Genomic DNA, 54934 nt, shown 5'->3' with positions numbered 1-54934 from the left:
GGTCGTCGACCGTGTGCGTGCCGTCGGCGGCGAGGCCGACGACGGTCAGGCCTTCCTTCTTGTACGCCTCCAGGGCGCGGGTCAGGTTGGTGACCCGGGAGACCGGGGTGCGGGCCGCGGTGCCGGCGGAGGACTTCCAGGCACCGGCGGTCATGCTGGCCGCGCGGCGCTCGGGGATGACCACGCCGTGGCCGCCGAAGGCGGAGACGGAGCGGACGATCGCGCCGAGGTTGCGCGGGTCGGTGACACCGTCGAGGGCGACGATGAGGGGCTCTTCGCCGTTGTCGTAGGCGGCCGCGGTCAGGTCGTCCGGCATCGCGTACTCGTACGGCGGGACCTGGAGGACCATGCCCTGGTGGTTGAGGCCGTTGGTCATGCGGTCGAGCTCGGGCCGCGGGGCTTCCATCAGGTTGATGTTGCCGCGCTCGCTGGCGAGCTGGAGGGCCTCGCGGACGCGCTCGTCGTTGTCGATGAACTGCTGCACGTAGAGGGTCGTGGCGGGCACGCCGTCGCGCAGCGCCTCGAAGACCGGGTTGCGGCCGACGACCATCTCGCTGGTGCCCTTGGGGCCGCCGCGGCGGGGGGCCGGGCGGCGCTTGGCGGCCTGGCGGGCCATGGCGCCGGCGATGCGGTTGGCCTTGTGCTTCTTGCGGTCCTCGGCCTTGGGCGTGGGGCCCTTGCCTTCCAGGCCCCTGCGCCGCTGGCCACCGCTGCCGACCGTCGCGCCCTTCTTGTTGGACGTGCGGCGGTTCCTGCGCTGGCTGTTCCCGGCCATGACCTCTACCTGTTTCGTTTATTCAGCAGTGTGTACGTATGAAGAGTGTGCCGCCCGGAGCGCCGGGCGGCACCACGAGCCTCGGAGCTCAGCGGGGGCCGAGCGTCCAGCGGGGACCCGTCGGGCCGTCCTCGATGACCAGACCGGACTGCTGGAGCTGGTCGCGGATGGCGTCGGCGGTCGCCCAGTCCTTGCGGGCCCGCGCGGCTTCGCGCTGCTCCAGGACGAGGCGGACGAGGGTGTCGACGGCGCCGTGCAGGTCCTCGCCCCGGTCGGTCTCGCCGGCCCAGTGGGGGTCGAGCGGGTCGAGTCCGAGGACGCCCAGCATGGCCCGTACCTCGGCCAGGCGGGCGATCGCGGTGTCCTTGTCGTCGGCGGCGAGCGCGCTGTTGCCCTGGCGGACGGTGGTGTGGATGATCGCGAGGGCCTGCGGGACGCCGAGGTCCTCGTCCATGGCCTCGGCGAATGCGGGCGGCACCTCGGTGGCGGGCTCGACGGGCTTGCCGGCCTTCTCGATGACGCGCTGGATGAAGCCCTCGATGCGGGCGAAGCCGGATTCGGCCTCGCGCAGGGATTCCTCGCTGTACTCGATCATCGAGCGGTAGTGCGGGGTGCCGAGGTAGTAGCGCAGGACGATCGGGCGCCACTGCTTGACCATCTCGGAGACGAGGACGGAGTTCCCGAGGGACTTCGACATCTTCTCGCCGGACATGGTGACCCAGGCGTTGTGCACCCAGTACTTCGCGAACTCGTCGCCGAAGGCCTTGGCCTGGGCGATCTCGTTCTCGTGGTGCGGGAAGATCAGGTCGAGGCCGCCGCCGTGGATGTCGAAGGCGCTGCCCAGGTACTTGTGGGCCATCGCGGAGCACTCCAGGTGCCAGCCGGGACGACCGCGGCCCCAGGGGGTCTCCCAGTCGGGCTCGCCGGGCTTGGAGGCCTTCCACATGGCGAAGTCGCGCGGGTCGCGCTTGCCGGTGATGCCGCTCTCCGGGGGCTGGCGCAGGTCGTCGAGGTCCTGGTTGGACAGCTCCAGGTAGCCCGGGAAGGAGCGCACGTCGAAGTAGACGCTGCCGTCCGCCTCGTAGGCGTGGCCGCGCTCGATGAGCGTGCGCATCATCTCGACCATCTCGGGCACGTGCCCGGTCGCGCGCGGCTCGTAGGTGGGCGGGAGGCAGCCCAGCGCGTCGTAACCGTCGTTGAAGGCACGCTCGTTGTCGTAGCCGATGGACCACCAGGGGCGGCCCTGGTCGGCCGCCTTCGCGATGATCTTGTCGTCGATGTCCGTGACGTTGCGGATGAAGGTGACGTCGAGGCCGCGGTAGGTGAGCCAGCGGCGCATGATGTCGAAGTTCAGGTACGAGCGGACGTGCCCGATGTGCGGGGCCGCCTGCACGGTGGCACCACAGAGGTAGATCGAGACGCAGCCCGCGACGAGCGGAGTGAAGTCACGGATCTGCCGGGCGCTGGTGTCGTACAGGCGAAGGGTCACGGCATCCAGGGTAGTGCGCGCGTAGCAGTGCCCCGCGACCCTTTCGGGGGCGCGGGGCGCCTTTGTTGCCGAAGCGGTGCCGTGCGGGGCGTCCCTACGGTCGTACTCAGGCCCCGCTCGTGCGGTACACCAGCGCCGTGGCGATCGCGGCGAGGCCCTCGGCGCGGCCGGTGAGGCCGAGGCCGTCGGTCGTGGTGCCGGAAACGGAGACGGGGGCTCCGGCCGCGGCCCCCAGCGCCTTCTGCGCTTCGTCGCGCCGCTTGCCGACCTTCGGGCGCACGCCGATGACCTGGACGGCGATGTTCCCGATCTCGAAGCCCTCGGCGCGGACGATCCGGGCCGCCTCGGCCAGGAGGGTGACGCCGGAGGCGCCCGACCACTCGGGGCGGGAGGTGCCGAAGTGCGCGCCGAGGTCGCCGACGCCGGCCGCGGAGAAGAGGGCGTCGCAGGCGGCGTGGGCGGCGACGTCGCCGTCGGAGTGGCCGGCGAGGCCGTCCTCGCCCTCCCAGAGCAGACCCGCGCACCACAGTTCGCGGCCGGTCTCGAAGGCGTGGACGTCGGTGCCGATGCCGATCTGCGGGACGAGCGGCCGGGGGCCGGTGGGCAGCGGGCTAGTAGACATCGGTGGCCCTCCTGCGGGCGAGTACGGCGTCGGCGAGGATCAGGTCGAGGGGGCGGGTGACCTTGAAGGCCTCTTCGTGCCCGGGGACGAGGACCACGGGGACCCCGAGCTTTTCCACCATTCCGGCGTCGTCCGTGGCGCCCTCGCCGTTGACGGCGATGCGCTCGTGGGCGCGGACCAGGGTGGCGAGGTCGAAGCCCTGGGGGGTCTGCACGGCGCGCAGCCGGGCCCGCTCGGGGGTGGCGACGACCGGCTCGGGCTCGCCCGGCTCACCGGGCTCGACCTCCTTGACGGTGTCGGCCAGCGGCATCGCGGGGACCACGGCGGGGGCGCCGGCGCGGACGGCCTCGACGACCGCGTCCACCGTGTCGACGGGGACCAGGGGGCGGGCCGCGTCGTGGATGAGGACGGAGGTGATGCCGTCCGGGAGGGCGTCCAGGCCGGCCCGTACGGATTGCTGGCGGGTCTCGCCGCCGGGGACGACGAGGAAGTCGGTCCTCCCCCAGCTACCGCCGGCGGCACCCCCTGGCAGGGCGTGCTCGTCGAGGAGGTTTTTGACCTCCGCGGCCCCGTCGGGCGGAGCCACGACGACCACGAGGGAGACCGCGCGGGAGCGGGCCATGGCGCGCACGGCGTGGATCAGCATGGGGATGCCGCCCAGGGAGCGCAGGGCCTTGGGGGCCCCGGGACCGAGCCGGGTGCCGCGGCCCGCGGCGGGAATCACCGCCGCGGTGCGGTGGGGGCGCGTTTCGTCATACATCGGTGGTGGCTCCGGGTTTGTGACTTCGGCCGACGTGGGTATGGCCAGAAGGGTGCCGGGTGCGACGCCCTCGCCCCTTCCGTGACGACCGGTCGAGCCGGCTGCCCGGACCCGGCACGCCACCGCGCCATGCGCGGGGTGGTGAGTGAGTACTGCACGCATGAGTACTGCACGCATCGGTGCTGCACGCACGGGCGCCACAAACAGAGATGCCGCAGCACCCGGCGACAGTCCTCTCGGCGAGCGAGAGGGCCGTCATAGGGCACCGCGGCACGACTGCTGTGTGGACGGTTCGTCGCGTCAGGACGCGAGAACCTCGTCGAGGAGGGCCTCGGCCTTGTCCTCGTTGGTGTTTTCGGCGAGCGCGAGCTCGCTCACCAGGATCTGGCGCGCCTTCGCGAGCATGCGCTTCTCGCCCGCGGAGAGCCCGCGCTCGCGCTCGCGACGCCACAGGTCACGGACGACTTCCGCAACCTTGATGACATCGCCAGAGGCGAGCTTCTCCAGATTTGCCTTGTAGCGACGGGACCAGTTCGTCGGCTCTTCTGCGTAAGGTGCACGAAGCACCTCGAAGACCCGGTCCAGCCCGTCCTGGCCGACCACATCGCGGACACCGACGAACTCCGCGTTGTCCGCAGGTACGCGAACCGTCAGGTCACCCTGGGCGACCTTGAGCACCAAGTAGGTCTTGTCCACGCCTTTGATCTGGCGAGTTTCGATAGCCTCGATCAGCGCGGCCCCGTGATGGGGATAGACCACGGTGTCGCCAACCTTGAACGTCATGTGACAGGTACCCCTTCCGTGGCTATCCAGGGTAACACGAGAACCGACTGTTATGAATGGCGTTTTCGCAGGTCAGGGCCTATCTCGGGGCTTGACAACAGCGACACGAACGTGCTGCGCAGGGCTTCCGGAAGGGGGTATTCGCAGGTCGGAGCCACTGCGCGGACAGACAGAATCGACCACGCTACACCCGCGGAGCGTCACGCTCGACGTGACGTACGTCCCGTTTTGACTGGTTCGGCGCGCGGAAACCGAACTACTCCGTTCGACTGGTGGGCCCCGTCTGTAGCGGGTTCCGGCCCAATCCCGAATTGATCACGGAGTCCTGTTCGAAGGAATCCCGGAATTGCCCGCCAATTGCAAGATCGACCGGACGCGTTCAGGGTGGCCCGGCCGCTGCGGAGGGTCGGGTGCGGGGGCGGGGCGGCGGCTCGGTAACCTAAGCCCGCTGACACACCCTTAGGCCGGCTTTACCCCCAGCCTGAGCGCCCCACCCCGTCCTCCGTCCGTACGTCCTAGGAGTTGCCGCCGCCGTGAGCCGCAGCCTTCGACGCGGCGCTCTCGCCGCCTCCGCCCTCGCGTTCTCGATCGTCTCGCTCGCCGCATGTGGCGCGGGCAAGGACGCGCAGACGCTCGAAATCAAGCCGGACAACGCCTTCGCGACCAAGGGCGACATCAAGGTCCAGAACGCTCTGGTGATCACCCAGGGCACGAAGGACGGCAAGGGCCCCGCCGTCGTCTCCGCGACCGTCTTCAACGGCGGCGACGCCCCGCAGACCCTCGACTCCGTCACTCTTGCGGGTGCCACCGGCAAGGTGACGCTGAAGGACGCCACGGGCGCCGCCAAGGTCACCGTGCCCGCGCACGGCTCCGTCGTGCTCGGTGGCAAGGGCAACGCCTCGGCCGTCATCGAGGGCGGCCGCCAGGCCGTCAAGGACGGCGACGCCCAGAAGGTCGTCTTCCAGCTGAGCAAGGCCGGTGACGTCGAGCTGGCCGCCTACGTCGTCCCCGCGGCCGGCTTCTACGCGGGCTTCGGCCCGACCGAGGCCCCGGCCGCCGGTCCCACGCCGTCCACCGGCGCCTCCGCTTCCCCCTCGGGCTCGCCCTCCGGCTCCCCGGCCCCCTCGGGCTCGCCGTCCGGCACCCCCTCGGGCGGTGCGGCGTCCCCCTCGGGCTCCGCTTCGCCGTCGCACAGCGCCGGTCACTGAGCGCGGCCGCTCCCTGATCGCAGCTCACCGACGCGGCTCCTGGGAGCGCACGCACGTACAGCAGGAGGGCCTCCCCCGGAATCCGGGGGAGGCCCTCCCGCGTGCGGCCCCGCGCGGGGCCGGCGTCGGTCTACGGCTCGAACTTGTAGCCGAGGCCGCGCACCGTGACCAGGTAGCGCGGCGCGCCCGGGTCCGGCTCGATCTTGGCGCGCAGGCGCTTGACGTGGACGTCGAGGGTCTTGGTGTCACCCACGTAGTCCGCGCCCCACACGCGGTCGATCAGCTGCATGCGGGTCAGCACGCGTCCCGCGTTGCGCAGCAGCATCTCCAGGAGGTCGAACTCCTTGAGCGGGAGGTCGACCTTGGCACCGGCGACGGTGACCACGTGCCGGTCGACGTCCATCCGGACCGGGCCGGCCTCCAGGGCCGCCGGGGTCACCTCTTCCGGCTCGCCGCGGCGGCGCAGCACCGCGCGGATACGGGCGACCAGCTCGCGCGAGGAGAAGGGCTTGGTGACGTAGTCATCGGCTCCTATCTCCAGCCCGACGACCTTGTCGATCTCGCTGTCCTTGGCGGTCACCATGATCACCGGGACGTTGGAGCGGCCGCGCAGCTGCCGGCAGACCTCCGTACCGGGCAGCCCGGGGAGCATCAGGTCGAGGAGGACGAGGTCGGCGCCGTTGCGCTCGAACTCGTCCAGCCCGTCGGGCCCGGTCGCGGCGATGGCGACCTCGAAGCCCTCCTTGCGGAGCATGTAGGACAGGGCGTCGCTGAAGGATTCCTCATCCTCGACGACGAGCACTCGGGTCACGGAAGGACCTCCGGGGCAGGAATGGCTGGTTCGGTTTGGAGCACGGGTCGGGCGGGGTCGGCGGTTGCGGCGGAGACCGGTACGACTGCCTCCGGGAGCCGCAGGGTGAAAGTGGAGCCCTGTCCCTCCGAGCTCCACACGGAGACCTCCCCGCCGTGCGAGGCGGCCACGTGCTTCACGATCGCGAGGCCGAGGCCGGTGCCTCCCGTGGCGCGGGAGCGGGCCGGGTCCACGCGGTAGAAGCGCTCGAAGATGCGCTCGCGGTCCTTCTCCGGGATGCCGATGCCCTGGTCGGTCACGGCTATCTCGATCAAGTCTCCACCCGGCGCGTTCACCCGGCGCGCGGCGATGCCGACGCGGGTGCGGGCGGGGCTGTAGTTCACGGCGTTCTCGACGAGGTTCCCGAGGGCGGCGGCGAGCTGCCCCCGGTTCCCCCATATCCGCAGGTCGGCGGTGCCGCCGACGGCCATGGTGATCTGCTTCGAGGAGGCCGTGTGACGGCAGCGGTCGATGGCCTCGGCGACGAGGGTGTCGGCCCGTACCGGCTCGGCGTCCTCCAGCGGATCGTCGTTCTGGACCCGGGAGAGGTCGATCAGCTCCTGGACGAGGTTGATCAGCCGGGTCGCCTCGATCTGCATGCGGCCGGCGAAGCGGGTGACCGCTTCGGGGTCGTCGGCCGCGTCCATGACGGCTTCGGACAGCAGGGAGATCGCGCCGACGGGCGTCTTCAGCTCGTGCGAGACGTTGGCGACGAAGTCACGGCGGACCGCCTCGATCCGGCGGGCCTCCGTCAGGTCCTCGACCAGCAGCAGCACCAGCCGGGAGCCGAGCGGGGCGACCCGCGCCGAGACCGCGAGGGCCTCGCCGCGGCCGGTGCCGCGGCGTGGGAGGTCCAGCTCGATCTGGCGTATCTCCCCGTCGCGGCGGGTGTCGCGGGCCATGTGGAGCATGGGCTCCACCGCCAGCTTGCCGCCGCGGACCAGCCCGAGGGCGTACGCCGCCGAGCTTGCCTTGACCACGGCGTCGCCCTCGTCCAGTACGACGGCGGAGGAGCGGAGTACGGAGAGGACGGTGTCCACTCCGGGCGGGAGTACCGCATTGATGTCGGGGCGCATGGCGCTCCGCGTGGGGCGGGCCTGGTCGCGCTCGCTCCAGCGGAACGCCAGCATGGCGATCACACCGGTGCACAACCCGGCGATCGCTGCAGCTGCGGCGACCGCCGCGTTCACGTCCATGTGTCCAGGTTAAGCAGGTGCGACGAGAGTTCCACAGCCGTTCGGGTGGCACCTCGAACACTCGTCGCCCAGAGTTCACCGTGGCGACGGTGCTGATTCACTTGTGATGCCGGAGTCGGACGCGTTCGCGTCCGATCGTGTCAACGTGGGGCAAGAGGCCCCGGCCCCCCGGGCACGGAGCAAGACGGGCGCGGGCACGGAGCAAGATCGGGCACGACGCAAGAGAGGGACACCCACCATGCGGGACGCGTACCACGAGGAACTGGACTCGATCGGAGAAGGCCTGGTCGAGATGGCCCGGCTCGTCGGTTCCGCGATCGGCCGGGCGACCACGGCCATGCTCGACGCCGACCTCAAGCTCGCCGAGAGCGTCATCGCCGCCGACCAGAAGGTGGACGACCTCCAGCACGACCTGGAGGCCCGCGCCATCGCCCTGCTGGCCCGCCAGCAGCCCGTCGCCACCGACCTGCGCATCGTGGTCACCTCGCTGCGCATGAGCGCGGACCTGGAGCGCTCCGGCGACCTGGCCCAGCACGTGGCGAAGCTCGCCCGGCTGCGTTTCCCGGACACGGCGGTCCCGCGGGACCTGCACGCGACCATCCTGGAGATGGGGCAGCTGGCGCAGCGCCTGATGGCGAAGGCCGCCGAGGTCATCATCACCAAGGACGTCGACCTCGCGCTCCAGCTGGAGCAGGACGACGACGAGATGGACCAGTTGCACCGCACGCTCTTCCAGCACCTCATGGACGACCGCTGGAAGCACGGCATCGAGACGGCGGTCGACGTGACGCTGCTGGGCCGCTACTACGAGCGCTTCGCGGACCACGCGGTCTCGGTCGCCAAGCGCGTCGTGTACCTGGTGACGGGCGAGCACGCGGACGAGCTGCAGGCGCCGACGGCGGTCGAGGGCGCCTGATCCGGCGTCACCAACCTTGCACCGATGCGCCGTTGACGCGCCCGTGCGGCTGGGCATGAATGAGGCAAAGGCAGTACGACCGGTACGCCTGCGAGGAGGAACCATGTCCGATTCCCCCGTCCCCATCACGCCCGAGCAGGAGCACCAGCCCCAGGAGGCCCTGCGCCTCCCCCTGCTCGCGGCCTGCGGCTGCGGCTCGGGCTGCGGCTGCGGCTGCCAGTCCGGCGCGCCCTGCCAGTGCGGCGGCTGATCCCGCCGCCCGCCTGGTCACCCGCACGCGAAGGGCCCCGCCGGATCCCCGGTCGGGGCCCTTCGCGTCCGCCCACACGTACGACGGAGGAGACGATGGTGCGCTTCGGCCGCCCCGGCGAGGAACAGCTGCGCCGCAACTTCGACAGCGTCCTGACCGCGGTGCTGTCCGGACGCGGCGTCCGCACCGGGACGGGCCTGGACCACCAGACCCAGACGGCCCTGTGGGCGATCGCCCGCGCCCGCCCGAACCCCTCGGAAGCCCTGGTGGCCGCGGCCCGCCGCGCCTTCGCCGGCCAGGTGGACGGCACCAACTCCGCCGAGTCGCGCGCGGAGATGGACCGCAGGATCGCGGCCCGCGGGTCGGACCCGACCCCCTGAACACCCTCTCCGCACCCCCTGCACGCGCTCTGTAAGCTCATGATCATCGACGCGGGGCGGGGGAGGAGTGCGGATGGACCTCACGGGACGCACGATCGTGATCACCGGCGCCGGGCGCGGGTTCGGCCGGGCGTTGGCCCTGGAGGCGGGGCGCTCGGGCGCGCGCGTGTTCCTGTCCGCGCGCACCCTGGCCGCGGCCCGGCGCGTGGCCGACGAGGTGGCGACCGACAGCGGGGCCGAGGCCGCCGCGTTCGCCTGCGACCTGGCCGACCCTGACTCCGTACGGGCCTTCGCCGACGCGGTGGCCGCCCGTACCGACCGGGTGGACGTCCTGGTCAACAACGGCGCCCGCTACCTGCACGGCCCCGACCTGTGGGACGCCGAGGACGACGCGATCACCGACACCATCGCCTCCGGGGCCACCGGCACGATCCTGACGGTCAAGCACTTCCTGCCGCTGCTGCGGGCCTCCGCCGGCGCGGACGTGGTCAACCTGGTCTCCTCGGCCGCGGAGCCCCGCGACCTCCGCTCCCAGGCGCACCCCGCGTTCCACGCCGCCAAAGCCGCCCAGGCGGGCTTCGCCGACGTCCTCTCCCACCGCTTGCGCCCCGAGGGCGTCCGCGTCATCTCGCTCTACCCGCCGGACTTCACGGACGGCGACCCGCTCGCCGCCGCCTGGGACGACGCTCCCCGGACGGCGCACGACCCGCTGACCGCCCGGTCCGTGCTCGACTGCGTCCTCTTCGCGATCGGCCAACCGCGCAACTGCTACATCCGCTCCTTCCACTTCGAGCGGACGCAGCCAACGAAGAACCCCTGACCCGCACGGTGCGTGCGGGCCAGGGGCATGGTCGCGCTGGTTACTTCTTCTTGCCCTGGTTCTTGACGGCTTCGATGGCCGCCGCCGCGGCGGCCGGGTCGAGGTAGGTGCCGCCCGGGTTCAGGGGCTTGAAGTCGGCGTCCAGCTCGTAGGAGAGCGGGATGCCGGTCGGGATGTTCAGGCCCGCGATGTCCGCGTCGGAGACGCCGTCGAGGTGCTTGACGAGGGCGCGCAGCGAGTTGCCGTGGGCGGCGACCAGGACCGTGCGGCCGGACAGCAGGTCCGGGACGATGGCGTCGTACCAGTACGGCAGCATGCGGACGACGACGTCCTTCAGGCACTCCGTCTTGGGGCGCAGCTCCGGCGGGATGGTCGCGTAGCGCGGGTCCTCGGACTGCGAGAACTCGGTGCCGTCCGCGAGCGCCGGCGGCGGGGTGTCGTACGAGCGGCGCCACAGCATGAACTGCTCCTCGCCGAACTCGGCGAGGGTCTGGGCCTTGTCCTTGCCCTGGAGGGCGCCGTAGTGGCGCTCGTTCAGGCGCCAGGAGCGGTGGACCGGGATCCAGTGGCGGTCGGCGGCCTCCAGCGCCAGCTGCGCGGTGCGGATCGCGCGCTTCTGGAGCGAGGTGTGCACGACGTCGGGGAGCAGACCGGCGTCCGTCAGCAGCTCACCGCCGCGGACCGCCTCCTTCTCGCCCTTCTCGTTGAGATTGACGTCCACCCAGCCGGTGAACAGGTTCTTCGCGTTCCATTCGCTCTCGCCGTGGCGGAGGAGGATCAGCTTGTACGGTGCGTCGGCCATGCGTACGAGCCTAATGGACGCCGGATGGCCACGCGCGCGCCGGACGGGCCTCTTCGGGAGGGCTGCGGGACGGTCCCCGATTGACGTACCGCGTCAATCGAGTGGCGCCCGCGCGGCCGGCCTCGTAATGTGCCGAACGCAGCGGCACCACTTACACATCCAGGGGGATCCCGTATGTCCGTTGACAGGATGAGGCGGGCCGCGCGGGCCAGCGTCTCGGGGTTGCCGCGCGAGTTCTGGTGGCTGTGGACGAGCACGCTGGTGAACCGGCTCGGGGCTTTCGTCGCCACATTCATGACCTTGTACCTGACTCTGGACCGGGGCTACTCGGCCTCCTTCGCGGGCCTGGTGGTCGCTCTGCACGGGCTCGGCGGCGTGGTGTCCTCCCTGGTCGCCGGAGTGATGACCGACCGGCTGGGGCGGCGGCCGACGCTGATGGCCGCCCAGCTCTCCACGGCCTTCTCGGTCGCGCTGCTGGGCTTCATGCAGGACCCGGCGGCGATCGCCGCCGTCGCCCTGCTCGTCGGCATGACCTCCAACGCCTCGCGCCCGGCGGTGCAGGCGATGATGGCCGACATCGTGCGGCCGGAGGACCGGGTGCGGGCCTTCGCCCTCAACTACTGGGCGATCAACCTCGGTTTCGCGGTCTCCGCGACCGCCGCCGGCTTCATCGCGGAGTACAGCTACCTCGCCGGCTTCCTCGGCGAGGCGGTACTGACGCTGATCTGCGCGGTGCTCGTCTACGTCAAGCTCCCCGAATCGCGGCCCGACAAGGGCGCGGACGGCGCCGGTGGGGGTGCGGAGCCGGAGATCGGGATGGGGACCGTCCTGCGCGACCGCCGTTTCATGGGGGTCGTCGGGCTGTCGTTCCTGATCTCGTTGATCTTCATGCAGGGTTCGTTCGGGCTGCCGCTGTCGATGGGCGCCGCGGGCTTCACCCCCGGCGAGTACGGCATGGTCATCGCCCTCAACGGGGTGCTGATCGTGCTGCTGCAGATCCCGGTCACCCGCCTGATCGAGCACCGCGACCCGCAGAAGCTGCTGGTCGCCTCGGCCCTGCTGGCCGGGTACGGGTTCGGGATGACCGCCTTCGGCGGCTCGCTCGGCGTGATCGCGCTGACCGTGTGCGTCTGGACGGTGGCCGAGATCATCAACTCGCCCACCCAGATGGGCCTGGTCGCGCGGCTCTCCCCGACCCACGGCCGGGGCCGCTACCAGGGCATGTACACGATGTCGTGGGCGGTGGCCTCGCTGATCGCCCCGCTGTCGGCGGGCTTCGTCATCGACCGGCTCGGCGCGGGCTGGCTGTGGGGCGCGATGGCGGTCCTGGGCTCGCTGGCCGGCCTCGGCTACTGGCTGCTGATGCGGAACCTGCCGGAGGCGGGGGCCCAGGCGGGGGCGGAGGAGCACGAGGTGGAGCAGCCCGAGGTTCGGGTGGACGCCGGGCCCGTGAGCACCACCGCCTGACCGGTCGGACCGGTCGGACCGGTCCGACCGGTCAGGCCCGGGGCTGCGTCAGGTGCTTGAAGGCGTCCAGGTTGTGGGTGGGCTCGCCACGCGAGACCCGCCACGCGTACTCCTTGCGGATGGAGCTCGCGAACCCCAGCTCCAGCAGGGTGTTGAACGCCCCGTCCGCGCCCTCCAGCACCGCCCCGAGCACCCGGTCCAGCTCCACCGGGGTCACCACGGCCAGCGGCAGCCGCGCCGTCAGGTAGACGTCGCCGAGGCGGTCGACGGCGTAGGACATGCCGTAGAGCTTGAGGTTGCGCTCCAGCAGCCAGCGGTGGACGGCCGGTTCGTTCTCGTCCGGGTGCCGGATGACGAAGGCGTTGACCGACAGCGAGTGCCGGCCCACCTTGAGGGAGCAGGTGGTCGACAGCTTGCGCGTGCCCGGCAGCTTGACGACGTACGAGCCGGGCTCGGGGCTCTCCCACTCCAGCCCGGCCTCGTCCAGCGTGCTCTCGATGATCTCCGTCGGGGCGGTCTCAGCCATGGTGCGAGCGTACGTGACGGCGATGATCGTGCATGGCGGCGGTGTACACGTCCGCCGTGCCGCTGGCCGCGGTGTCCCAGCCGAAGAACTGCGCGTGGCGGGCCGCCTCGCGCCCCATCCGGTCGGTGAGCGTCGGGTCGTCGACGAAGCGGCGCAGCTCGCGCGCGTAGTCGACGGGGTCGTGGCCGGGTACGAGGATGCCCGTGACCCCGTCGTTGACCGCGACCGGGAGCCCCCCGACCGCGGCCGCGAGGACCGGCGTACCGGTGGCCTGGGCCTCGATCGCGACCAGCCCGAAGGACTCGTTGTACGAGGGCATGACCAGCACGGAGGCCGCCCGGAACCAGTCCGCGAGCTGGTCCTGGCCGACCGGCGGGTGGAAGCGGACCAGGTCGGTGATGCCGAGCCGGGCCGCGAGCTTCTGCAGGCCCTCGGGCTTGGCGAGGCCGCTGCCGCTGGGGCCGCCGACGACGGGGACGAGGAGCCTGCGCCGCATCGAGGGATCGCGGTCGACCAGCTCGGCGACGGCGCGCAGCAGGATGTCGGGGGCCTTGAGCGGCTGGATCCGGCCCGCGAAGAGCGGTATGACGGCGTCCTGCGGGAGGCCGAGGCGGGCGCGGGCGGCGGCGCGGCCGTCGCCGACGGTGAAGCGCTGGAGGTTCACGCCGGGGTGGACGACGGCCACCTTGCCGGGGTCGGCCTCGTAGTGGCGCACGAGCTCGTCGGCTTCCTCGGCGGTGTTCGCGATGAGGCGGTCGGCGGCGGCCACGATCTGGGTCTCGCCTATGACGCGCGCGGCGGGCTCGGGGCTGTCGCCCTCGGCCAGCGCGGCGTTCTTGACCTTGGCCATGGTGTGCATGGCGTGGACGAGCGGGACGCCCCAGCGCTCGGCGGCCAGCCAGCCGACGTGGCCGGAGAGCCAGTAGTGGGAGTGGACGAGGTCGTAGTAGCCGGGGCGGTGTCCGGCCCAGGCCTGCATGACCCCGTGGGTGAAGGCGCAGAGCTGGGCGGGCAGCTCTTCCTTGGCCAGGCCCTCGTAGGGGCCCGCGTCGACGTGCCGCACCAGGACGCCCGGGGTCAGCTCCACGACGGGCGGCAGCCCGCCGGTGGTGGCCCGGGTGAAGATCTCGACCTCGATGTTGATCGCGGCGAGGCGCCTGGCCAGCTCCACGATGTACACGTTCATGCCGCCCGCGTCACCGGTGCCGGGCTGGTGCAGCGGCGAGGTGTGCACGCTGAGCATCGCGACCCGGCGCGGTTTGCGGTGGTGGCCCACGGCGGGGAGGCGCAGCCGGGGCGCGTCGAGGCGGGTGCTGCGGGCGGCGGCGAGCCTGCCGCCGAGCCGGGACACGTACTGACTCAAGGAGCGGTCCTCTCACTCGGGCTCGTACGGCTACACGGTCATGGTCATGGTTACGGTCATGGTCGGGCAGGGCAGCGCGGAGCGCGGCCCACTCCCTGCAAGGAGTGCAACCCGCGCGACCGTCCCGCGCATTCCGGGGCGGCGCGAGGAATCCCGGCGGTTTACCGGATTTTTATCGAGCGCGCGCCCTCCGCTTACCCTCGGCTCATGGCCGCACGCACTCCTCCTCCCAGCCGACCCGTGGGTGCGGTGACCCGGGGGACCACGAATCCGAACCGGTTGCGCCGAATGGACCGCTGGATCGCGGCCGAGCACGGCGGCGCCCTGCGGCGGGCCGTGGCGCCGGTGGCGGTGGACCTCGGCTACGGCGCCGCGCCCTGGACGGCGGTCGAGCTGCTGGGCCGGCTGCGGCCGGTGGCCCCGGCCGTGCGGGTGGTCGGGATCGAGATCGAACCGGCCCGGGTCGCGGGCGCGAAGCCGTACGAGCGCGAGGGCCTGAGCTTCCGGCACGGCGGCTTCGAGGTGCCGCTGGACGGGGGTGAACGGCCGGCGCTGATCCGGGCCGCGAACGTGCTGCGCCAGTACGACGAGGAGCAGGTCGCCGCGGTGTGGCAGCGCCTGTGCGGGCGGCTGGCGCCGGACGGGTTGCTGGTGGAGGGGACCTGCGACGAGATCGGGCGGCGGCACGTGTGGGTCGCGCTGGGCCCGGAGGGGGCGCGCACGGTGACCTTCGCGACCCGCCTGGGCTCCCTGGAGCGCCCCTCGGACCTGGCCGAGCGCCTGCCCAAGGCGCTGATCCACCGGAACGTCCCGGGCGAAGCGGTCCACGCGTTCCTGCGGGACTTCGACCGGGCGTGGGCCGCGGCGGCCCCGTACGCCTCTCTGGGCGCCCGGCAGCGGTGGATCCGTACGGCACGGTCCCTGGCGGTCGACTGGCCGCTGACGGACGGGCCGAAGCGGTGGCGGCAGGGCGAACTGACGGTCCGTTGGGATGCGTTGCGCCCGTTGGGGTGAGTGGTGCCGGATGGGGAACCGGGGGCGGGGGCGGCCCGTTGACTGCTCGAACGGTCCTTCGGGGCGGACTCGAACGGCCCTTCGGGGGTGGAGCGGCGCGCGGTGGGCACGGGGTTGCGCGACGGAGGGTGTTGCAATTCGCCGAGTCGTGGCACCATCCCGATGGCAGTGCGAAGTTACTGATGAATAGTCAGATCTGATACGGGATCTGGCGCGGGTGCCTGGGGGGACCATGAAGCGACACCGTGGCGCATCCGCGCTCACCTTGCTCTGCGCGATGGCGATACTGACGGCCCCGGGCCTGGCGGGTACGGCGTACGCCGCCCCGGCCACCCCGGCGGCCCCCGCCGCGCCGGGCGCTCCGGCGGCTCCCGAGCCCGGGGCCAAGTCGCTGGAGCAGGTCCACAAGGAGATAGAGGCGCTGTACCGCCAGGCGGGCACCGCCACGGACGCCTACAACCTCGCGGTGGGCGAGGCCAAGACCCAGTCCGACAAGATCGTCGAGATCGCCAAGCAGGTGGTCGCCGGTCAGGAGCGGATCGCGACGCTCAAGAACCGCGCGGGCGCCGCGGCCCGCGCCCAGTACCGCTCGGGCGGCCTGCCGCCGGGCGCGCAGCTGGCCCTGAGCAACAGCCCCAGCATGTTCCTGAACGGCGCCGACCGGCTGCGCCAGGGCGAGAAGGCAGCCTCGGACACGCTCTCCGAGCTGTCCCGGACCCAGTCCGACCTCCAGCAGTACGCGGCGGACGCGAGCGCCCACTGGCAGACCCTGGAAGCCAACCGGGTCAAGCAGGAGAAGGCCAAGACCGAGATCCAGCAGAAGATCAAGGCCGCCGAGGAGCTGGAGAGCAAGCTCCAGGCCGAGGAGAAGGCCCGGCTCCTCCAGCTGGAGCGGGAGGAGCAGTACAAGGCGCAGACCGCCTGGCTGTCCTCGGGCGCGCTCAAGGACATCAACGGCACGGCCTCGGAGGCGGGGAAGAAGGCGATCCAGTACGCCACCGCCCAGATCGGCAAGGCGTACGAGTGGGGCGCCGTGGGTCCGTCCACCTACGACTGCTCCGGCCTCACCTCCCAGGCGTGGCTGGCGGCGGGCAGGCCGATACCCCGGACCTCGCAGGAGCAGCTGCGGCTGCTGCCGAAGGTCGCGGTGAAGGACATGCGGCCGGGCGACCTGATCATCTACTTCGACGACGCGAGCCACGTCGCCATGTACATCGGTGACGGCGCGATGGTGCACGCGCCCCGGACGGGGCGGAACATCACGATCGCGGGCGCGGGCTCGATGCCGATCAAGGCGATCGTCCGGCCGGACGCGTAGCCGGACCGGTTGCGGGGGCGGTCCCGGGGGCGGTTGCGGGTGCGGTCCCGGGGCGGTTCCGGTTGCGGTGGGAGTTCCGGTCCCGGGTGGGGTGGAGCTTCCAGGCGTGGTTCCGCTTCCGTGCGGCGCCGGCGTCGCTGCCGCCCGGCGGCGGTCCCGACCGGCGGTACACGGGTGCGTCGCGAGGTGACGTTGGTCATCCCAGGACGGGCCATCCCACGCGATAAGGGCATATGCCGGCGGCGGCCGCCCGCCACACCATTCACGCGCCGGGCGGGGACCGCTAGGGTCGGGGCGCACGAGCGCACCCTCGGGGGGAGGGAAGGAACCGGAGACGATGCCCGCATCCGTACCGCGGCAGAGGGACACCCCGCCCGCGGAAAGCGGTCAGGCCCGCCCGCCCGCCACGTACGCCGCCGTACCGCCCCAGCCGGGCGGCACGGCCCAGTCCGGCACGCCCGAGCCCGGCACGGACCGGCCCGGCGGCGCCGCACACCCGGGGGCGACACGTCCCGAAGCGGACCGCCCCGGCGCGGACCGACCCGGCACGGACCGCCCCGGCGCGACGCCTTCGGGGGCCGCCCAGCCCGCCGGCCCGCAGGCCCTGACGCTGCTGGTGATCCAGGACGACCCGGCCGGTCTCACCGTGCCCGAGATCCTCGACTCCGACGGCCACCGCATCCGCATCCGCACCGCCCGCAACCTCACCGAAGCGGAGCGGCTGCTCACCCATGACGTGCACTGCATCCTGCTCGACCTGTCCCTGCCCGGCGGCGGCGCCGACCCGGTGGACGACGAGCTCGCGGCCCTGCGCCAGGTACTGCGCATGGCCCCGCGGCACGCCGTCCTGGTCCTGACCGCCGAGGCCGACGCCGAGCGCGCCGCCGAGGCGGTCCGCGTCGGCGCCCAGGACTTCCTCTTCGGCAGCGAGCTGGACGGCCGGCTGCTGAGCCGCGCCATCCGTTACGCGGTGGAACGAAAACGTGCCGACATCGCCCAGTACAAGCTGGCCGAGTCCCGGCTGCGCGCCCAGGAGAACGCCCGTCTGGAACGCGGCCTGCTCCCCCACCCCCTGCTGGAGGGCTCGGACCTGCGCTTCGCCGCCCGCTACCACGCGGGCCGCAGCCGGGCCCTGCTCGGCGGCGACTTCTACGACACCGTCCGCACCCCCGACGGCACCGTCCACGCGATGATCGGCGACGTGTGCGGCCACGGCCCGGACGAGGCGGCCCTCGGCGTGGAGCTGCGCATCGCCTGGCGCGCGCTGACGCTGGCGGGCCTGTGCGGGGACGATCTGCTGGCGACGCTCCAGGAGGTCCTGGAGGTGGAACGTCCCTGCGAGGAGATCTTCGCGACCCTCTGCACCGTGGACATCGCCCCGGACGGGCGCCGCGCGGGCCTGTGCCTCGCGGGCCATCCGGCCCCGCTCATATCCGGGCCGGGCCGCCCCGCACGGCTGCTCCCCTACGACGACAGCGGTCCGGCACTGGGTCTGCTGCCCCGGGCCCGCTGGCCCCGCCGCCAGGTCGAGCTCGGCGGCACCTGGAGCCTGATGCTCTACACGGACGGCCTGATCGAGGGTCGGATCGGCGCCGGGCGCGAGCGCCTCGGCCAAGACGGCATGGTCGAGATGATCAACCGGCACCTCGGCCGCGGCCTGCGCGGCGAGGGCCTGCTGGAAGCGGCCGTCACCGAGGCCCGCCGCCTGAACGGGGGCGAGCTCACCGACGACGTCGCCGTCGTGCTCCTCGACCGCGTGGACCGCGCGGCCGGCTGACGGCGGTGGTGGCGGCGCGGCTGCGGCTGCGGCTGCGGCTGCGGGCAGCCCTACCGGCCGCCGTTGTAGGGCCCGTACGGACCGTCGCTGCTGCTGCCGCCCTTGCGCTTCCCGCCGCCCGAGACCTGCCTGACGGCGGGGCGTACGTCGACGAAGAAGACGATGGTCGCGACCAGCCCGGCGATCTGCAGGAACAGCATGCCGAGGAAGAAGTCCACCACGACCGTGACGCCGAGGAGCACGAGCCAGAATGTCTTGGTCTGCTTGCTGGCGGCCCGGTACGCGTCCTCACGGGGCAGCAGCGCGAGGACGAACGCCGCGACGGCGAGCGCCAGCATGGCCCAACCCAGCAGGGGGAGAACCTCATTGTTGAAACCCTGCATCAACATCGAATCGACCGCCTTCTCGCGCGTGCTTGCGTCAGAACGCCCCCGTCGCCACGCTACCGGCTGAGCGATCTCATGGAAGGACAACGGACCGGGCCCCGGCAAAGGTGCCCGGTCCGGTCCGTGTCATGCGTACGGGGTACCGCGTAGCGCCCGCGGCGCCTCGGGCGCTGCGGGCGCTGCGGTCCGGGTGCGTCAGCTGGCGTCGTCCGGCGCGGCGGCGGCCTTCTTGGCCGTGCTCTTGCGCGCGGAGGTCCGCTTCGCGGCGGGCTTCTCCTCGCCGGCGGGCGCGTCGTCGACCGGCTCGGCCGGGGCGACGACCACGGCCACGGGGGCGGCCGCGGGCTCCGGCTCGACGATCTCGGCGATGTCGACGATCTCCTCGGAGACCTCGCCGCGCCAGGCCCGTACGGCCTGCTCGCCGTGCTCGGCGACCTTGTCGTAGGTCTCCTTGGCGCGCACCGCGTACTCCGCCGCGACGCCCACCCCGCGCAGCGCCAGGTCCTGCGCGCTCTCCCCGAGCTTCTTCGGGTCGAAGGCTCCGAGGACCTCGGCGACCTTGGCGGTCACCGCTTCCTGGGCCTCGCGCGCCTTGTCCTGCACGACCTTCGGGTCGGTGTTCTTCACGGCCTCGATCCGCGCGGGGGCCTCGGCGCGCAGCTGCTCGATGAGCCCGGGCACCTTCTTGGCCTGCTGCACCGCCAGGTCGGCGGTACCGGCGGCGAAGTAGAGCGGGGTCGGGTCGGTGAGGGTCTTCTTCAGGTCATCGGCGATGGCCATGTGCTGGTCCTCCCGGATCACAGTTCAGTTCGTGTGGGGCATCGCGTCGTCGTCGGAGCCGGCGTCGGAGCCGGCGTCGGGGCCGGCGTCGGGGCCGGCCTCGGCGTCGAGCGCGTTCTCCTTGCGGAACGACTCGTAGATCTGCAGCAGTACCTGCTTCTGCCGCTCGTTGATCGACGGGTCGGCGAGGATGACGGCGCGCGTCTCCACCTCGTCGCGGTCCCGCTCGTCGAGGATCCCGGCCTGCACGTACAGCGTCTCCGCGGAGATCCGCAGCGCCTTGGCCAGCTGCTGCAAGATGTCCGCGCTCGGCTTGCGCAGCCCGCGCTCGATCTGGCTGAGGTACGGATTGGACACCCCCGCCGCATCGGCCAGTTGCCGCAGCGAGAGCTGTGCCTGCCGCCGCTGCTCGCGGAGGTACTCGCCGAGGTTCCCGACGTTGAGCGATGCCATGCCCCGATCCTGCCGCACCTTGCTAACTATTGCAAGCAGTCGCTTGCAATAGCTCCCACTTGCCGCCCCCGCCTCGTGCCGCGTCAGCCGTGGGCGGGGTGGGGACGGCGGCGGTGATCGGGCGGGCCGGGGTGGTCCGGGCCGAGCTACGAGGGCTGCGCCGCAGTCGGGACGAACGGTCCCCGGCGCCGCGGGCAGTATCGCCGTGTGGACCCGGGCGGCCGAGCCCCTGCGGCACACTGACGCCAGGCAGGATTCCGGCAACGGGGGGTGTCGCGGTGCCCGATCACACGGGGGAGATACACCGGTTGCGGGAAGAGGTCTTCCGTATCCGCCAGCAGAACGGGCAGGCGGATCCCGCCCGGTTGTCGCGGTTGGCCTGGGAGTGCTGGGCGCACCAACTCAGCTCCGAGACGGCCTATTTGGCGCAGTGCACGATCCAACAGGACGCGGTCGACGGCGGCGACCCGGATCGGCGGGTGTACGCCCGGGCGCTCTTGATCGCATCCCTGAACCGCGCCCAGCGGCTTGCGCAAGCGGCGGAGATCATCGACCGGGGGGAACCACCGTCGCCGCAGAGCTCTCCCTCGGCGCGTTTCCAACTTCACCTCAACGAGGGCGTGGTGATGATCGAGACGGGGCGCTACGAGGAGGCGCTCGACCGGTTCCGGCGCGCCGACGCGCATATCGACCACGTCGACTCCGCGGAGCTGCGCGGTGTGCTGGAGCTGAACCGGGGAGCGGCGCTGAACTCGCTGGCCCGCTACGACGAGGCGATCACCGCACACACGCGCGCACTGGCCGAACTTCCGGCACACCATCGCGCGGAAGCACTGCACAACCTCGCCAACGCACTGGCGGGCAGCGGACGCAGGGACGACGCCGAACAGCACTACCGGGACGCGTTCGCATCGGCCAGCGGCAATCCCCGGATCCAGGGGAACATCCTGAGCAATTTCGCCAAACTCCTCATGGGCGAAGACCGTTACGACGAAGCGGCAGAGCTGTTGCGCGACGCCCTGGACCTCCGGGCCGCCGCCGGCGACGTCATCGGCCAGGCCCGGTCGCACGAGTTGATGAGCGTGTTGCTGGTCAAGCGCCTGGACTTCCGGGGCGCCCTAGACCATGTGGAGCGCTCCTTGGCGCTGAGCCGTTCCGCAGGGGTGCCCGATTCTCCGGAAGCGGTCGAGCGGGCCCGCGATGTGGCACGGATGCTGCCCATGCTGGACGCCTCGCCCGACGAGGAGGCGCAGATCCTGGTTCATCGGATGCGCCGGGCCGTGAAGGTCTCGGACCTGCGCGGGCTGCTCGAATCGGCACCCGGGGAGGTGCTGAGGCGGGTCGGCCCGCTGCTGGAACGGGAGCAGCAGCAGGAAGGGGGCGGTGAGACGCTCAAGGAGCTGGCCCGTCTCGTACAACGGGTGCTGGAGCAGGGCACGCAGATGGCGCTCGCGGAGTTCACCGCGAAACAGGTCGCGCGCAACAGGCTCATCGGCACGGCCAAGGAGTTCTTCGCGAGCGATTCCTGGCTGGCGCGCAAGCGCTACTACGAGTCCCACCGGGCGGCGCTGGAGAGCGAGGAGCTGCGCCGGATGCTGCCGGGGCTGGCCCAGCACCCAGGGCCCCTGCACGTCGCACCGGAGGACGTCGAAGCCCTGCTGCGGCTCGTCACAGCATGCCGGGAGGAGGGTGTCGACATGGCGTTCGCCCGGCTCCCGCCCGAGGACCGCATGGACCTGATCAGCCGGTTCGTGCAGGTGGGAACCTGGCGGGAGAGCCTGGCCCTCCTCCAGGCGCACCCTGCCCAGCTCCTCGGCGACGAGGTGGCGCGGGTACTGGAACGGGCGGCCCTCGGGCCGAACCCGATGCAGCGCATTCGGCTACAGACCCATCTCGAAGTGCTGCGGCAGTCACGGCTGGTGGGGCCGGAGGCGGCCTGCGCCGCCGTGGACGCCTCACTGGGCATGAAAAGGGTCACCGCCAGTTGGAGCGTGGAGAGCACCGAGGACGATCCCGACGAACCGTTCGCGAGCATGCGGAGAATGGCCGAACAAGCGGCGGCGAGCGGCGACGAAGAGTCCGAGCTGCTGGCCCTCCTCTCCCTCGGACACCACTATCTGGAACGGACCGAGGGCGATCGGCGACACAATCTCGAACGGGCACGGCAGGCACTGTCGCGGCTAAGGGAGATCGCCCGGTCCATGCTGCGCTTCCAGACCTTCGCCGGAGCCGGCGTGAGCCTCGGAAAGGCCCTGCTGGAACTGAGCAGGTTGAGCCCGCCGGGGTCCGAGTACCTGGACGAGGCGAGCGCCGTCTTCGGGGAGATGCTCGGCCGCTCGGACGGCCGGTTCCCCGCCTCGAACGTCCGGTTCGCCGCCCGCGGCATGTACGAGACCCTCGCGGCCCTCGAAGCGGCGGATCCGACCCTGGGGAGCCGCGCGGGGTTCCGGGCCGAGCGCACCGACGCCTGCCAGGCCGCGATGGACGCGTCCGATGAACTCGTGCGCACCGGTGGGGTGGAGGACCGCCGCGCGGAGTTCGAGCAGACCTTCTGGGCCTGTGCGCAATTGGTGGAGGACCGCTTCGCCGAGCGTCGCTTCGCCGACGCGCTGCTCGCCGCCGAGCGGGGCCGAGGGCGCGGGTTCCTCACGGAGATCGGCGGCGCCGGCCCCCTGCCCGACTTCGTGCCCGTAGCCCTCGCCCGTCGGGAGGACGAGGCGCGGTCCCGGCTCGCCGGGCTGCGGGGGCTGGCCACCCGGGCGGACGGGACGGCCGGTGCGGACGGGACGGCCGGTGCGGACGGGACGGCCGGTGCGGACGGCGTGGACGTCCTCGCGGCGGAGCTGGCCCTGGCCCACGTACACGAGGAACTCGCCGCTCTTTCACCCCGGTTGGCCCAGCTGCGCACGGGTGCCCCACCGACCCTGGACGAGCTCCTGGAGCTGAGGGGCACGCTCGGACCCGGCACGGTGCTGCTGTCCTGGTTCTCGATGCCCCACGCCTGCATCGCCTTCGCCCTCTTCGACGACGGAACGGTGCTGGCCGAGAAGTCCCCCCTGTCCTGGGCGGACCTGGAGTCCTACTGCGCGCTGGCCAAGGCCGACGTCTGGCGCCGCCCCGGCAGCCCCGACCAGCCCCTCTCCCCGGCATGGGCGACGCTCACCGACGCCCTGGTGCCACGCGCCTGGTGCCCGCGCCTCGCGGCGGCGTCGGCCATCGTCCTCGTACCGCACGGCCTGCTCCACGAACTGCCGCTGCACGTGCTCCCCGTGGCCGGGCTGGACGGCCGATCGCTGACCGAGATCGCCCCCGTGCGCTACCTGCCCGGCCTGGCCCTGGGGCGACGCCTCGACAACCGCCGCCCCGAAGACGGGTCCGCCCTCGTACTCGCCCACTCGGGCGCCGCCCCGGCCACGGAGGACGACGAGTTCCACCGGGAGGCACGCGAGGCCACGGAGCTGCTGGGCGCGGGCACGGACCGTACCGCCACCGGGCCCGACGCCAGGATCGACCTCATCGCCGAACTGGGGCCGACGCTCGACGCCTTGCACATCGCCGCGCACGGGTTCTTCGATCCGCAGGACCCGCTCGGTTCCGGCCTGCTCCTGTCCGACGGGACGCAGGAGGGGTACGAAGTGCTCTCCGCACGCACGGTGATCTCCCGGGTGCGGCTCAACGGGGCGGTCGTGGTGCTCAGCGGGTGCGAGTCCAACCGCCGCGAACTGGGGCCGACCGACGAGGGCGAGGGGCTCGTCCGGGCCTTCCTGGTGGCCGGTGCCCGGCAGGTCGTCGCGAGCCAGTGGAAGGTCGACTCCGTGGTGACCCGCTCGCTGATGCACGGCTACTACTCCCGGGTGAGGCGGCACGCCGACGTGCCCGGGGCCATGCGGGACGCCGCGCTCGAACTGCGCGGCGAACCGGACACCGCACACCCCTACTACTGGGGTCCGTTCGTAGTCGTGGGAGTGTGACGCGCAATGCCCCTGGACGAAACCACCGGCGCCGAAACCGACGCCGCCGCACGGACGGTCTTCCCCGAGTGGCGCGCGGACGCCCTCCCGTACCGGTTGGAGCCCGCGGACGAGGGAAGTGGCGTACGGGGACCGGCCACGCTGCCCGAGGGCGCCGGCGGCGGACCGCACGTCGAACTGCCCCGCACCGTCTTCGACTGCATCTCCCTCGACGCCCTGCGCGACCACCCGTCGGTGGATCCGCTCGTCAGGGCCCAACTCGACGCGGGCGTCACCTTCCGGCTGCTGCGGTTCCCCTTCTCGCTGCGCCGGCCGGCCGACGGCATCGTCCGCGAGATCGTCTTCTCCGTACGGCTCGACGGCGGCGCCGGGAGCGCACCGCCACGCGTGCACAGCATCCACCCCACGCGCGAGGAGACGCATGACGAGGTGGCGACCGACGTCGCCCTGGAACCGCAGCTGAGCCTCGGTTCGCTCGCACAGGTGGGAGTCGGCCGGATCGGGCGCACGGTGACGGCGCGGCGCAGTCGCGCCGCCGTGGTGGGGCTGTGGGGGGAGCGCGGCGCGGACTGGGTGCTACGGGCGCCGAACCGCTCGGACCCGGGTCTGGACGGCACCTGGGAGTTCCTTTCGGTCGTCCGCTGGGACGGGCCGCCGGGTCGGCTGGGCGCGCTGCTGACCGTGTCGGCGACGGTGGAGACGGCCAGGATGCTGTGGACGACGAAACGGGTGGAGCACGCGTACGGGCCGTACGAACTCGTCGGCTGCCAGGCCATCGTGTGACGGCTACGGGCGCACCTGGCGGGGTGCGCCCGTAGCCGCGGCGGTCGCCGTCAGCCCTTGCAGGCCTTGGTGGCGTCGCCGTCCTTGCAGATGACGACCCAGGGGCCGTCCCAGAAGCTGTGCGGGCCCGTCGTGGCGGTCACGTCGATCGTGCCGGGGCCGCACTGCTTCTGCGGTGCCTTGGCCCAGATCTGGGGACCGCGCGGCTTGCCGATGAAGCCGACGCCGACCGAGATCGTGTAACAGGCCGTGGGGTCCGTGACCTTCAACGTGCCCTTCGCCGTCACCTTGCCGGCGTTGCCGGTCCAGACGGTGCTGACCGTGCCGGTGCCGCTCGCACCGGCGACGCTCTCGTTCCAAGGGGCGGAGGTGACCGAGTCGGCGGAGGCGGTGCCCGCGCCGACGGCCAGCATGAGCGCGGCGCCGGTGGTCGCGGTGGCGATGGTCATGAGCTTGCGCATGCCGTCGTGTTCCTTTCCTCGTGGCCGTGCCGAAGCGCACTGCCGCAAGGACGCTACGAAGCCCCCATATCGCACTGATATCGGCCGGTCAGCGGCGGCACAAGGCGGTGTCCACGAGGGTGGACATGTGGTCCAGGGTGGCCTTGTCCGTCGGCTGCGTGGTCACCGCGATGTTCGCGGCGCGGCCCTGGGCGGTGACTCCGCCGCGGGTCTCGTACCCCGGGAAGCTGCCGCCGTGCCCCCAGTAGACGCCGCCGCAGGACAGCGGGATGCTCACGAGGCCCAGGCCGTAGCGGGCGCCGGGGCCGAAGTCCTCGGCGGGCACCGTGGTCCGCATCTGGTCCAGTTGGGCCTTCTTCAGCAGGTCGCCGGAGAGGAGCGCGCCGTAGAAGCGGTTGAGGTCCGCGTTGGTGGAGATCATCTGGCCCGCCGCCCAGGCCCAGGAGGGGTCCATCTCCGTGACGTCGCGCAGCGGGGCGCCCGCCGCTTCCCGGTCGTAGCCCTTGGGATGGGGTTCCCGGATGGTGGGGTCGCCCGGGGCGGGGAAGTAGGTGTGGCGCAGTCCGACGGGCCGGATGACGCGCCGGTCGATCTCCTCGGCGATCGGGCGGTGCGTGACCTGCTCGACGATCATGCCGGCCAGCACGTAGTTCGTGTTGCTGTACTCCCACTTCTGGCCCGGCTCGAAGTGGCCCTCGTGTTGGAGGGCGATGTCGACGAGCTCGCGCGGGGCGTAGTGGCGCAACTGGAGGTCGTACTCAGTGTAGTTGGGCAGACCGCTGGTGTGCTGCAACAGGTGTCGGACGGTGATCCGGCGGCCGTCGATCCGCTCACCGCGCACCAGGCCCCGCAGGTAGTCGTCGACCGGGGTGTCGAGGCCGATCTTCCCCTCGGCCACCAGTTGCAGCACGACCACCGCGGTGAAGGCCTTGGTGTTGCTGCCGATCCGCACCTGGCCGTCCTCGGGCACCGGCGCCCCGGTGGCCAGGTCGCCGACCCCCGCGGTGTACGAACGCGAGTGCCCGCCCGGTCCCTTGACGCTCGCCAGCGCCCCGGGCAGGCCGTCCTCGCGCACCAGCGCGTCCAGACCCCGCTGTACGGAGTCCGGCCGGGCGCCGGCGGCGAACGCCGCGGGCGACGCGAGCCCGGACACCGTCAGGACGGCGCCGGCGACGGCGGCGGCCAGCACGGCCCCGAGCGGGGAAGGGAACCTCTGCCACGTCTGCACACGCACGGGCCAACTCCTGCTCAATGGTGGGGAATCCGGCGGTACGCACCGGCCTGACCAGCATGTCCCGGTCCGCCCACCCGCGACGACCCCGCTAACCGCCCGGTGCGGCCGGGGGTTGACCCCCCTGCGCCCCGGGGGCCAGCCGGTGCTGCTGGTGCTGCCGGGGGGTCGCGCGGACGCGCATGCGCTCGCCGCCCCGCCCTACCTCGCCGCCCTGCCGATGACCACGGTCGCTTCGAGTTCCTCCGAGGACACCACCGCCACCTCGCCGAAGCCGGCCGTCGTCAGCGCCTCGGCGGTCCGCGGGGCCTGGTGCTCGCCGGTCTCGATCAGCAGCCGCCCGCCCGGCGCGAGCCACGGCAGGGCCCCCGCCGCGACCCTGCGCTGCACGGCGACCCCGTCCGCTCCGCCGTCGAGGGTGGCCAGGGGTTCGTGCTCGCGGGCCTCCGGCGGCAGCAGCGCGATCCGGTCCGTGGGCACGTACGGCGCGTTCGCGACCAGCACGTCCACCGCACCCAACAGCCGCGCGGGCAGCGGGGCGTAGAGGTCGCCCGCGTAGACCCGGCCGCCGTACGGCGCCACGTTGCGCGCCGCGTACGAGACGGCCACCGGATCGATGTCGACGGCGTGCAGCTCCACGCCCCCGTCCCCGCCGACCCGCCCGACCCGCCCGCCCAGCCGCGCCGCCACGGCCGCGCCGACGGCGCCGACCCCGCAGCACAGGTCCAGCACCACCGCACCCGCACCGGCCCGCGTCCCGGCGGCGGCCTCGCGCACCAGGAACTCGCTGCGGCGGCGCGGTACGAAGACCCCCGCGCCCACCTCCATCCGCAGCCCGCAGAACTCGGCCCAGCCCACCACGTGTTCCAGCGGCTGGCCGGCCACCCGGCGCGCCACCAGCGCGGCCAGGTCGGCGCCTTGCGCCGCGGCGGCCAGCAGCAGCTCCGCCTCCTCCTCCGCGAAGACGCAGCCCGCCGCGCGCAGGACGGCGACGAGGCCCTCCCCGGCAAGGGACGGGAGCGAGGGCGGGAGCGGGGACGGGAGCGGGGGGATCGAAGACATCGAAGACAAAGGGCTCAGTCCTCCAGGACCGCGACGTCGAGGTGTTCCAGCCGGACGGGGTCCGCCAGGATGTCGATCGCGACGATGAGGCCGCCGCTGACGGTGAAGCCCATGACCGCGACCGGCTTGCCGTCGGGCATCGTGACCACTCCGGGCGCGCCGTTGACCAGCGCGGGCCGGGCGAAGGGCGACAGCCGCTGGAAGGTGAGCGCCTGCCGGGCCACCGCCCGCGCACCGCGCACGGGACCACCCGGCCCGCCCGCCACCGCTCCGAGGTCCACGCGCAGCACGACCTCCGGGTCCAGGACCGCGATCAGGTCCTCGAAGCTGCCGCCGCGCGCGGCCGCGAGGAAGGCCCCGACGACCTCCCGCTGGCGTTCCAGGTCCGGATCTGGGGCGGGCGCGCCGCCCTGGACCCGGCGCCGTGCCCGGCTGGCGAGCTGCCGGGCGGCGGCCGGGGTGCGGTCCACGAGGGGCGCGATCTCCTCGAAGGGCACCCCGAACATGTCGTGCAGGACGAACGCCAGCCGTTCCGCGGGGGCCAGTTGCTCCAGTACGACGAGCAGGGCCAGCCCGACCGAGTCCGCGAGCAGCACCTCCTGCTCCGGGTCGAGCCCGTCCGCACGGCTCACGATCGGGTCCGGGACGTGGATCCGCGCCTCCAGCGACTCCTCGCGGCGCGTCGTGCGGGACCGCAGCTGGTCCAGGCAGACACGGGCGACGACCGTGGTGAGCCAGCCGCCCAGATTGGCGACCCCGCTCGTGTCGGAGCGGTCCAGCCGGATCCAGGCCTCCTGGACGGCGTCCTCGGCCTCGGCCAGCGAGCCGAGCATGCGGTAGGCGACGGCCCGCAGGTGCGTGCGCCGCTCCTCGAACCGTGCCGCCAGAAAGTCGCTCTCGTCCATCCCGTGCTCCACTCCCCTGCTCCCCGTCGTCCTCGTACCGTCCGTCGTCCCTATGACGCATCCGGGGCCCCCGGTGTGACAGGGCCGGCGGACGCCGCTCAGAAGAGGACGCCGCTCAGAAGTGGACGCCCTCAGAAGACGTCGGGGCACCAGGGTCGCCGGGCGGTGCGGAAGACCGCGTCCGCCAGGGCCAGCGCCCCGGGTCGCAGTTCCTCGATCCCGCCCAGCGCGGCCAACCGCACCGCGGACCCGTCGCCCAGGTAGAGCGAGCCGAGCCGAGCCACGTCCAGGCGCAGATCCGCGGGCTCCGCCGTCGGGGCGCAGGCGGCCGCCCCCGTCCCCGCGACCAGCCGGAAGCGGCCCGCGGCGAGCCCGGCCGGGTCCGTGACCTCCAGGACGAGGCTCCCGGGCACGGCGTACGTGCGCGCGCCGAGCGCCGCCGCGACGTCCAGCAGCCGCACCCACAGGTAGTCGGCGTCGGTCACCAGGCGGGCGGAGCGCGGGTCGGGCAGCAGCAGCGGGACCAGGTCGTCCGGGGCCCGGTAGCCGGTGCGCACCTTCATCACCCAGTCGATCGAGCACAGGTAGTGCCACAGGGCCCGCTGCGCCGCCACGGTGGTCGCGATGAGGTCCTTGACCTCGACGGTGTTGAGCGGGACCTTGGCGTCCGTCCAGTGGTCGTCCGCCCGGTAGGTGACCGCTCCCTCCACCTCGCCGGCCGCCGAGCGGTACACCGCGAAGAAGCGCGGCTTGTAGGGGCGGACGGAGATCTCCTCCAGGCCGGTGGCCAGGCTCCACCAACGCTCCGGCCGGTCGATCGCGCCGTGCGTCGTGGCGCGCAGCCGCTCGTGCACGGCGGGGCCCACCCGCCGCATCTCGGCGGCGTCCACCAGGTCGATCCGGCCGCCGTCCTCGGGGGCGGCCCAGCGGGGGTCGAGTCCGGTGCGCGGGACGTCGATCTCCCACTCCGAGACGGCGGTGGCGGGCCCGTACCCGTAGCGGCCGTAGATGGGGTACTCGGCGGCGATCAGCGTCGACAGCACGTCGCCGCGCTCCTTGGCGGCGGTGAGCTCGGCGCGCATCATCCGGCTGAGCAGGCCGCGGCGCCGGTGCGTGGGCGACACGGTGACGTTGGAGACCGCGCTCGCGGGCAGCTGCGCGCCGCCCGGCACGGTGATCTGCTGCGCGAACGAACGGAAGGTGCCCACGCAGCGGCCGGTGTCCGCGTCGAAGGCGCCCTGGGTGCGGGCGAGGTCCGTGTACCTGGCGCGCTGGGCGATGTCCGACTCGGTGACCGGCGTGGCGGTCAGGAAGCCGGTCGCCACGGCGCCCAGCCACGCGGGCAGTTCGGATGCGGCAATGGTCCGGACGTCGATGTTCATGACGAGCCACGCTAATCGCGCCGCGACACCGGGTCGCCCCATTTTCCCGCGCCGGACCGGCAGGTCGGCGGGACGGGTCAGACCAGCAGGTCGTCGACCTGTGCCTCGCCCTCCCGGTAGCGCCGGGTGATCTCCGCGCTGCAATCGTCAGCCGTGCGCTGCAACTGCCGGCGGCGGCGCGAGACCTGCTGCTCGTAGCGGACCAGCTTGCCCATGCCGTCGTGCAGTTCGCCGTCCGTACGGGCGCCCAGGTCCGACAGCTCGACGTCGGCCAGCATCTCCGCCGCGAGCAGCCGGTACTCCTCGCTGTGCGGGGTGCCGAGCGTGACGTGGCGCGCGGAGGCGCTACGGCTGGAGGGGGCGTCGGCGAGGATCTCGGAGAGCCGGTCGACGACCGGGGACTCGGGATCGGTGCGGCGGGCCAGCTCGGCGCGCAGGATGTCGATCCGGCCCTGCAGGAGTCTGCGGACGTAGCTCAGGTCGGCCTCGTCGCGCTGCGCGTCGCGGCGCAGCGCGCGCAGCTCGGGCAGGCCGAGCGAGACGGCGGGCCGCTGCGGGTCACCGGCGGCCGTGGCCGTGCCGGTGCGCTGCGCGGGCGGCCGGGCCGCGGCGGTCGCCGTGGAGATCGTCGTGGACGTTACCGCGGAGGTCACTGAGGTGTCGGTGCCGGTGCCCGTGCCGGTGCCAGAAGTGTTCATGCGTTCGTGTCCGTCCCCTCGACCGGTGCATGGCAGCACCGCCTGCGAGCATCGTGCCACTCTCCGTGGTCCTGATGCAGGTCCCCTCCACCCGATCGGCCCCGGACGGGTGCACGCCTGGTACACAGGTCGTATGCGAGCAGTGGTGCAGAGGGTGGACGGCGCGAGCGTCGTCGTCGCGGGCGAGACCGTCGGCGAGATCGTCGGCGAGGGACTGTGCGTGCTGGTGGGGGTGACCCACGACGACACTCCGGAGAAGGCCGCGCTGCTGGCGCGCAAGCTGTGGTCCGTCCGGATCCTGGAGGCGGAGAAGTCCTGCAGCGACGTGGACGCGCCGCTGCTGGTGGTCTCCCAGTTCACGCTCTACGGCGACGCCCGCAAGGGCCGCCGCCCCACCTGGAACGCGGCCGCGCCGGGACCGGTCGCCGAGCCGCTGGTGGACGAGGTCGTCGCCCAACTGCGGGCCCTCGGGGCGACGGTGGCGACGGGCCGGTTCGGTGCGGACATGCGCGTCTCGCTCACCAACCACGGCCCGTTCACCATCGTCATCGACATCTGAGCCGCTACGACCGAGGCAGTGCAGCCGAGGCAGTGCGGCCGCGGCGCTACGGCGCCACGACGACCTCCTGCGCGGCCGCGATCGTGCCCGCCAGCAGCTGCGCGTCCACCGCGACGTTCCGCTTCACCAGCGCGAGGGCGATCGGCCCCAGCTCGTGGTGGCGGACCGCGGTGGTGACGAAGCCGAGCTGACGGCCCTCCGCGCCGTCGGCGGCCAGCCGTACGGGCGTGCCGTGCGGTGGGAGCAGGACGTCCGAGCCGTCCAGGTGCAGGAAGACCAGGCGGCGCGGCGGCTTCCCCAGGTTGTGGACGCGGGCGACCGTCTCCTGCCCCCGGTAGCAGCCCTTCTGCAGGTGGACGGCGGTGCCGATCCAGCCCAGCTCGTGCGGGATCGTGCGGTGGTCGGTCTCGGCGCCGAGCCGCGGCCGGTGGGCCTCGACGCGCAGCGCCTCGTAGGCGTCCAGCCCGGCGGCCGGGCCGTGGGCGGCGGCGAAGGTCTCCAGCTCCGCGCGGGGCAGGAAGACGTCGCGGCCGTACGGGGTCTCCCGTACGGCGTGCTCCTTCGCCACCTCGGCGGTCGAACCGGCCGGGAGGTGCACGACGGCGAACTCGCCGGTGCGGTCGGCGGTTTCGACGCGGTAGAAGAACTTCATCGACTCCAGGTAGGCGAGCAGCGCCTCCTGGGTGCCCGGCTCGACGTGCGCCCACACCGTCTCGCCGTCGTCGACCAGGTAGAGGGCGTGCTCGATGTGCCCGTTCGCGGAGAGGATCAGCGCCTCGGTGGCCTGTCCGGCCGGCAGTTCGGTGAGGTGCTGGGTGAGCAGCAGGTGCAGCCAGGACAGCCGTTCGGGACCGGAGACGGTGATGACGCCACGGTGCGAGAGGTCCACGAAGCCGCGGCCGTCCGCGAGGGCGCGCTGTTCGCCGTACAGCTCTCCGTAGTGGGCTGCTACGCCCTCGTCACGGCCTTCTGCCGCCACTGCACCGGGAAGATTGAGCAAAGGGCTGGTCATGGACCCCAGCCTACGACTGCGCCTGCGCCGGTGCGGCAGCCGCCTTCGCCGTGCAGTCTCGGCAGCGCCCGAAGATCGCGAAGTGCTTCATGTCGGTCTCGAAGCCGAACTCGGCGCGCAGCTTGGCGGTGAACTCGGCGGCCACGTCCACATCCGCCTCGATCACCCCGGTGCAGTCCCGGCAGACCAGGTGGATGTGGTGGTGCCGGTCGGCGAGGTGGTAGGTCGGCGCCCCGTGCCCGAGGTGGGCGTGCGAGACCAGGCCCAGCTCCTCCAGCAGCTCCAGGGTCCGGTACACGGTGGAGATGTTGATCCCGGAGGCGGTCTTGCGGACGTGCACGAGCAGCTCGTCGGGGGTGGCGTGTTCGAGAACGTCCACCGCTTCCAGCACGAGCTGGCGCTGCGGGGTCAGGCGGTACCCCCGTTGGCGCAGGTCACTCTTCCAGTCGGTGCTCACCACGCGCCCAGTGTAGGCGCGCGGAAGGGGACCGCGGAGGGTCCGCGGTCCCCTTTCACCGTGCGTAGCCGCCGTGGTGGCTCAGCGGAAGAAGGCGATGCCGTCGTCGGGCATGTCCGGGAGGTTGCGCGCCATCTCGGCGACCTCCTCGGGCGTGACGACCTTCTTCAGCTGCGCCGACATGTACGGGCGCAGCTCGATCTCGGGGGTGGCCTTCTCCCCGACCCACATGAGGTCGCCCTTGACGTAGCCGTAGAGCCGCTTGCCGCCGCTGTGCGGACGGGAGGCCGCGGTGCGCGCGACCGCGTCGGTGATCAGGTCGATCTGGGGCTTCTGGTCGGCCAGGTCGCCGTACCAGATCTCCACGACGCCCTGGTCGCGGACCATGACGACCTCGACCTTGCGCTGCTTGTCGATGCGCCAGTAGCCCTTCTCGGACTCCAGCGGGCGGACCTTCTTGCCGTCGGCGTCGAGGACCCACGTGTGCGAGGAGTACTCCAGGAAGTCCCGGCCGTCGTGGCCGAAGACGACCTCCTGGCCGAAGTTGCACTTCTCTTCACCGGGGTAGTCGAAGACGCCCGCGCCCTCCCAGGTACCGAGGAGGAAGGCGAGGGGCAGGAGGTCCGGGTTCAGGTCGGACGGGATCTGGATCATGAATGGCTGCTCAGGCGATCTGTGGGAGGAGGGTTTCCGGAGGGCGGCAGATCAAGCGATCAGCGCTGACCCTGGTACAGCTTCTTCACGGCCAGACCGCTGAAGGCGAGAACGCCGACGCAGACCAGGACCAGCAGGGAGGTGAAGACTGCCTCAAGCACGGGGTGCTCCTCGGAAGGTTCGTTTGGGTTCGGTGGGCAATGCGGGCCGGGGCCCAAGCCTACTGGCCCGGGCCCCGGGGCACCGTGCGAGGTAGGCCGTACCGCTGACGGACCCGTCCCGCGCGCTATTCCAGGAGCTGGTCCTGGAGGATCACCGTCTGGTGGAAGGGGACGTCGGTGACCGCGTCCTTGCGCGTCTGGATCACCATGCCGAGGAGGTCGCCGGCCTGGATGCAGCCGACCTTCGTCTGCTGCGGACCGTAGGGCTTCTCCTCGACGAAGGTGGTGACCGCGGTGTGGTCCATCCGCCCCTTCGTGGCCTGCCCGATCAGGGCCTTGGACCAGGCGGAGTCCAGGTCGAAGGAGTCCGCGCCCTGGAGCTGCATGCCGGACTTGCAGCCCTCGAAGGAGGCCACGAAGCCGCTGGAGTGGAAGCGCAGCAGGTAGACGCGGGTGGCGGTGCCGTCGGGGGTGGTCCAGCCGCGGCCCGCGATCTGGCGCAGCGCGGCGTCCTCCCCCAGCCCCTGGACCACCCGGTCGTGGAACTTCCCGGAGAACTCGGCGAGGAAGCGGTCCTGGGTGACCATGCCGTCCTTGTCCGCCTTGAGGCTCTCGTCGGGCGTGGAGCCCTCCGGAGCGGGCAGCAGGAGCTGGCTCAGCGCCGCGTAGTGGATGCCCTCGGCGTTGTCCGGGCCGTAGGGCAGCGGGGCCCCCGCGGGCAGTACCGGCTTGGTGATCGCGGGGTAGTCCCAGCGGCCGTCGCTCAGGGTCGACAGGCCCGGGATCCGCGTCCGCTCCGGCTCGACCACGGCGTACGCCGTCAGCGCCGCGGTGACGGCGAAGACCAGCACGGCCGCCGTCCAGCGCAGGGAGGCGAAGAGCGCGCGACGGTCGCGCGGGGCGTCCGGCGCGGCCGGCGCGGCGGACAGGTCCGGCGGGGCAAAGGGGTTCACGGCCGGCGCGGCTGCGGGCGCGGCGGCTCCGGGCGCGGGCTCCGGCGCGGCCGGGGCCGGGGCCGGGGTCTCGGCCGGGGCCGCGGGGGTCTCGGCGGCGGCCAGGGTCTCGGTGGCGGTCTTGTCGGTCACGCGGACTCCCCGGGGGACTTCAGGTGGTCGAGCTGGGTGCGGAACAGCTTGACCTCCGCGGCAGCGTCGAAGGGCTTGCCGCCGTAGGCGTGGAAGCTGATCAGGAAGTCGCCCTGGGACGCGGCGCAGAGCACCGACTCCAGGGGTTCCTTCTTCTCGCCCTCGTCGTTCTTCCCGTCGTCGCCGACGGACCGCAGGGCGCACTTGGCCTCGGGGTACCCCTCGACCTTGGGCGCCTGCCGGTCGTCGCCGATCAGTTCGAGCAGCTTCGTGGTGAACTCGCCGAACTGCTTGACCGCCTGCGGGTCCGCCTGCGTCAGCGAGATCTCGACGACCGCGTCCCCGGACTCGTTGCGGAAGGTGCGTCCGGCCTGGCCCTTGAGCTTGAGCCCGTCGATCATCTTGTTGCTCTCCGCGCGCCGGTCGGCGGGGAGACTGCCGTTGTTCTCCTTCATGAGCTGGGCGGCCTTGGCCCCCGGCACGGTGAAGAAGTTGCTGTGCTCGCCCAGGTCGGGGCCCGGCCGGTAGTGCTCCGGCACCTCGATCAACCGGTCGCCGAGCTCGCCGAGCGAGACGATCGGCGGGGTGGGCGCCGCGGCCTGCGGGGCGGGGTCCTGCGCCTGCCAGTACACGGTGGTGGAGGTGCGGTCGGCGTCGGCGATCCAGCCCTTGGCCCAGATGCCGAAGCCCGCGACGGCCGCGAGCGCCACCGCGGTGCCGACGGCGGCCACGGCCGCGCGGTTGACCGCGCGCGGGGGGCGGGCGCTGGCGAGCTGCTCCTCGGCGAAGGGGTGCTCCGGCGTGCCCGCGGGCACGCCGTAGTCGGGGTCGGGCTCGTCCAGCGTGATCTCGGAGAGGGCCGGGGCCGGCTTCCGCGGCTCGGTCACAGCTGCTCCACCTGTCGCTTGGCGAGGTCGACGATGTCCTTTTCGGAGATCGTCCCCCTGTTGTCGAGGTATTCCATGTACATGGCGATGTTGCCGACCCGGGCGATCGCCCGGGCCTCGTGGACCGGCATGTACCCGGCCTTCTCGTGCGGCTTCGAGTACACCCAGGCGCGGCCGGTGCCCTTGAGGCCGTCCGGCAGCGGCACGCCGTCGTTCCCGGCGCCCCTCTTCGTCTCCGGCATGTAGCTGGACTGCGAACGCGCGTAGGTCTCCGCGCCGGTGCGGTCGCGGAACTGCAGGAGGGTGATCATCACCGTGACCCGGTCCCCCGCGTACCAGTGGGCCACCGCGACCCGTCGCACGTCACCCGAGTTGACCGCGTGGAGGCCCCGGCCGGGGTCGTCGAACCAGTCGGCCGCCCAGTCCCCGACGCCCTTGTAGCCGTGCTCGACCTGCTCGGCGCCCGCGGGCGCCTCCAGCAGCATCTTGGTGAGGTCGTCGTCCGTCCGGTCCCAGCGGTTCGCGTTGATCGAGCGGTACGTGGTCGAGTCGTCCGCCTTGATCGGCTTCGGGGTGGTCAGCCCCTGCTGGGCCAGCGGGCCCAGCGACGTCGGCGGACGCTCGTACTGGACGGCGTAGCCCGTGGCGGTCCCGGCGCCGACGCCGAGCACCAGCGCGGCGGCGATCAGGAGCGCCGCCCGGCCGCGGCGACGCCGAGGAACATCACTCAGCGTAGCGACCGGGGTGTTTGCCACCGGAAATTCCGAGCTGTCCGGATCCGGGGCGTTCTCGCCCTCTTTCCTCGGCTCGGGGATGGTCTGTTCGTGTTCCAAGAGAGGGTCCCCCCACAGGACTGCAGCCACAGGTTGCATCACCTGTGCACATGGAGGACTTGTATCTCAGGGGTGAAGTTGTACGCACTGTTATTACGGTTCGATAGCGAGGAATCAACGATTCCGCCATGGATCGACCGTTTCGGGCCACCAGCCGCGGGCCAGGGGACATCAGCCCCGGGCCGTGGGACATCAGCCGCGGGCCGGCCGTTTCCCGCGGATCAGTCGTCCCGCGGGTCCTCGCGGCGCCGCTTCCCGTCCAGCTCGTCCCACCACTCGTCGGACTTCGGGTCCCCGGAGGGGTCGTCCCACCAGCGGTCGTCCGGGCCGCGCCGGTTCGCCGCCATCGCCGCGACCGGCGGGATCAGCATGGCGACCACGCACAGCGCCACGGCCGCCGGCACCGAGAGGAGGCGCACCCACGACCAGGCCGAGACGAAGAGGAACAGGCACCCGCCCATGAGCAGGAAATAGCCGCGCCGACGCCGGGCGTACATGTCCCCAGGATAGAACCGGATCCGGACGGCGCGAAGGCTCCGGACGGCGCGAAGGACCGCACCCCGTTCCAGTGGCGTCCAACCCCCGGGGGTGCGGCCCTTCGGCCGGTCATGCGGCGCGCTCGGCGCGCGCCCTGCGCGGTGTTCAGACCGCGATGGCCACGTCCGTCACGCCACCGGTCTCGGCGACGACGACCGTGCGGTCCGCCTTGGCACCCGGGACCAGCGCCCGCAGGGTCCAGGTGCCTTCGGCGGCGTAGAAGCGGAACTGGCCGGTCGCCGAGGTCGGGACCTCTGCCGTGAACTCACCGGTCGAGTCCAGCAGGCGGACGTAGCCGGACACCGGCTCGCCGCCCTGGGTGATCTGGCCCTGGATGGCCGTCTCGCCCGGCTTGAGCGTGTCGAGGGAGGGCCCGCCGATCTGTGCTCCACACATGTTCTCTGTCCTGTCCTAGAGAGGTAGTACGCGCGTCCTGCTACAGGCCGTACGGGATTACTTGTTGGCGCCCAGCTCGATCGGCACGCCGACCAGCGAGCCGTACTCGGTCCACGAGCCGTCGTAGTTCTTGACGTTCTCCTGGCCCAGCAGCTCGTGCAGCACGAACCAGGTGAGCGCGGAGCGCTCACCGATGCGGCAGTACGCGATGGTGTCCTTCGCCAGGTCGACCTGCTCGGCCTCGTAGAGGGCGGTCAGCTCTTCGTCCGACTTGAAGGTGCCGTCGTCGTTGGCGTTCTTCGACCACGGGATGTTGCGGGCGCTCGGGATGTGACCCGGACGCTGCGACTGCTCCTGCGGGAGGTGCGCCGGGGCGAGCAGCTTGCCGCTGAACTCGTCGGGCGAACGCACGTCAACCAGGTTCTTCGAGCCGATCGCGGCGACCGCGTCGTCACGGAAGGCGCGGATCGAGGTGTCCTGGGCCTTGGCCTTGTACTCGGTGGCCGGGCGGTTCGGGACCTCGGAGCCGTCGACCAGGTCGCGGGAGTCCAGCTCCCACTTCTTGCGGCCGCCGTCGAGCAGGCGGACGTCCTGGTGGCCGTAGAGCTTGAAGTACCAGTAGGCGTAGGACGCGAACCAGTTGTTGTTGCCGCCGTAGAGGACGACCGTGTCGCCGTTGGCGATGCCCTTGGCCGAGAGGAGCTTCTCGAAGCCCTCCTGGTCCACGAAGTCGCGGCGCACCGGGTCCTGGAGGTCGCGCTGCCAGTCGATGCGGACGGCGTTCGTGATGTGGTTCTTGTCGTAGGCGGACGTGTCCTCGTCCACCTCGACGACGACGACGTTCGCGTCGTTCAGGTGGGCCTCGACCCAGTCGGCGTCTACGAGGACGTCGCTGCGGCTCATGGTGTTCTCCTCCGGGGCAGTGTGCGGCGGGGCGGTGCGGGTACTGCGGGCTGCTGCGGTGGCGCTGCTCCGGCCGGTTCGATGACCGTTCGGCGTGCACCCGGGTGCGCTCGGAACGTCCCGCGCGGGGAGGCGAGGGGGCGGGAGGCGGTGGGGTCACGCTCGGGGGCCGTCGTGCGGCCGAAAAGGGAGCGGGTCGCTCAGAAAGGGCGACAGAGCATGGCGGCGACGCGACACAGGTCTACTGCCCGTCGCTTCGTGAGGTCCGCCTGCTGATGCTTCATAGCCATGGATCGTAGGGACGAATCGGCCGCCCTGTCACCGGCGTGTCATATTTCGAGACAGGATCGTCCGCATAGTGGGATCCGTGTCCCCCGCAGTCCTTCGGTAAGGGGCCCGGAACCCCCTCGGAGCAGCCCGGAAGGCCCGATCCGCCTAAGGATCGGACCTTCCCGTCTCACGATCCGGCCAACACCACGTTCGAACCGTCCACCGTGAGGTGCACACCGCTCTCGTCGGAGGTCAGCGCGGACAGTTTCAGCCCCGCCGGCAGACCGCCGTCGAGCCGCCGGTCGAAGTCGGTCCGCTTGCGCACGAGGGTCTCGACCCCGGGGAGGCCCTCGCCCGGCACCTCGTCGGCGCGCACCCGCACCGTCGTCCCGTCGACCAGGCTGATCGTGGAGACCACGCTGCGCGTGAAGGACTTGCCCAGCGCCTCGACCGTCGCGGTCACCTTCACCTTGCCCGGGGCGCCGCCGTAGGTCACGGTGACCCCGTTCTGCGAGGCCTCGGTGAGGTCGGCGTACGTGAGGAGCGCGGAGCCGTCGGCGCGCGCCGCCTTGCCGCTGGTGTAGCCGCTGTCCAGCTTCACGTCGTGGAAGCGCGCGTCGAGCTGGGATATCCGGACCTTGCGGCCGTCGGGGCCCGGGGCCTGGACCCCGTGCATCGTCACGTCGACCTGCTCCAGCCGGTAGTCCAGCACCTGGGTCAGGAACGGGAAGCCGTGGATGTCCACGCTGCTCTCCCCGGCGAGGCCCCGCCCCGCCTGGACCTTCTTGGCCAGCTCGTCCTCCGCGTAGCCGACCGCGAGCCGGTCGGCCCCCACGAAGATCCCGCCCAGCAGTACGCCGAGGATCACGATCACCTTCAGGAAACGCACGTTCCACTCCCCCTACTTCTCGGTACGTGCGTTCTAGTTGACCATGCCCGCAATCCGCCGGGCGTCAGCCGACCACCCGCCCGATCAGGTAGACCGCGGGCGCCGCGGCGGCCAGCGGCAGCGCGACGCCGGCCGTCATGTGGACGAACTTGGACGGGTAGTCGTAGGCCGCCACGCGCAGCCCGACGAGCGCGCAGACACCGGCGGCCAGGCCGAGCAGCGCCCCGCCGACACCGACGTCGGTCAGCCCGCCGACCGCGATGCCGGCGCCGGCCGCGGCGGCCAGCGAGACCACCACGGAGGGCGTCGTGGGCAGCGGCAGGGCCCGCACGAACACGGCCACCGCGACGGCGGCCGCACCGATGCTGACCGCGGCCGGGTCGGCGGCCAGGTACCCGGCGCAGACGATCGCGAGGGCGGCCGAGGCCACCGAGGCCATCAGCCCGTACATCCGCTCGTCCGGGTCGGCGTGGCTGCGCAGCTGGAGCACCAGCGTCAGCAGCACCCACGCGCCCAGCGTCCCGATGATCGCGCCCGGCCCGTACGGACGCCCCAGCGCGAGCACGGCGACGTCCGCGGCCACGGCTCCGGCGAAGGCCAGGGCGATGCCCTGACGGGCCGGCCACATGCCGTTGAGCCGGAACCAGCCCGCGGCGGTGAGCGCCTGCAGCGCGATGAGGGGGGCCACCAGGGCGAACGAGCCGCCGAAGGCCGCGCCGGCCAGCAGCAGCCCGAGCGCGGCGGTCAGCACGGCCGACTGCGGGCCCGGATCGATGATCGGCGAGCGCCCCTCGGCGCGGGCCTGCGCGGGATCCACGACGCGGGTGCTGCCGCCGAGGGTGGGCGGCGAGTACTCCGCGGCGGGACCGGCCGGCGGCGGGGGGGCCGCGGCGCCGGCGGCCGCGGCGTGGGCCGGGGCCGGCTGCTCCTGCGCGTCACCGGGATAGGGCGGCAGGTACGCGGTGCGTTCCGCCGGGGCCTCGACCCCGGCGGCGTGGGCGCCCCGGGACCGGTGCGCGCCGGGGTCCACGGACGGCGGCGCGGACTGCGCCCCGTCGCGGAACCAGGCGTCCGGCGCCATCGGCTCGGCGGTGGGCGCCGGGGCCGGGACGTACGGCGGCTGGTGGTGGTCGCCGAGGTGGTCCTCCTCGCGGTAGGGCGGCAGGTACGCCGTCTCCGCGGCCGTGTGCGCCGCGGGCGCCACCTGATCCTCGCGGTAGGGCGGCAGGTACGCCGTCTCCGCGGCCGCGTGCGCACCGGAGCCGTCCGGCCACGGGACGGCCGGGACGGCCCCCTGGAGGCCGCTCTGGGCGCCGCCGTGGGACCAGTCCGCCACCGGGGCCGGGTCGGGCGCGCGGTGCTGTCCCAGGCGCTGCTGCTGGGGCTGCTGCGGCTGCTGGTGCTGCTGGTACGCCTGCTGGGGCTGCTGGGGCTGCTGCTGGTACGCCTGCTGGGCCGGGTCCGGGTACGAGGGCTGCGCCTCGTCGCGGAACCAGCCCTCCGGAGCCACCGGCTGCTGCGGCTGGCCCCAGGACTGGCCCGGGATGCCTTCCAGCGGCGCGGGGGCCGGGGCGGGCGGCTGCACCGGCTGGTAACTCGTGTCCCAGGTCTCCGACTGCCAGGTCTGGGTCCCGTACGGATCCGCGAAGGGATCCTGCTGCGGCTGCTCGGGCGGCCGCTGTTCGTCCGGCGTGGGCGTGGTCATCGGATCACCCGCCCGCGAACGGCGGCAGCACCTCTACGGTGCCGCCTTCGGTCAGCTCGACGGACTCGTGCGGGCGCAGGCCCACGGGGTGCTCGTCCACCAGGAAGGAGCAGCGCTGCAGCACCCGGCTCAGTTCCCCGGGGTGGCGTTCCCGCACGGCGTCGAGCGCCTCGGCCAGGGTCCGCGCCGAGTACGCCTCCTCCGCCGTCTTGGCCGCGGACTTGGCCGCGGCCCAGTAGCGGATGGTTCCGGTTGCCACTGCAGCTCCTATCGTCGGCTCCGTACCGTCGGGCTCCATGATGGCCCCTACCGGCCCCGACCCCGGCGTGCCTCCGCGCGCCCCGGATGCGCCCGGGTGGCCCGACGGGGGTCCACCGATCCGGTGAAACCGGGCGCAACCTGCGCCGGAAGGTGGCAGGGACCACAGAATCCGGGTCCGTCGAAGCCTCGGCCCGCACGGCGCCGGTGGGCTATTCTGGCTTCGCAGAGGATCCGGGCAACGTAGCCCCCGGGTCCTTTTGTGCTTTCAGCACGTTGAACAGAGCGAGAACAGTGGCGGCCACGGGTCCTCAGGGCGCGGGGGGACGGGGCCGCCGGGACAGTCGTACGAAGCAGTGCCGCATGTCCTCGACGGGACCGAGGAGGAACCGACGTGATGGCCGAGCGAACCGTGCACCACCGGCGAAACCGCCAGACCCTGCCGCGGGGGTGGCGACGATGAGTTCACTGCTGTTGCTGACCAACGCCCTGCAGCCGTCCACCGAGGTGCTGCCCGCCCTCGGGCTGCTCCTGCACAGCGTCCGGGTGGCCCCGGCGGAGGGCCCCGCCCTCGTGGACACCCCGGGAGCCGACGTCATCCTCGTCGACGGCCGCCGCGACCTGCCCCAGGTGCGCTCCCTGTGCCAGCTGCTGCGCTCCACCGGACCGGGCTGTCCGCTGATCCTCGTCGTCACCGAGGGCGGCCTCGCCGCCGTCACCGCCGACTGGGGCATCGACGACGTCCTCCTCGACACCGCGGGACCGGCCGAGGTCGAGGCCCGGCTGCGACTGGCCACCGGCCGCCAGCAGCTCGGCTCCGACGATTCCCCGATGGAGATCCGCAACGGCGACCTCTCGGTCGACGAGGCGACGTACTCCGCCAAGCTCAAGGGCCGGGTCCTCGACCTGACCTTCAAGGAGTTCGAGCTGCTCAAGTACCTCGCGCAGCACCCGGGCCGGGTCTTCACCCGCGCCCAGCTGCTGCAGGAGGTCTGGGGCTACGACTACTTCGGCGGCACCCGGACGGTCGACGTCCACGTCCGGCGCCTGCGGGCCAAGCTCGGCCCCGAGCACGAGTCGCTCATCGGCACCGTCCGCAACGTCGGCTACCGCTTCGTGACCCCCGAGAAGGTCGAACGGGCGGCCGAGGAGGCCCGGCAGAAGGCGGTCACCCAGGCCGCCGCCGGCGTGGTCGCCGAGGCCGACCGGGCCGTCACCCGGATGGCCGATACCGGCCCCCACACCCGCTCGCCCGGCCGCCCTGCCCACAGCTAGGTCACCCCGCGTAGACTCCACCGCGTGGCCAAGGTGACGCGGGACGATGTGGCACGACTTGCGGGAACGTCTACCGCGGTCGTGAGCTACGTCATCAACAACGGACCCCGGCCGGTCGCCCCGGCCACGCGCGAGCGTGTCCTCGCCGCGATCAAGGAGCTGGGCTACCGCCCGGACCGGGTCGCACAGGCGATGGCCTCGCGGCGCACCGACCTCATAGGCATGATCGTCCCGGACGCCCGGCAGCCGTTCTTCGCGGAGATGGCGCACGCGGTCGAGCAGGCCGCCGCCGAGCGCGGAAAGATGGTCCTGGTCGGCAACTCCGACTACCGGGACGAGCGCGAGGTGCACTACCTGCGCGCGTTCCTGGGCATGCGGGTGTCCGGGCTGATCCTGGTCAGCCAGGGCATGAGCGAGCGCGCCGCCTCCGAGATCGAGGCCTGGGACGCGCGGGTCGTGCTGCTGCACGAGCGCCCCGAGGCGATCGACGACGTCGCCGTCGTCACCGACGACATCGGCGGCGCCCAGCTCGCCACCCGCCACCTGCTGGAGCACGGCCACGAGTACGTCGCCTGCATCGGCGGCGTCGAGAACACCCCGTCCGTCGGCGACCCGGTCGCCGACCACGTCGAGGGCTGGCGGCGCGCCATGCAGGAAGCGGGCCGCTCGGTCGAGGGCAGGCTCTTCGAGGCCCCGTACAACCGCTACGACGCCTACCGGGTCGCCCTGGAGGTCCTCGCCGGACCCCAGCGCCCCCCGGCGATCTTCTGCGCCACCGACGACCAGGCCATCGGGGTGCTGCGGGCCGCCCGCGAGCTGCGCATCGACGTGCCCGGCGAGCTGGCCGTCGCCGGCTTCGACGACGTGAAGGAAGCCGGGCTGACGGACCCGCCGCTGACCACCGTCGCCTCGGACCGCCCGGCGATGGCCCGCGCCGCGGTCGACCTCGTCCTGGACGAAGGGCTGCGCGTCGCGGGCTCGCGGCGCGAGCGGCTCAAGCAGTTCCCCTCGGCCCTGGTGATCCGCCGCTCCTGCGGCTGCCGCTGATCCACCCGCCCGGGGCCTCGTCCCGGGCTCCCGACGCGGGCCCCACATCGGGGGCCTTATATCGGGCATACGCGGTTCTGTCGGGCTTCTCAGCGGGGACTCAGGAAGCTCTCATGATCCCGGCCCAGAGTCGTACCCATGACCGACAGCTTCCGCCGCGAAGGCGACCCGCAGGAGAACCGCCCCCACCAGGACGCGCCCTTCGGCGGGGCCTGGCAGCAGGGGCACGACCGATCGGCGCACGACGCCCGGGGCGGCGGCGCCTACCCCCCGCCGCCGCTCCACCCCCCGACCGCCCCGACCGCCCACGCGGCCCCGGCCCCCGGCTGGTTCGAGGCGCACCAGCACCAGCCCCAGCCCCCGGTGGCCGACGGCTTCCACGGCGCGCCGGCCCCGGCCGGCGGACACGCCCGCCCCCGGCGCCCCTTCGCCCTGCTCACCGCGGTCGCCCTCGCGGCGGCGATCATCGGCGGCGGCACCTCCGCCGGGATCCAGCAGTACCTCAGCCACCGCACCGGCGGCGACGGCGCGGTGAACGGCTCCAACGTCTCGCAGTCCAACGTCGGCACCGTCTCCGGCGTCGCCGAACAGGTCAGCCCCTCCGTCGTCCGCATCGACACGACGACCGCCGCGGGCCAGGGCACCGGCTCCGGCGTCGTCGTCACCGCCGACGGCGAGATCGTCACGAACAACCACGTCGTCAACGGGGCCACCGAGGTCCAGGTGACCATGAGCGACGGCAAGAAGTACAAGGCCAAGGTCGTCGGCACCGACCCCGACAAGGACCTCGCCCTGATCAAGCTGGAAGGTGCGAGCGGGCTCAAGCCGGCCAAGCTCGGCAACTCCGACAACGTCAAGGTCGGCGACCAGGTCGTCGCGATCGGCTCCCCGGACCGCCTCACCGGCACCGTCACCAGCGGCATCGTCTCGGCCCTGAACCGCGAGGTGAACGTGCCCAAGTCGGAGCAGCAGTCCCCGCAGCGCCAGCAGCAGGGCGGCAACGGCGGCAGCGGCGGCTGGCCGTTCTCCTACGACGGCCGCCAGTTCAACGGCCAGACCGGCCAGAACACCACCTCGTACAAGGCCATCCAGACGGACGCCTCGCTCAACCCCGGCAACTCCGGCGGCGCGCTCGTCAACATGAACGGCGAGATCGTCGGCATGCCCTCCGCGATCTACTCCCCCTCCAGCGACAGCTCCGGCGCGGGCAGCGTCGGCCTCGGCTTCGCCATCCCGGTCAACACCATCAAGGCCGACCTGGACTCCCTGCGCAAGGGCGGCCCCGGCGGCACGGGAAGCGGCAACAGCGGCAACGGCTCGGGCAGCGGCAACGACGTCGGAAACGGCTTCGGCACCTCCTACTGACCGCGGCCCGCGCCGGGCGCCGTGGCACGCTGGAGACGGCGTCAGACCGAACCGAGACTGGGGAACCCAACGATGAATCCCGCCGAAAGCGAAGCGCGCGTACTCGTCGTGGACGACGAACCGGCCGTCCGCGAGGCCCTGCGCCGCAGCCTCGCCTTCGAGGGATACGGCACCGAGACCGCCGTCGACGGCCTCGACGCCCTGGAGAAGGCCGCCGGGTACGCCCCGGACCTGATCGTCCTGGACATCCAGATGCCCCGGATGGACGGTCTGACGGCGGCCCGGCGGCTGCGCGCCGCCGGATCCGTCACCCCGATCCTGATGCTGACCGCCCGCGACACCGTCGGCGACCGGGTCACCGGCCTCGACGCGGGCGCCGACGACTACCTCGTCAAGCCCTTCGAGCTCGACGAGCTCTTCGCCCGGGTCCGCGCCCTGCTGCGCCGCAGCTCGTACGCGTCCCCCGCAGACCCCTCCGGGGCCGGCGAGGACGTACTGACCTTCGGCGACCTGCGCATGGACCTGGCCACCCGCGAGGTGACCCGGGCCGGGCGCGCCGTCGAGCTGACCCGGACCGAGTTCACCCTGCTGGAGATGTTCCTCGCGCACCCGCGCCAGGTCCTCACCCGCGAGCAGATCCTCAAGGCCGTCTGGGGCTTCGACTTCGAACCCAGCTCCAACTCCCTGGACGTGTACGTGATGTACCTGCGCCGCAAGACCGAAGCGGGCGGCGAGCCGCGCCTGGTGCACACCGTCCGCGGGGTCGGGTACGTACTGCGCGCCGCCGGCGCCGGTGACGGCGGCGGGCCCGAATGAGCCCGGCCGCCAGATTCCGCGGGCTGCCGCTGCGTTCGCGGTTGGCCCTGCTCGTCGCCATCGCCGTGGCCGTGGCCGTGGCGGCGGTCGCCGGCGTGTCCTGGGTGATGGTCCGCACCCAGCTGACCGACCAGCTCAACCGCTCGTTGATGTCCACGAACGTCACCGCGCAAGCGGGCCGCAGCCTGCGCGAGGGCTGCGTGACGCAGCCCTCGCGCCCCGAACAGGAGATCGCCGGGAACCTGAACGCGACCGTGCAGCTCATCGATGCCAACGGCGGCCACTGTTGGGTCAGCGGCCGGTCCACCCTGCCGGTGACCACGGTGGACCGGGAGGTCGCGGCGGGCCAACGGACCACCGCCCTGCACGACGTGACCACCACCGACGGCGTCGAGATGCGCGTCTACACGATCGGTGCGACCAGTCAGCCCAGCGGCCAGATCTTCGCGATCTCCATCGCCAAGCCGCTCTCCGACGTCGACAAGCCGCTCTCCACCCTGGCCTGGGTGCTGCTGCTGGTCTCCGGCGTCGGCGTGGTCGGCGCGGGCGCGGCCGGGCTGTGGGTGGCCCGTACCGGCCTGCGGCCCGTCGACGAACTCACCGGCGCCGTCGAGCACATCGCGCGCACCGAGGACCTCACCGTCCGCATCCCCGACAGCGGCGACGACGAGATCGCCCGGCTCTCCCGCTCCTTCAACTCGATGACCAGCGCCCTGGCCTCCTCCCGGGACCGCCAGGCCCAGCTGATCGCCGACGCGGGCCACGAGCTGCGCACGCCGCTCACCTCGCTCCGTACGAACATCGAGCTGCTCGCCCGCAGCGAGGAGACCGGCCGCCCCATCCCGCCGCAGGACCGCAAGGAGCTGCTCGCCTCGGTCAAGGCCCAGATGACCGAGCTGGCCTCCCTCATCGGCGACCTCCAGGAGCTCTCCCGGCCGGACGCCGCGACCCCCGGCCCGCTCCAGGTCGTCGCCCTGCACGAGATCGCGGGCAGCGCCCTGTCGCGCGCCCGGCTGCGCGGCCCCGAGCTGACCTTCGCCGCCGATCTGGAGCCCTGGTACGTCCGCGGCGAGGCGCCCGCCCTGGAGCGGGCCCTGGTCAACATCCTGGACAACGCGGTGAAGTTCAGCCCGTCCGGGGGCGCGGTCGAGGTCGCGCTGCGGTCGGGCGTCCTGACCGTGCGGGACCACGGGCCGGGCATCCCCGCCGAGGACCTCCCGCACGTCTTCGACCGGTTCTGGCGCTCCCCCTCCGCCCGCGCGCTGCCCGGCAGCGGGCTGGGCCTGTCCATCGTGGCGCGCACGGTCCAGCGCACGGGCGGCACCGCCGAGCTGCGGGCGGCGCCCGACGGCGGGCCGGGCGCCGAGGCGGTGCTGCGCTTCCCGGGCGCCCCGACCCCGCCGCCGCGGCTGCCCGCGGACGACGAGGACCCGTACGGGCCGTACCGCTCGGACGGCCCGTACCGCTCGGACGGATCAGGCGGGGTTGTGGCGGATCAGTGAGGCGACCAGGCCGGAGCGGGTGTTCGGGAAGTCCATCGGGACGATGCCCAGCCCGGTCCGGCCGGCCAGCTCCCCGCCGTCCACGAAGGAGTGCACCTGCGGGTTCAGCCGGTCGGAGTTCCAGCGCGGCGGCAGGGCCGCGGCGGTGCTCGTGTAGTTCATGAAGAACTTGCCGGGCTGCCCGACGGAGCGGCGGAACTGGGCCTCGATCTTGGTGCGCTTGCCGAAGGGCTCGGCCATGTAGTCGTCCTGGATGTCGAAGACCGAACCGTCGCCGTAGCGCAGGCCCGGCAGCCCGCCGTTGTCGGCGAGCAGGACCACCTTGCCGCGGGCCTGGCCGAGCGAGCCCGGCAGCGCGTCGGCGATCCGGAACAGCGGGCGCCAGCCGCGGTGGTCGAGGTAGTCGTCGAAGACGGCCCGGAAGGTCGCGTCGCTCTCCTCGGAGTACTCCTGCTTGACCCGCATCAGCACGGTCTCGCTCGGGTGCGCGGCCAGGAAGTTCCAGCAGGCCACCAGGACGTCGCCGAACATCAGGTTCTGGAAGTACGCGGCGTGGTGGATGGCGAAGGAGCCCCCGGTGACCCGGCACCGCACGTCGAGGAAGCGGATCCCGGAGTCGAGCTGCTCGGCTATCGAGGTGTTCTGGCAGGCCACGTACAGCCCGCCCTGGCGGGCACCGGAGTCGTGGGTGCCGGGGATCGTCATCCGCTGGAGCGGGGTGGAGTCGGGGACCCCGGCCATCCAGTCCTGCGTGCCGAGCGCCTTCGCCCCCGCCGGGACCGCCGAGGCGGCGAGTCCGGCCGCCGCCGCGCCCGCGACCACCGCCCCGGCCAGGAAGCCCCGCCGACCCATTCCCCGTACGTCGCCCGTGCCCCGTACATCGCCCATGCTCATGCCCGCCCCTTCGCCGACCCAGTGGTGGCCCGGATTATGGCCTGCGGAGCCACGCATTACTACCCACGGGTAGGCGCCAATGGCGGCCCGCGGGAGCTCCGCACACGCGGAAGGGGCGGCGGGCCAACGGCCCACCGCCCCTCACGAGTTGACCGCCCGACTACTGGACGACCGTGATCCGGTCGGCCACCGGCGGAGCCAGCGGAGCGTCCTGCGAGGAGTGCTTCGCCAGGTAGGTGTTGAAGCAGTCCAGGTCGGAGGCGCCCACGAGCTTGTTCTTGTGCTCCTTCAGGACGGTGAAGCCGTCACCGCCGCCCGCGAGGAACTCGTTCATCGCGACCCGGTAGGTCGCGGCCGGGTCGATGGCCACGCCGTTCAGCTTCACCGAGTCCACAACGATGCGGTCGGCGCCGGCCTTCGTCGTGTCGAGGGTGTAGGTCAGGCCCTTGGAGATCTGCAGGATCTTCGGGTTCGGCCCGTTCACCGGACCGCTGACCTGCTGCTGGAGCGCGGTGACGAGCTGCGCGCCGGTCAGGTCCACGACGTTCATCATGTTGGTGAACGGCTGCACCGTGTACGACTCGGCGTAGGTCACCACGCCGTCGCCCTCGGCGCCCGCGGCCTTGTAGGCCAGGTCGGCACGGATGCCGCCCGGGTTCATGATGGCCAGCTGCGCACCGCCCTTGTCGGCCGGCGCCAGCGCCTCAAGCTGCGCGTCGGCGATCACGTCACCGAGCGGCTTCTCGAACTTGTCCGAGCCGCGGCCCGGGATGTCCGCCGAGATGAAGCCCTGCGAACGGTTCGCGATGGGCGCCGCCAGGGCGTTCCAGCGCTGGATCAGCTCGGTCATGTCCGCGGCCTTGGGCTGGTCGCGGGAGACGACCTTGTTGACCGGCTTGGGCGCGCTGAGCGGCGTACGGACGATGTCCTTGGTCTGCCGGTCGTAGGTCAGCGTGGTGTCCGTGAACACCCGGCCGTAGGAGGCGGCCGAGGTGACCATGCGCGGGTTGCCCGCCGGGTCGGGGATGTTGCAGGCGTACGCCTGGTGCGTGTGGCCGGTCACCAGGGCGTCGACCTTCGGGTCCACGTTCTTGGCGATGTCCACGATCGCGCCGGAGATTCCGGCGCCCGCGCCCGGGGCGTTGCAGTCGTAGTTGTACGCCCCGCTGGCGGGCAGGCCGCCCTCGTGGATCAGCGCGACGATCGACTTGACGCCCTGCTTGTTCAGCTCGTCGGCGTACTTGTTGATCGTCTCGACCTCGTCACCGAACTTGAGGCCCTTGACCCCGTCGGCGGTCACGACGTCCGGCGTGCCCTCCAGGGTGACGCCGATGAAGCCGATCTTCACGTCCCCCTTCTTCCAGATGAAGGTGGGCGACATCAGCGGACGCTTGGTCTTCTCGTCCGTGACGTTCGCGGCGAGGTACTGGAACTCCGCGCCCGTGTAGCTGCCGCCCATCTCGGCGCAGCCGTCGACCGGGTGGCAGCCGCCGTACTGCATGCGGCGCAGCTCGGTCCTGCCCTCGTCGAACTCGTGGTTGCCCACGCTCGTCACGTTCAGGCCGAGCTTGTTCATCGCTTCGACGGTCGGCTCGTCGTGGAACAGGCCCGACACGAGCGGGCTCGCGCCGATGATGTCACCGGCTGCGGCGGTGACGGAGTACTCGTGCCCCTTGCGGGCCTCGCGCAGGCTGGTGGCGAGGTACTCGACACCGCCCGCCGGTATGGCCTTGGTGCTGCCGTCCGCCTGACGCTCGCTCACGGCGCCGGAGGAGCCCTGCGGGGGCTCCAGCGTGCCGTGGAAGTCGTTGAAGGACAGCATCTGCACGTCGACGGTGCGGCTCGGGCCGGCACCGCCGCCACTGGCGGCCCCGGCCGGGAGGGCGGCGGCGACCATGGCGCCCGCCCCTGCGGTGAGGGCGAGGGCGGCGGAAGTCAACCGGCGGGCTCGGCGGTGCCGTTGTGGCGTCGCTGACATGTAGTCCCCTTTTGGACAGCGATGTGAACTGGGAGGTGAGCCGCAGCCTATGGTCAACGCGCGTAGCACGACAGGGGGTAGCGGGTTGCGAGCCGGTTACGCGCCGGTATATCGCCTGTGGTGTCGCTCACCCGGAGCACCGGGCCGGCCCTGGCCCCCGCCCCGGCCCAGGCCCCGGAACCCGGCCGGGAGGGCACGTCAGGACCGGGTCGGGCGGTCGCGGTCGTAGTCTCGTCACATGACTGACGCAGCAGCGGCCCAGGAGCCGGGACGGCAGATTGAGACCCTCGACGAACTGACGGAGGAACAGGCCACCGCCGTCCTCGCGCTGATCGAGGACGCGGCCCGTACGGACGGCACCACCGCGGTGTCCGAGCAGGGGCGGCTCCAGCTGCGCGGCGGCCGCCGCGACGGGATCCGGCACCTGCTGCTCACCGCGGACGGACGGCTGACCGGATACGCACAACTGGAAGACACCGATCCGGTGGAGGCGCCCGCCGCCGAACTCGTCGTGCACCCCGCGCTGCGCGGCCGCGGCCACGGGCGGGCGCTCGGCCAGGCCCTGCTCGCCGCCTCCGGCAAGCGGATCCGGATGTGGGCCCACGGCGGCCGCTCCGCCGCCCGCCACCTCGCCCAGGTCCTCGGCCTGACCCTCTTCCGCGAGCTGCGCCAGCTGCGCCGCCCGCTCGGCCCGGACGCGGCCCCGCTGCCCGAGCCGACCCTGCCCGCGGGGGTGACCGTACGCACCTTCGTGCCCGGCGCCGACGACGCGGCCTGGCTCGCGGCGAACGCGGCGGCCTTCGCCCACCACCCCGAGCAGGGCTCCCTCGACCAGCGGGACCTCGACGACCGGATCGCGCAGCCCTGGTTCGACCCGAAGGGCTTCTTCCTCGCCGAGCGCGACGGAGCGCTCGTCGGGTTCCACTGGACCAAGGTCCACGCCGAGCAGCAGCTCGGCGAGGTCTACGTGGTCGGCGTGCTGCCCGGCGCCCAGGGCGGCGGCCTCGGCAAGGCGCTCACCGCCGTCGGACTGCGCCATCTGGCGGCATCCGGCCTCCCGACCGCCATGCTCTACGTGGACGCCGACAACCCGGCGGCACTCGCCGTCTACGAGGGCCTCGGCTTCGTGACCCACGAGGTGGACCTGATGTACCGCACCGAGAGCTGACCGCACCCTCCCGGCCGGAGAGCCGACCGCACCCTCCCGGCCCGGGACCGGGGCGCGCCCCGCGCGCGCCCCGGATCCCGCGTGCCCCCACCTACACCCACCCGCACCCGCGTGCACCCCTGTGGCCCCGTGTACCACCACTGACACGAGCCACACCCTGGAAGCCACACGCCATTAACCGGGCATTCAGACACGCTTGCGACTCTCCGCTCATGCAGCCTGGACTTCGACCACTCGCGGACGCTTCCGACGCGCCTGTCCTTCCGCGTGCGCGGAAGAATGGAGTCATGAGCCACAAGCCCGGCGTCAGCCCCACCGAGGTCCCCGTCCAGCACTCCCAGGCCGAGCGGCACGCGCGCCTGGGATCCATAGCCGCGCACCGCCCGCACGTGGACCTCGAACCGGACCTCGACGCGGATCTCGACGCCTACGAGCTCAAGGACGACGGCGAGCTGCCCGCCGGGCGCTTCCTCGACCGCGAGCGCAGCTGGCTCGCCTTCAACGAACGGGTGCTGGAGCTCGCCGAAGACCCGGCGACCCCGCTCCTGGAACGCGCCAACTTCCTCGCCATCTTCGCGAGCAACCTCGACGAGTTCTTCATGGTCCGGGTGGCCGGCCTCAAACGGCGCATCGCCACCGGCGTCGCCACCCGTTCGGCCTCCGGCCTCCAGCCCCGCGAGGTCCTCGACCTCATCTGGACCCGCTCGCGCGAGCTCATGGCCCGCCACGCCGCCTGCTACCAGCAGGACATCGCCCCCCAGCTGGCCGAAGAGGGCATCCACCTCATCCGCTGGAGCGACCTCACCGAGAAGGAGCAGGCGCGCCTCTTCACCCTGTTCCGCAACCAGATCTTCCCGGTGCTGACCCCGCTGGCCGTGGACCCCGCGCACCCCTTCCCGTACATCTCCGGGCTCTCGCTCAACCTCGCCGTGGTCGTCCGCAACCCCGTCAGCGGCCACCGCCACTTCGCCCGCGTCAAGGTGCCGCCGCTGCTGTCCCGCTTCCTGGAGGCCTCCCCGCAGCGCTACGTCCCGTTGGAGGACGTCATCGCCGCGCACCTGGAGGAGCTGTTCCCCGGCATGGAGGTGCTGGCCCAGCACATGTTCCGGGTGACCCGCAACGAGGACCTGGAGGTGGAGGAGGACGACGCCGAGAACCTGCTCCAGGCCCTGGAGAAGGAGCTCATGCGGCGCCGCTTCGGCCCGCCCGTGCGCCTGGAGGTCGAGGAGTCCATCGACGCGGGCGTACTGGACCTGCTCGTCCAGGAGCTGAAGATCTCCGCGGCCGAGGTGTACCCGCTGCCCGGCCCGCTCGACCTGACCGGGCTCTTCGGCGTGGCCTCGCTGGACCGGCCCGAGCTGAAGTACCCCAAGTTCATCGCCGGGACCCACCGCGACCTCGCCGAGGTCGAATCGGCCTCCGCCCCGGACATCTTCGCGGCCCTGCGCGAACGCGACGTGCTCCTGCACCACCCGTACGACTCCTTCTCCACCTCGGTGCAGGCCTTCCTGGAGCAGGCCGCCGCCGACCCGGACGTCCTCGCGATCAAGCAGACGCTCTACCGGACCTCCGGCGACTCGCCGATCGTCGACGCCCTCATAGACGCCGCCGAATCCGGCAAGCAGGTCCTCGTGCTCGTCGAGATCAAGGCCCGCTTCGACGAGCAGGCCAACATCAAGTGGGCGCGCAAGCTGGAGGAGTCCGGCTGCCACGTCGTCTACGGCCTGGTCGGCCTCAAGACGCACAGCAAGCTCTCGCTCGTGGTCCGCCAGGAGGGCGAGACCCTGCGCCGCTACGCGCACGTCGGCACCGGCAACTACCACCCCAAGACCGCCCGGCTCTACGAGGACCTCGGCCTGCTCACCGCCGACCCGCAGGTCGGCGCGGACCTCTCCGACCTCTTCAACCGGCTCTCCGGCTACTCGCGCCGCGAGACCTACCGCCGCCTGCTGACCGCGCCCAAGTCGCTGCGCGACGGCCTGGTCTCCCGGATCGACAAGGAGACCGCCCACCAGAAGGCGGGCCGCCCGGCGTACGTACGGCTCAAGCTCAACTCGATCGTCGACGAGGCCCTGATCGACTCGCTCTACCGGGCCTCGCAGGCGGGCGTACCGGTGGACATCTGGGTGCGCGGCATCTGCGCGGTGCGCCCCGGCGTCACCGGGCTCTCGGAGAACATCCGGGTCCGCTCGATCCTCGGCCGCTTCCTCGAACACTCCCGGGTCTTCGCCTTCGCCAACGGCGGCGAGCCCGAGGTGTGGATCGGCAGCGCCGACATGATGCACCGCAACCTCGACCGCCGCATCGAGGCCCTGGTCAGGGTCATCGACCCGGCCCACCGCGCGTCCCTGGACCGGCTGCTGGAGACGGGCATGTCCGATGCCACCTCCTCCTGGCACCTGGGCCCGGACGGGGAGTGGACCCGGCACAGCACGGATGCCGAGGGGCAGCCGCTGCGGCACGTACAGGAGATGCTCATAGACGCCCGGAGGCGCCGGCGTGGCTCAGCGAAACCATGACCTGACAGCGGGCGCGGAGACGGCGGGCGACGTGCTCGGCGCCTACCTGCGCTCCCAGGCCACCGCCTTCCTGCGCGGGCTGCGCCTGCACGAGGAGAGCGGCGCCGACGCGGACGGGGGGAGCGAGGCGGCACGCGGCCTGCGGGGTGCCGCACGGCGCATCGGGGGATCCCTGGCCACCTTCCGGACGGTCACCGAATCCGCCTGGGCGGACGGCCTGCGCACCGAGCTGGTGTGGCTGTCCTCGACCCTGGCCGACGAGCACGCCTACGGGGCCCGGCTGACCCGGCTGCGGGACGCGCTGCACCGGCTCTCGGGGGTGCCCGAGGTGCCCGCCCCGCGCGCCGCGGCCGGGGCGGGCGCCCTCACCGTGGGCTCGGCCCGCGCTGCCGCCCTGCTGGAACGCCAGCTGACCCTGGCCCGTACGAGGGCCCACTCGGCGACCCTTCAGGCCCTCGGGTCCTCCCGCTTCCACGCGGTGGCCGACGCCGTGGCCGTACTCGCCTCCGAGGTCCCGCTGAACGCGGTGGCCGCGCGGGGCCACGTGGCCGACGTCCTGGTCCCGCTGGCCTCACTGGCCGAGTCCCGGCTCACCGCGGCGGTGACCGCGCTCCCCCTGACCCGGGCCGCCCGGCCGTACAACGCCGACGCGCTCATCGACGACTCCCACCAGGACGCGCCCTGGCACGAGGTGCGCCGCCTGCTGCGCGTGCACCGCTACGCGCGGGAAGCGCTCGGCGAGGACGTCACCCGCCTGGCCGCGGCGTGCGAGGCCCTGGACCGCCACCGCGACGCGGCCGAGGCGGCGGCCGCCTCCGCCACGGCGGCCCGCACCCCCCGCATCGCCCCGGCCACGGCCTACGCCCTCGGCGTCCTGCACGCCGACCAACGCCACGAAGTGGAAGCCTCCCGCTTCACCTTCCACCACCTATGGCTCCCCACCCCGGTCTGACCCCCCGCCCCCGGCCCCACAGCCGGGGGCGCCCCTTTTCCCCCACCAAGTCCAGCCCCGCCACATCCAGCCCCGCCAAATCCAGCCCCGCCAAATCCAGCCCCGCCGGCGTTTGAGGCGCCCCCCGAGGGCCCACCGGCCCCCCCCCCCCCCCCCCCCCCCCCCCCCGCGCCCCCCCCCCCCCCCCCCCCCGCCCGGGGGGGGGGGGGCGGGCGGGGGGGGGGGGGGGGGGCGGCCCCCCCCCCCCGCGCGCGGGCGGCGGGCCCCGCGCCGTTTTTGTTCTTGCGGTGCCCCGCCCCCCGCTGCGCGTCCCCCCCCCCCGCGGGGCGCGCGGCCCCCCCCCCGATGCGGCAGTACGCGATGGTGTCCTTCGCCAGGTCGACC

Annotated in this window: 54 protein-coding genes (1 of these 54 cut by a window edge); 20 read left to right on the top strand and 34 right to left on the bottom strand. The window is 72.5% G+C overall.

The genetic code is table 11. The annotated features are described in order from the left end of the window. From rlmB to ACIBEA_RS31405, 5 genes are all read right to left on the bottom strand, one after another. Positions 1 to 775, bottom strand: the 5' portion of a protein-coding gene (rlmB, locus tag ACIBEA_RS31425) for a 23S rRNA (guanosine(2251)-2'-O)-methyltransferase RlmB (RefSeq protein WP_399266583.1). It extends 182 nt beyond the left edge of the window; the window shows 775 of its 957 coding nt (coding positions 1-775); its start codon is at positions 773 to 775; its stop codon lies off the left edge, out of view. Between the two features lie 88 nt (positions 776 to 863). Further along, a complete protein-coding gene (gene cysS / locus ACIBEA_RS31420; protein ID WP_399266582.1) occupies positions 864 to 2264 on the bottom strand; it encodes a cysteine--tRNA ligase in 1401 nt (466 codons plus the stop codon). A 106-nt stretch (positions 2265 to 2370) separates the two neighbouring features. After that, positions 2371 to 2886, bottom strand: a complete 516-nt coding sequence (ispF, locus tag ACIBEA_RS31415; RefSeq protein WP_399266581.1) for a 2-C-methyl-D-erythritol 2,4-cyclodiphosphate synthase — start codon at positions 2884 to 2886, stop codon at positions 2371 to 2373. Continuing rightward, positions 2876 to 3646 carry a 2-C-methyl-D-erythritol 4-phosphate cytidylyltransferase gene (gene ispD, locus ACIBEA_RS31410; protein WP_399266580.1) on the bottom strand — a complete coding sequence of 257 codons (771 nt, stop codon included), beginning with the start codon at positions 3644 to 3646 and terminating at the stop codon, positions 2876 to 2878. The genes ispF and ispD overlap by 11 nt, the downstream gene beginning before the upstream one ends. A 300-nt stretch (positions 3647 to 3946) precedes the next feature. After that, positions 3947 to 4429 (bottom strand): CarD family transcriptional regulator, encoded by a 483-nt coding sequence (locus ACIBEA_RS31405; protein ID WP_003953493.1) that lies wholly within the window; start codon positions 4427 to 4429, stop codon positions 3947 to 3949. A 533-nt stretch (positions 4430 to 4962) separates the two neighbouring features. Between ACIBEA_RS31405 and ACIBEA_RS31400 the strand changes: the two genes are divergently transcribed. Next, entirely contained in the window at positions 4963 to 5637 is a 675-nt protein-coding gene (locus ACIBEA_RS31400; RefSeq protein WP_399266579.1) for a DUF461 domain-containing protein, read from the top strand. 130 nt (positions 5638 to 5767) lie between these two features. On the opposite strand, the gene ACIBEA_RS31395 is transcribed toward ACIBEA_RS31400, so the two are convergent. Continuing rightward, complete coding sequence (locus tag ACIBEA_RS31395; protein WP_007265514.1) at positions 5768 to 6448, bottom strand: response regulator transcription factor; 681 nt, start codon at positions 6446 to 6448, stop codon at positions 5768 to 5770. Then, complete coding sequence (locus tag ACIBEA_RS31390; RefSeq protein ID WP_399266578.1) at positions 6445 to 7683, bottom strand: sensor histidine kinase; 1239 nt, start codon at positions 7681 to 7683, stop codon at positions 6445 to 6447. Before ACIBEA_RS31390 ends, ACIBEA_RS31395 begins: the two co-directional genes overlap by 4 nt. Positions 7684 to 7921: 238 nt before the next feature. On the opposite strand from ACIBEA_RS31390, the gene phoU reads away from it, so the two are divergent. From phoU to ACIBEA_RS31370, 4 genes are all read left to right on the top strand, one after another. Next, entirely contained in the window at positions 7922 to 8599 is a 678-nt protein-coding gene (phoU, locus tag ACIBEA_RS31385) for a phosphate signaling complex protein PhoU (RefSeq protein ID WP_351046453.1), read from the top strand. Positions 8600 to 8702: 103 nt separating this feature from the next. Further along, positions 8703 to 8849, top strand: coding sequence for a hypothetical protein (locus tag ACIBEA_RS31380; RefSeq protein ID WP_351046450.1), 147 nt, complete (start codon positions 8703 to 8705; stop codon positions 8847 to 8849). Between the two features lie 95 nt (positions 8850 to 8944). Next, complete coding sequence (locus tag ACIBEA_RS31375; RefSeq protein ID WP_399266577.1) at positions 8945 to 9229, top strand: hypothetical protein; 285 nt, start codon at positions 8945 to 8947, stop codon at positions 9227 to 9229. Between the two features lie 73 nt (positions 9230 to 9302). Beyond that, on the top strand, positions 9303 to 10049 hold the full coding sequence (locus ACIBEA_RS31370) for an SDR family oxidoreductase (RefSeq protein ID WP_399266576.1): 747 nt from the start codon (positions 9303 to 9305) through the stop codon (positions 10047 to 10049). Between the two features lie 40 nt (positions 10050 to 10089). Here ACIBEA_RS31370 and ACIBEA_RS31365 read toward each other — a convergent pair whose 3' ends face one another. Beyond that, complete coding sequence (locus ACIBEA_RS31365; protein ID WP_399266575.1) at positions 10090 to 10851, bottom strand: phosphoglyceromutase; 762 nt, start codon at positions 10849 to 10851, stop codon at positions 10090 to 10092. Positions 10852 to 11025: 174 nt separating this feature from the next. On the opposite strand from ACIBEA_RS31365, the gene ACIBEA_RS31360 reads away from it, so the two are divergent. Beyond that, the gene (locus ACIBEA_RS31360; protein ID WP_399266574.1) at positions 11026 to 12318 is read left to right on the top strand and encodes an MDR family MFS transporter; all 1293 of its coding nucleotides are present in this window, start codon (positions 11026 to 11028) and stop codon (positions 12316 to 12318) included. A gap of 31 nt (positions 12319 to 12349) precedes the next feature. On the opposite strand, the gene ACIBEA_RS31355 is transcribed toward ACIBEA_RS31360, so the two are convergent. Together ACIBEA_RS31355 and mshA are read right to left on the bottom strand one after the other, a co-directional pair. Beyond that, positions 12350 to 12844, bottom strand: a complete 495-nt coding sequence (locus ACIBEA_RS31355) for a YbjN domain-containing protein (RefSeq protein WP_399266573.1) — start codon at positions 12842 to 12844, stop codon at positions 12350 to 12352. After that, complete coding sequence (mshA, locus tag ACIBEA_RS31350; RefSeq protein ID WP_399266572.1) at positions 12837 to 14207, bottom strand: D-inositol-3-phosphate glycosyltransferase; 1371 nt, start codon at positions 14205 to 14207, stop codon at positions 12837 to 12839. Before mshA ends, ACIBEA_RS31355 begins: the two co-directional genes overlap by 8 nt. Positions 14208 to 14414: 207 nt before the next feature. On the opposite strand from mshA, the gene ACIBEA_RS31345 reads away from it, so the two are divergent. The 3 genes from ACIBEA_RS31345 (at position 14415) to ACIBEA_RS31335 (ending at position 18316) form a co-directional block, all read left to right on the top strand. Beyond that, positions 14415 to 15221, top strand: coding sequence for a class I SAM-dependent methyltransferase (locus tag ACIBEA_RS31345; RefSeq protein WP_399266571.1), 807 nt, complete (start codon positions 14415 to 14417; stop codon positions 15219 to 15221). A 232-nt stretch (positions 15222 to 15453) separates the two neighbouring features. After that, the gene (locus tag ACIBEA_RS31340) at positions 15454 to 16539 is read left to right on the top strand and encodes an NlpC/P60 family protein (protein WP_399266570.1); all 1086 of its coding nucleotides are present in this window, start codon (positions 15454 to 15456) and stop codon (positions 16537 to 16539) included. A 337-nt stretch (positions 16540 to 16876) separates the two neighbouring features. Then, entirely contained in the window at positions 16877 to 18316 is a 1440-nt protein-coding gene (locus ACIBEA_RS31335; protein ID WP_399266569.1) for a SpoIIE family protein phosphatase, read from the top strand. Between the two features lie 50 nt (positions 18317 to 18366). Here ACIBEA_RS31335 and ACIBEA_RS31330 read toward each other — a convergent pair whose 3' ends face one another. From ACIBEA_RS31330 to ACIBEA_RS31320, 3 genes are all read right to left on the bottom strand, one after another. Beyond that, positions 18367 to 18705 carry a DUF2516 family protein gene (locus ACIBEA_RS31330; RefSeq protein WP_399266568.1) on the bottom strand — a complete coding sequence of 113 codons (339 nt, stop codon included), beginning with the start codon at positions 18703 to 18705 and terminating at the stop codon, positions 18367 to 18369. Positions 18706 to 18897: 192 nt separating this feature from the next. Then, the gene (locus ACIBEA_RS31325) at positions 18898 to 19482 is read right to left on the bottom strand and encodes a hypothetical protein (RefSeq protein ID WP_399266567.1); all 585 of its coding nucleotides are present in this window, start codon (positions 19480 to 19482) and stop codon (positions 18898 to 18900) included. Between the two features lie 24 nt (positions 19483 to 19506). Next, positions 19507 to 19935: a helix-turn-helix domain-containing protein gene (locus tag ACIBEA_RS31320; protein ID WP_399266566.1), complete on the bottom strand. Its 429-nt coding sequence runs from the start codon at positions 19933 to 19935 to the stop codon at positions 19507 to 19509. Between the two features lie 278 nt (positions 19936 to 20213). On the opposite strand from ACIBEA_RS31320, the gene ACIBEA_RS31315 reads away from it, so the two are divergent. Further along, on the top strand, positions 20214 to 23906 hold the full coding sequence (locus ACIBEA_RS31315; RefSeq protein WP_399266565.1) for a CHAT domain-containing protein: 3693 nt from the start codon (positions 20214 to 20216) through the stop codon (positions 23904 to 23906). 6 nt (positions 23907 to 23912) lie between these two features. Continuing rightward, positions 23913 to 24689, top strand: a complete 777-nt coding sequence (locus ACIBEA_RS31310; RefSeq protein ID WP_399266564.1) for a hypothetical protein — start codon at positions 23913 to 23915, stop codon at positions 24687 to 24689. Between the two features lie 50 nt (positions 24690 to 24739). Here ACIBEA_RS31310 and ACIBEA_RS31305 read toward each other — a convergent pair whose 3' ends face one another. The 6 genes from ACIBEA_RS31305 to ACIBEA_RS31280 all read right to left on the bottom strand — a co-directional run bounded on the left by ACIBEA_RS31305 (position 24740) and on the right by ACIBEA_RS31280 (position 30428). After that, on the bottom strand, positions 24740 to 25150 hold the full coding sequence (locus tag ACIBEA_RS31305) for a hypothetical protein (RefSeq protein WP_399266563.1): 411 nt from the start codon (positions 25148 to 25150) through the stop codon (positions 24740 to 24742). 88 nt (positions 25151 to 25238) lie between these two features. After that, positions 25239 to 26384, bottom strand: coding sequence for a serine hydrolase domain-containing protein (locus tag ACIBEA_RS31300; protein ID WP_399266562.1), 1146 nt, complete (start codon positions 26382 to 26384; stop codon positions 25239 to 25241). Between the two features lie 198 nt (positions 26385 to 26582). Beyond that, the gene (locus ACIBEA_RS31295; protein ID WP_399266561.1) at positions 26583 to 27443 is read right to left on the bottom strand and encodes a putative protein N(5)-glutamine methyltransferase; all 861 of its coding nucleotides are present in this window, start codon (positions 27441 to 27443) and stop codon (positions 26583 to 26585) included. Between the two features lie 14 nt (positions 27444 to 27457). Continuing rightward, positions 27458 to 28348: a sigma-70 family RNA polymerase sigma factor gene (locus tag ACIBEA_RS31290; RefSeq protein WP_399266560.1), complete on the bottom strand. Its 891-nt coding sequence runs from the start codon at positions 28346 to 28348 to the stop codon at positions 27458 to 27460. A gap of 131 nt (positions 28349 to 28479) precedes the next feature. Beyond that, a complete protein-coding gene (locus tag ACIBEA_RS31285) occupies positions 28480 to 29730 on the bottom strand; it encodes a GNAT family N-acetyltransferase (protein WP_399266559.1) in 1251 nt (416 codons plus the stop codon). A gap of 77 nt (positions 29731 to 29807) precedes the next feature. Further along, on the bottom strand, positions 29808 to 30428 hold the full coding sequence (locus ACIBEA_RS31280; RefSeq protein ID WP_399266558.1) for an AmfC protein: 621 nt from the start codon (positions 30426 to 30428) through the stop codon (positions 29808 to 29810). 133 nt (positions 30429 to 30561) lie between these two features. Between ACIBEA_RS31280 and dtd the strand changes: the two genes are divergently transcribed. After that, positions 30562 to 30987: a D-aminoacyl-tRNA deacylase gene (dtd, locus tag ACIBEA_RS31275; RefSeq protein WP_354381185.1), complete on the top strand. Its 426-nt coding sequence runs from the start codon at positions 30562 to 30564 to the stop codon at positions 30985 to 30987. Between the two features lie 46 nt (positions 30988 to 31033). Here the strand turns inward: dtd and ACIBEA_RS31270 are convergent, their stop codons facing one another. From ACIBEA_RS31270 to ACIBEA_RS31210, 13 genes are all read right to left on the bottom strand, one after another. Continuing rightward, positions 31034 to 31999 (bottom strand): YgfZ/GcvT domain-containing protein, encoded by a 966-nt coding sequence (locus tag ACIBEA_RS31270; protein ID WP_399266557.1) that lies wholly within the window; start codon positions 31997 to 31999, stop codon positions 31034 to 31036. 10 nt (positions 32000 to 32009) lie between these two features. Further along, positions 32010 to 32459, bottom strand: a complete 450-nt coding sequence (locus ACIBEA_RS31265; protein WP_399266556.1) for a Fur family transcriptional regulator — start codon at positions 32457 to 32459, stop codon at positions 32010 to 32012. Positions 32460 to 32537: 78 nt separating this feature from the next. Beyond that, positions 32538 to 33110 (bottom strand): FABP family protein, encoded by a 573-nt coding sequence (locus ACIBEA_RS31260; RefSeq protein WP_399266555.1) that lies wholly within the window; start codon positions 33108 to 33110, stop codon positions 32538 to 32540. Between the two features lie 286 nt (positions 33111 to 33396). Then, a complete protein-coding gene (locus tag ACIBEA_RS31255) occupies positions 33397 to 34356 on the bottom strand; it encodes a hypothetical protein (RefSeq protein ID WP_399266554.1) in 960 nt (319 codons plus the stop codon). Next, on the bottom strand, positions 34353 to 35243 hold the full coding sequence (locus tag ACIBEA_RS31250; protein ID WP_399266553.1) for a hypothetical protein: 891 nt from the start codon (positions 35241 to 35243) through the stop codon (positions 34353 to 34355). Before ACIBEA_RS31250 ends, ACIBEA_RS31255 begins: the two co-directional genes overlap by 4 nt. Further along, positions 35240 to 35998, bottom strand: coding sequence for a hypothetical protein (locus ACIBEA_RS31245; RefSeq protein ID WP_399266552.1), 759 nt, complete (start codon positions 35996 to 35998; stop codon positions 35240 to 35242). The genes ACIBEA_RS31250 and ACIBEA_RS31245 overlap by 4 nt, the downstream gene beginning before the upstream one ends. A gap of 299 nt (positions 35999 to 36297) precedes the next feature. Beyond that, entirely contained in the window at positions 36298 to 36645 is a 348-nt protein-coding gene (locus ACIBEA_RS31240) for a DUF3099 domain-containing protein (RefSeq protein WP_399266676.1), read from the bottom strand. Between the two features lie 73 nt (positions 36646 to 36718). Beyond that, a complete protein-coding gene (locus ACIBEA_RS31235) occupies positions 36719 to 37009 on the bottom strand; it encodes a DUF1416 domain-containing protein (RefSeq protein WP_330331710.1) in 291 nt (96 codons plus the stop codon). A 57-nt stretch (positions 37010 to 37066) separates the two neighbouring features. Further along, a complete protein-coding gene (locus tag ACIBEA_RS31230) occupies positions 37067 to 37912 on the bottom strand; it encodes a sulfurtransferase (protein WP_399266551.1) in 846 nt (281 codons plus the stop codon). A gap of 200 nt (positions 37913 to 38112) precedes the next feature. Then, on the bottom strand, positions 38113 to 38196 hold the full coding sequence (locus ACIBEA_RS31225) for an Ms5788A family Cys-rich leader peptide (protein WP_351046484.1): 84 nt from the start codon (positions 38194 to 38196) through the stop codon (positions 38113 to 38115). Between the two features lie 173 nt (positions 38197 to 38369). Then, positions 38370 to 39071 (bottom strand): DUF2993 domain-containing protein, encoded by a 702-nt coding sequence (locus tag ACIBEA_RS31220; RefSeq protein WP_399266550.1) that lies wholly within the window; start codon positions 39069 to 39071, stop codon positions 38370 to 38372. A 64-nt stretch (positions 39072 to 39135) separates the two neighbouring features. Beyond that, complete coding sequence (locus ACIBEA_RS31215; protein WP_399266549.1) at positions 39136 to 40776, bottom strand: hypothetical protein; 1641 nt, start codon at positions 40774 to 40776, stop codon at positions 39136 to 39138. A gap of 4 nt (positions 40777 to 40780) precedes the next feature. Next, on the bottom strand, positions 40781 to 41035 hold the full coding sequence (locus ACIBEA_RS31210) for a MoaD/ThiS family protein (protein WP_399266548.1): 255 nt from the start codon (positions 41033 to 41035) through the stop codon (positions 40781 to 40783). Positions 41036 to 41493: 458 nt separating this feature from the next. On the opposite strand from ACIBEA_RS31210, the gene ACIBEA_RS31205 reads away from it, so the two are divergent. The 5 genes from ACIBEA_RS31205 (at position 41494) to ACIBEA_RS31185 (ending at position 47039) form a co-directional block, all read left to right on the top strand. After that, on the top strand, positions 41494 to 42309 hold the full coding sequence (locus ACIBEA_RS31205) for a response regulator transcription factor (protein ID WP_399266547.1): 816 nt from the start codon (positions 41494 to 41496) through the stop codon (positions 42307 to 42309). 24 nt (positions 42310 to 42333) lie between these two features. Continuing rightward, positions 42334 to 43356: a LacI family DNA-binding transcriptional regulator gene (locus ACIBEA_RS31200; RefSeq protein ID WP_399266546.1), complete on the top strand. Its 1023-nt coding sequence runs from the start codon at positions 42334 to 42336 to the stop codon at positions 43354 to 43356. A gap of 138 nt (positions 43357 to 43494) precedes the next feature. Beyond that, positions 43495 to 44721 (top strand): S1C family serine protease, encoded by a 1227-nt coding sequence (locus tag ACIBEA_RS31195; RefSeq protein WP_399266545.1) that lies wholly within the window; start codon positions 43495 to 43497, stop codon positions 44719 to 44721. A gap of 72 nt (positions 44722 to 44793) precedes the next feature. Further along, on the top strand, positions 44794 to 45537 hold the full coding sequence (locus tag ACIBEA_RS31190) for a response regulator transcription factor (protein ID WP_399266544.1): 744 nt from the start codon (positions 44794 to 44796) through the stop codon (positions 45535 to 45537). Further along, complete coding sequence (locus tag ACIBEA_RS31185) at positions 45534 to 47039, top strand: sensor histidine kinase (protein ID WP_399266543.1); 1506 nt, start codon at positions 45534 to 45536, stop codon at positions 47037 to 47039. Before ACIBEA_RS31190 ends, ACIBEA_RS31185 begins: the two co-directional genes overlap by 4 nt. Here ACIBEA_RS31185 and ACIBEA_RS31180 read toward each other — a convergent pair. Together ACIBEA_RS31180 and ACIBEA_RS31175 are read right to left on the bottom strand one after the other, a co-directional pair. Further along, positions 47013 to 47933 carry a phosphatidylinositol-specific phospholipase C gene (locus ACIBEA_RS31180; protein WP_399266542.1) on the bottom strand — a complete coding sequence of 307 codons (921 nt, stop codon included), beginning with the start codon at positions 47931 to 47933 and terminating at the stop codon, positions 47013 to 47015. The genes ACIBEA_RS31185 and ACIBEA_RS31180 overlap by 27 nt on opposite strands. A gap of 160 nt (positions 47934 to 48093) precedes the next feature. Continuing rightward, positions 48094 to 49911, bottom strand: a complete 1818-nt coding sequence (locus tag ACIBEA_RS31175) for a bifunctional metallophosphatase/5'-nucleotidase (RefSeq protein ID WP_399266541.1) — start codon at positions 49909 to 49911, stop codon at positions 48094 to 48096. A gap of 238 nt (positions 49912 to 50149) precedes the next feature. Here ACIBEA_RS31175 and mshD point away from each other — a divergent pair, with 238 nt between their 5' ends. From mshD to ACIBEA_RS31160, 3 genes are all read left to right on the top strand, one after another. Then, a complete protein-coding gene (gene mshD, locus ACIBEA_RS31170) occupies positions 50150 to 51079 on the top strand; it encodes a mycothiol synthase (RefSeq protein ID WP_399266540.1) in 930 nt (309 codons plus the stop codon). 287 nt (positions 51080 to 51366) lie between these two features. Beyond that, the gene (locus ACIBEA_RS31165; RefSeq protein ID WP_399266539.1) at positions 51367 to 53598 is read left to right on the top strand and encodes an RNA degradosome polyphosphate kinase; all 2232 of its coding nucleotides are present in this window, start codon (positions 51367 to 51369) and stop codon (positions 53596 to 53598) included. Then, positions 53579 to 54550 carry a CHAD domain-containing protein gene (locus ACIBEA_RS31160; RefSeq protein WP_399266538.1) on the top strand — a complete coding sequence of 324 codons (972 nt, stop codon included), beginning with the start codon at positions 53579 to 53581 and terminating at the stop codon, positions 54548 to 54550. The genes ACIBEA_RS31165 and ACIBEA_RS31160 overlap by 20 nt, the downstream gene beginning before the upstream one ends. The last annotated feature ends 384 nt before the right edge of the window (positions 54551 to 54934 follow it).

The sequence above is a fragment of the Streptomyces sp. NPDC051555 genome (assembly GCF_044454405.1).
Lineage (GTDB): Bacteria > Actinomycetota > Actinomycetes > Streptomycetales > Streptomycetaceae > Streptomyces.
This window is presented reverse-complemented; position numbering and strand designations above follow the sequence as displayed.

What these genes read in the sequence shown, in the direction of transcription:
- ispF (WP_399266581.1), bottom strand. Translation starts at nt 2,886, where the DNA reads ATGTCTACTAGCCCGCTGCCCACCGGCCCCCGGCCGCTCGTCCCGCAG.
- ispD (WP_399266580.1), bottom strand. Translation starts at nt 3,646, where the DNA reads ATGTATGACGAAACGCGCCCCCACCGCACCGCGGCGGTGATTCCCGCC.
- ACIBEA_RS31405 (WP_003953493.1), bottom strand. Translation starts at nt 4,429, where the DNA reads ATGACGTTCAAGGTTGGCGACACCGTGGTCTATCCCCATCACGGGGCC.
- ACIBEA_RS31390 (WP_399266578.1), bottom strand. Translation starts at nt 7,683, where the DNA reads ATGGACGTGAACGCGGCGGTCGCCGCAGCTGCAGCGATCGCCGGGTTG.
- phoU (WP_351046453.1), top strand. Translation starts at nt 7,922, where the DNA reads ATGCGGGACGCGTACCACGAGGAACTGGACTCGATCGGAGAAGGCCTG.
- ACIBEA_RS31380 (WP_351046450.1), top strand. Translation starts at nt 8,703, where the DNA reads ATGTCCGATTCCCCCGTCCCCATCACGCCCGAGCAGGAGCACCAGCCC.
- ACIBEA_RS31375 (WP_399266577.1), top strand. Translation starts at nt 8,945, where the DNA reads ATGGTGCGCTTCGGCCGCCCCGGCGAGGAACAGCTGCGCCGCAACTTC.
- ACIBEA_RS31370 (WP_399266576.1), top strand. Translation starts at nt 9,303, where the DNA reads ATGGACCTCACGGGACGCACGATCGTGATCACCGGCGCCGGGCGCGGG.
- ACIBEA_RS31365 (WP_399266575.1), bottom strand. Translation starts at nt 10,851, where the DNA reads ATGGCCGACGCACCGTACAAGCTGATCCTCCTCCGCCACGGCGAGAGC.
- ACIBEA_RS31360 (WP_399266574.1), top strand. Translation starts at nt 11,026, where the DNA reads ATGTCCGTTGACAGGATGAGGCGGGCCGCGCGGGCCAGCGTCTCGGGG.
- ACIBEA_RS31355 (WP_399266573.1), bottom strand. Translation starts at nt 12,844, where the DNA reads ATGGCTGAGACCGCCCCGACGGAGATCATCGAGAGCACGCTGGACGAG.
- ACIBEA_RS31345 (WP_399266571.1), top strand. Translation starts at nt 14,415, where the DNA reads ATGGCCGCACGCACTCCTCCTCCCAGCCGACCCGTGGGTGCGGTGACC.
- ACIBEA_RS31340 (WP_399266570.1), top strand. Translation starts at nt 15,454, where the DNA reads ATGAAGCGACACCGTGGCGCATCCGCGCTCACCTTGCTCTGCGCGATG.
- ACIBEA_RS31335 (WP_399266569.1), top strand. Translation starts at nt 16,877, where the DNA reads ATGCCCGCATCCGTACCGCGGCAGAGGGACACCCCGCCCGCGGAAAGC.
- ACIBEA_RS31330 (WP_399266568.1), bottom strand. Translation starts at nt 18,705, where the DNA reads ATGTTGATGCAGGGTTTCAACAATGAGGTTCTCCCCCTGCTGGGTTGG.
- ACIBEA_RS31325 (WP_399266567.1), bottom strand. Translation starts at nt 19,482, where the DNA reads ATGGCCATCGCCGATGACCTGAAGAAGACCCTCACCGACCCGACCCCG.
- ACIBEA_RS31320 (WP_399266566.1), bottom strand. Translation starts at nt 19,935, where the DNA reads ATGGCATCGCTCAACGTCGGGAACCTCGGCGAGTACCTCCGCGAGCAG.
- ACIBEA_RS31310 (WP_399266564.1), top strand. Translation starts at nt 23,913, where the DNA reads ATGCCCCTGGACGAAACCACCGGCGCCGAAACCGACGCCGCCGCACGG.
- ACIBEA_RS31305 (WP_399266563.1), bottom strand. Translation starts at nt 25,150, where the DNA reads ATGCGCAAGCTCATGACCATCGCCACCGCGACCACCGGCGCCGCGCTC.
- ACIBEA_RS31295 (WP_399266561.1), bottom strand. Translation starts at nt 27,443, where the DNA reads ATGTCTTCGATCCCCCCGCTCCCGTCCCCGCTCCCGCCCTCGCTCCCG.
- ACIBEA_RS31290 (WP_399266560.1), bottom strand. Translation starts at nt 28,348, where the DNA reads ATGGACGAGAGCGACTTTCTGGCGGCACGGTTCGAGGAGCGGCGCACG.
- ACIBEA_RS31285 (WP_399266559.1), bottom strand. Translation starts at nt 29,730, where the DNA reads ATGAACATCGACGTCCGGACCATTGCCGCATCCGAACTGCCCGCGTGG.
- ACIBEA_RS31280 (WP_399266558.1), bottom strand. Translation starts at nt 30,428, where the DNA reads ATGAACACTTCTGGCACCGGCACGGGCACCGGCACCGACACCTCAGTG.
- dtd (WP_354381185.1), top strand. Translation starts at nt 30,562, where the DNA reads ATGCGAGCAGTGGTGCAGAGGGTGGACGGCGCGAGCGTCGTCGTCGCG.
- ACIBEA_RS31270 (WP_399266557.1), bottom strand. Translation starts at nt 31,999, where the DNA reads ATGACCAGCCCTTTGCTCAATCTTCCCGGTGCAGTGGCGGCAGAAGGC.
- ACIBEA_RS31260 (WP_399266555.1), bottom strand. Translation starts at nt 33,110, where the DNA reads ATGATCCAGATCCCGTCCGACCTGAACCCGGACCTCCTGCCCCTCGCC.
- ACIBEA_RS31235 (WP_330331710.1), bottom strand. Translation starts at nt 37,009, where the DNA reads ATGTGTGGAGCACAGATCGGCGGGCCCTCCCTCGACACGCTCAAGCCG.
- ACIBEA_RS31230 (WP_399266551.1), bottom strand. Translation starts at nt 37,912, where the DNA reads ATGAGCCGCAGCGACGTCCTCGTAGACGCCGACTGGGTCGAGGCCCAC.
- ACIBEA_RS31225 (WP_351046484.1), bottom strand. Translation starts at nt 38,196, where the DNA reads ATGAAGCATCAGCAGGCGGACCTCACGAAGCGACGGGCAGTAGACCTG.
- ACIBEA_RS31215 (WP_399266549.1), bottom strand. Translation starts at nt 40,776, where the DNA reads ATGACCACGCCCACGCCGGACGAACAGCGGCCGCCCGAGCAGCCGCAG.
- ACIBEA_RS31205 (WP_399266547.1), top strand. Translation starts at nt 41,494, where the DNA reads ATGAGTTCACTGCTGTTGCTGACCAACGCCCTGCAGCCGTCCACCGAG.
- ACIBEA_RS31195 (WP_399266545.1), top strand. Translation starts at nt 43,495, where the DNA reads ATGACCGACAGCTTCCGCCGCGAAGGCGACCCGCAGGAGAACCGCCCC.
- ACIBEA_RS31190 (WP_399266544.1), top strand. Translation starts at nt 44,794, where the DNA reads ATGAATCCCGCCGAAAGCGAAGCGCGCGTACTCGTCGTGGACGACGAA.
- ACIBEA_RS31185 (WP_399266543.1), top strand. Translation starts at nt 45,534, where the DNA reads ATGAGCCCGGCCGCCAGATTCCGCGGGCTGCCGCTGCGTTCGCGGTTG.
- ACIBEA_RS31180 (WP_399266542.1), bottom strand. Translation starts at nt 47,933, where the DNA reads ATGAGCATGGGCGATGTACGGGGCACGGGCGACGTACGGGGAATGGGT.
- ACIBEA_RS31175 (WP_399266541.1), bottom strand. Translation starts at nt 49,911, where the DNA reads ATGTCAGCGACGCCACAACGGCACCGCCGAGCCCGCCGGTTGACTTCC.
- mshD (WP_399266540.1), top strand. Translation starts at nt 50,150, where the DNA reads ATGACTGACGCAGCAGCGGCCCAGGAGCCGGGACGGCAGATTGAGACC.
- ACIBEA_RS31165 (WP_399266539.1), top strand. Translation starts at nt 51,367, where the DNA reads ATGAGCCACAAGCCCGGCGTCAGCCCCACCGAGGTCCCCGTCCAGCAC.